The sequence below is a fragment of the Shinella sp. genome (genome assembly GCF_052438155.1).
GTDB lineage: Bacteria > Pseudomonadota > Alphaproteobacteria > Rhizobiales > Rhizobiaceae > Shinella.
Map to the genome: position 1 here is coordinate 1 of NZ_JBQVPI010000001.1, position 57,671 is coordinate 57,671.

Here is a 57,671-nt window from a genome sequence, read left to right on the forward strand (position 1 = left end):
GAAAAATATGATTTATTATATTTTCCTATCACAGTCCTCTTCCGATTGGCTTTTTTCACGGACTCCGCCACACTTCAGCCACGGCAAATGAAACAGCTTTGGTGTCAGAGCTTGCCAGCCTGATCTTCGCGATATAGTGAGGACCCATATTAAATGGGTGTTCTGCAACGGTGGAGGCGACGATGATCCGACGGGGGAGAATGATGCTGGCGGCGGTTGCGGTTTGCGCCATCGCATCACCAGTGTCGGCTGAAGGCCTCGCACGCCCGGTGCGCGTTGCGCCGGTGCAGTTCGAACAGCGCGAGCAGACGGTCACCATCACGGGCGAGGTGGTCGCACGCGTGGAGACGAACCTTTCCTTCCGCGTCAGTGGACGCATCACCGGCTGGTTCGTCGATGTCGGCGACGCGGTCAAGACGGATCAGGTTCTCGCGCGGATAGATCCCGAAGAACAGCGAGCCGACCTGGAGGCAGCGGAGGCGGACGTTCGCGCGGCGGATGCGCAGTTGCGGCTCGCCCGCACCAATTTCGACCGCCAGAAATCGCTTCTCAATGACGGCATCAGCACACGTCGCGATTTCGACGACGCCGAAACGGCGTTGCGCACGGCGGAAAGTTCGCGTGAGGCGGCGATCGCCCAGCGCGGTACGGCGAAGGAACTGCTTTCCTATACGGAACTGCGGGCGCCCACCGATGGTATCGTCACGGCGCGCCTCGCCGAGAGCGGCCAGGTAGCACAGGTGGCGCAGACCATGTTCACCATCGCCGACACAGGCCCGCGCGATGCCGTCTTCGATGTCTACGAATCGCTGTTCTTCGCGCAGCCGGCGAGGGACGGCGTCGTCGTGACCCTGCTCAGCGATGACAGGGTCCGCACGACGGGCACGGTGCGCGAGATTTCACCGACGATCGACGCGGAAAAGGGCACCGTGCGCGTCAAGATCGCCATGGACCGGACACCACCGGAAATGACACTTGGTGCCTCCGTCGTCGGTGTCGGCGCGCTGGCGCCGCGCCGGGTTGCGGTCGTGCCCTGGCAAGCCCTTTCCGGCACCGATGGCAAACCGGCTCTGTGGATCGTCGACAAGGCGGACAATACGGTGACCCTGCGCCCGGTCGAGGTCGCCTCCTTCGAGACCGGTGTAGCGCTTATCTCGGGCGGGATCGAAGAAGGCGAGGCCTACGTCGCCGATGGCACGAAGCTGCTCCGGCCCGGCCAGACCGTCACCGCGATCGAGGGAACCGCCCAATGAGGATATCCGCTCTGCTTGCCACGGTGATCATTGTCCCGTTGGCGCTTGCCGGCTGCAAGAAGGAAGAAGAGGCCGCCGCTCCGCCGCGGCCCGTCCTGTCCATGGTCGTCACGCCCACGGCGCTTCCGGGCACACGCTTTGCCGGGACAGTCCAGGCGAAGGTTCAAGCCACGCTCGGCTCGCGGGTTGCAGGCCGCCTCGTCTCGCGCGCCGTCCATGTTGGTGATCTCGTGAAGAAGGGCGACGTGCTCGCTGTGCTCGATGCGACGGCCTATGAACTGGCCGTTCGTTCGGCGCGTGCGGAACTTTCGAGCGCCGAGGCAACGCTGGCCAGTGCGATTTCAATCGAAGAGCGGCAGAAGACATTGCTCCAATCGAACGCCGCGGCCAAGGCCGCCGTCGAGAGCGCGGAGCAGTCGCGCGAGGCGGCCGATGCTGGCGTGACGCGGGCGCGCACGGCGCTCGTGAAGGCGGAGGAGCAGCTCTCCTATACCAGCATCCTGGCGGAGTTCGACGGCGTCGTCGTTGCGACGGGCGCCGAGGTGGGGCAGACCGTTTCGCCCGGCGAGGCGATCGTCACGGTTGCCCGTCCGGACGAGCGGGATGCCGTCGTCGACATTCCCGAGACGGCGGAAGCCATTGTCATGGGCAGCCGGTTTACGGTGTCGTTGCAGATCAATCCCGCCATCACCGTCAAGGGCGTGGTGCGGGAGGTGGCGCCCTCCGCCGATGCTGTGACCCGCACGCGGCGCGTCAAGATCGCGCTTGAAAACCCGCCGGATACGGTGCGTCTCGGCACCACCATCACCGCCGAACTCGAAGGGCCGGACGTTACCGCCATCATGATCCCGGAAACGGCGGTTCTGCAGAAAGACGGCAAGCCGAATGTCTGGCTGGTCGATGCGCAGAAGGGCGAGGTGCGTCTGGCACCGATCGAAACGGGTGCTGCGGTCGGCCGATACTTCCCGGTATCCAGCGGGCTGAAAGCCGGCGACCGGGTCGTCACCGCCGGGGTGCACAGCCTCGAAGAAGGCCAGAAAATCAAGGTTGAAGACGGGGCAAGCCTATGAAGAAATTCAACCTTTCGGACTGGGCGCTCGATCACGCATCGCTCGTCTGGTACTTCATGATCGTCTTCGCGCTGCTCGGCTTCTTCACCTACCAGAATCTGGGCCGGGAGGAGGATCCGTCCTTCACGATCAAGACGATGACGATCAGCGCCGCCTGGCCCGGTGCCTCGGTCGAAGAGACCACATTGCAGGTGACGGAGCGCATCGAACGCAAGCTGGAAGAATTGGAATCGCTCGATTTCACCCGCAGCATCACCACACCCGGCCAGACGCTGATCTTCGTCAACCTCAAGCCGACGACCCGCGCGCGCGATGTCGCGCCGACCTGGGTGACGGTCCGTAACATGATCAACGACATCCGTGGCGATTTCCCGTCTGGCGTCGTCGGTCCTGCCTTCAACGACCGATTCGGCGACGTTTTCGGCAATATCTATGCCTTCACCGCAGACGGCCTCTCGCCGCGTCAGTTGCGCGATTATGTGGAAGACGCCCGTCGGCGCATCCTCACCGTTCCCAATATCGGCAAGGTCGATCTTGTCGGTGCGCAGGACGAGGTGATCTATCTCGAATTCTCGACGCGCCAGCTCGCAGCACTTGGTATTTCCACGCAGCAGGTCGTCTCGACCCTCCAGGCGCAGAACGCCGTCACGCCTTCCGGTGTCGTGCAGGCGGGCGGCGAGCGCGTCAGCGTGCGTGTCGGCGGGCAGTTCGCTTCGGAAGAGAACCTTCGCGACGTCAATCTCCGGGTCAACAACCGCTTCTTCCGGCTGAGCGACATTGCCACGATCACGCGCGGCTACCTGGATCCGCCATCGGCGCTCTTTCGCTTCAACGGCGAGCCGGCGATCGGTCTTGCCATCGGTATGAAGCAGGGCTCGAACCTGCTGGAATTCGGCGCGGCCGTGGAGAAGCAGATCGAGCTTCTGTCGCATGAGCTGCCGGTCGGCGTCGACGTGCATCTCGTGTCCGACCAGCCGAAGGTGGTCGAAGAGGCGGTCTCCGGCTTCACGCGGGCGCTGTTCGAGGCGGTCATCATCGTTCTCGCGGTCAGCTTCGTCAGCCTTGGCGTGCGTGCCGGGCTTGTCGTGGCGCTCTCGATCCCGCTGACGCTCGCGATCACCTTCGTCTTCATGTACTACGACGACATTTCGCTGCAGCGCATCTCGCTCGGCGCACTCATCATCTCGCTCGGCCTGCTTGTCGACGATGCGATGATCGCGGTGGAAATGATGGTGGCGCGGCTGGAGAAGGGCGATTCGCGTCGCAAAGCCGCGACCTACGTCTATACCTCGACCGCCTTCCCGATGCTCACCGGCACGCTGGTGACCGTGGCGGGCTTCATTCCAATCGGGCTCAACAACAGCGCGGCCGGCGAGTTCACCTTCAGCCTCTTCGTCGTCATCGCCATTTCGCTGCTCGTCTCCTGGGTCGTCGCAGTGGTCTTCGCGCCGCTGCTCGGCGTGACGATCCTGCCCAAGACGATGAAGCAGCACCATGGGCAGAAGGGCTGGTTCACCCGCATCTTCGTGCGTCTGCTCGATACATGCATGCACTGGAAATGGACGACCATCGTCGCCACCGTGCTGGTGTTCTGCATTTCCGTCTTCGGCATGCGGTATGTGCAGGAGCAGTTCTTCCCGTCTTCCGACCGGCCGGAACTGATCGTCGACTGGTCTCTGCCGCAGAATGCATCGATTGCCGAAACCAATGCTCAGATCGCCAAGTTCGAGGAGGAGAAGCTCAAGGGCAATCCGGATGTCGAACGCTGGTCCTCCTATGTGGGGGAGGGCGCTGTGCGCTTCCTGCTGTCCTTCGACGTACAGCCGCCGTCGCCGGCCTTCGGCCAGACGGTCATCGTCACCAAGGATCTCGAAGCGCGCGATCGCCTTCGCGCCGATCTCCAGGCCTATCTGCGCGAAACCTTCGTCGGCACGGATGCGCTGGTAAAACTGCTCGACATCGGCCCACCGGTCGGTAGGCCGATTCAGTATCGCGTCAGCGGCCCGGATATCGAGGAGGTGCGCAAACACGCGCTCGAATTCGGCGAACTGCTCGGCAAGAACACGCTGCTGGGTGACATCGTCTATGACTGGAACGAGCCGGCACGCGTCGTGAAGGTCGATGTGTTGCAGGACAAGGCCCGCCAGCTTGGTGTTACCTCGCAGGATATCGCCTCCGCGCTGAACGGCGTCGTCGGCGGCACCACCGTCACCCAGATTCGTGACGACGTCTATCTGATCGACGTTATCGGCCGAGCGCGGGCGAGCGAGCGCGAATCGATCGAGACGTTGCGCCAGCTCCAGCTGCCGACGGCGAGTGGCACCTCGGTGCCGCTCGCCGCGGTCGCCAACTTCCGCTACGAAATGGAGCAGCCGGTCGTCTGGCGCCGTTCGCGTGAGCCCACAATCACCGTCAAGGCGAGCATTACCGGCGGCGTGCAGCCGGCAACGATCGTTTCGCAGGTCGCGAAGGACGTCGCGGCCTTCCAGGAAAACCTGCCCTCCGGCTATAATGTCGTGGTTGGCGGTACGGTTGAAGAAAGCGCAAATAGCCAGGCGCCGATCATTGCTGTCGTGCCGCTGATGCTGTTTGCCATGGCAACGATCCTGATGTTGCAGCTCCAGAGTTTTTCAAGGCTGTTCCTCGTCTTCGCGGTGGCGCCGCTGGCGCTGATCGGCGTGGTCATCGCGCTGCTCGGCAGTGGCGCACCACTCGGCTTCGTCGCCATCCTCGGTGTGCTGGCGCTGATCGGCATCCTGATCCGCAATTCGGTGATTCTCGTTGTACAGATCGAGGATCTTCGGCGAGAGGGTATGCATGCCTGGAATGCGGTGCGCGAAGCGACGGAACACCGCATGCGGCCCATCATGTTGACAGCGGCAGCGGCCAGCCTCGCGCTTATCCCGATCTCGCGCGAAGTGTTCTGGGGGCCGATGGCCTATGCCATGATGGGCGGCATCATCGTCGGCACGGTGTTGACGCTGCTCTTCCTGCCGGCGCTTTACATTGCCTGGTTCCGGATCAAGCCCGAAGACAAGGAAGAGCCGTCGGCTCCACCAGCCGAGCCCGTCGAGACGGCGTAGGGCCTCTCAATTTCGCCCATGTCCGGCACCATAGCTGCGAGAAATCGCAGCTATGGAGGGGTAGGCGTGGGGAGAGGCAATGATTCTCGTGGCAAGCTTCAGGCGCGGTTACGCCCTTTATATGACTTGGCTTTCGCGGGTGAAGATGCGTTCTTTTTGCCGCACTCTTTTTGAAAAAGCTGGTGGAAAAAGTTGATTTTCAATGCCGAAGGGCAAAGCGGCTTTTCACACAGTAACGAATGTGCAAGGGATTTTCTCCATGGTGTCGGCGGGACAGGGCGGATGTACCGGAGCGGAACAAGGTTTGGTCATGGGACTTGACGAAACGTTGAAACTGCATGTCTATGCCGCCCAATCGTGGCAAGCGATCGGCTCTTGCCTCGTGCCCTCTCGGGCGCGGTCGAAGGGAATTGCAGTGTGATGATCGGAATTGAAGACGTGAGCAGGCCGCGTAAGGGTTTGGACGCATTCGTGCGTATTCTCGCGGCAGGAACCCTGCTGGCACTGGCTGGCTGTATCGTTCCAAGTGATGGCCCGCTGACCAACGAGGTTATTTCGTCTGGCGCGGACGGCAAGGCCTACGAGATTCCGCAGACCAAGCTGATTTTTGATGTCGTCACGATCGACCAGCGCATCGCCAACAGCGTGAACGCCTCGCCACGTGCCAGCTTCGCCAAGACCTTCGGTATCGGCGGCGGCGGCGGCACGCCGGTCATCGGGATCGGTGACCGCCTCGAGGTCACGATCTTCGAAGCGGGGCCGGACGGCTTGTTCTCCACCGCCGAGCGCAAATCGACGTCGATCCCTGTCATCGTGCAGCCGGACGGTCACGGCCAGATCCCCTATGTCGGCTCGGTACGTTTTGCCGGTATGACCATCGATTCGGCGCGTTCGACGATCGTCGAAGCGCTGAAGGCAAAGGCTGTCGAGCCTGATGTCATCGTGGCGATGGCCGACAATGCCTCCCGGACGGTGTCCGTTCAGGGTGATGTCCACAAATCGTCCATCGTGCCGCTCGGGTTGAACGGTCTGCATATCAGTGAAGTTTTGGCGATGGCGGGCGGTGCAGCCAAGCCGCCGTATGATACCTATGTCAGCCTGAAGCGCTCCGGCCGTATGCGATCCGTGCTGCTGCAGTCGATCATCGACAATCCGAAGGACGACATCTACGTCAAGCCGGAAGACCAGATCTACGTCAGCTACGATCCGCAGACCTTCTCGGCGCTCGGACAGACGGAGAAGAGCGGCAAGATCGCGTTCAACGCCGCCAAACTCAGCCTCGTCGAAGCCGCGGCACTCGCTGGCGGCGGCAATACGGCCACGGCCGATCCGAAGGGCTATTTCGTCTTCCGTTACGAAGAGGAAGCCGTGTATCGCAGCGTTGTGGGTGACGATCGCTTCCGCGACCTGATTTCGCGCGGCATGGTGCCGGATACGGAGGGTCGCTATCCAATCATCTACCGCCTCGACCTGGCGGCGACGCAGAGCTATATTATCGCCCAGAATTTCCCTGTGCGGAACAAGGACGTCATCTATATGGCGCGCCATGTCGCAACGGATTTTGCGAAGTTCATGAGCATCATTTCCAGTGGCTCAAGCGCGGCCTACAATATCCAGCGCACAGGACGGGCGTTCTAATCGCCGAGCGCTTTCGGCAGGTTCGCTGCATTGCATCCGGATTGTCCTTGCGGCATTCCGGATTTTTGCATTTTGTCGTAGAGGGCTGAATGGCCGGACAGACACGGAAAACCTACGCGCTTCTTTCTCCCGGCCTCTGGCGGCAACGCTGCGACATAGCCCGGCTGCTCGACGCCGATGTTGTGGCATGGCCGTTTGTTTTTCCGGGCCGTATCGATGGTTTTGTCGGCTGGGGCCGGCGTGCGTCCGGCATTCGGGCGATGCGGCTTGCGGCGCGCTTCGGTAAGGAAGTCATTACCCTGGAAGATGGCTTCCTGCGTGGCTTCGCGCCGGGGCAGGGGGAGCCCAGCCATTCCTATGTCATTGATCGGGACGGCATCTATTTCGATGCGCAGGCGACGAACGGACTGCAGCGGCTTCTCTCGCTGCCTGTGACCGATGCCGTAGCGCTCGAGCGCGCCCGCCTGCTGATCGCCCGACTGCGCAATGAGCGCCTTTCCAAATACAATAACAGTCCGCTGCTGAGCCCCGCTGACGCCGGCGTGTCTTCCGGCCGTCCTTTTGTCCTGCTCGTCGATCAGGTTGCGGGCGATGCATCCATAGCCGGCGCCGGCGCGGGGCCGGAGAGCTTTCGGGCTATGCTGGAGCGGGCCATCGCGGACAATCCGGGCAAGACGATTGTCGTGCGCACCCACCCTGCAGCAGGCGATCGGAGCCTTCTGCGGCAGGCCGCGTCGGTGATCGGCGCCGATATCGTCGTCCCGGGACGCATGAACCCCTGGCCGCTTCTGGAGGCGGCCGACAGCGTCTATACGGTCTCCAGCCAACTCGGCTTCGAGGCGCTCATGGCGGGCCGACAGGTTCATTGTTTTGGAACGACCTACTATTCCGGCCGCGGGCTGACCAACGACTATAGCGCTCAGCCCGCGAACCGGCCACCTGCATCGCTCGAGCAGGTTTTTCATGCGGCATTCCTCGATTATTCGCATTATCTGGACCTGCACAGCCGTGAGCCGTGCAGTCTGGAACGGGCGGTAGAACAGGCGGTTGCCGTTCGGGATCAACGCATGCGCGTCGATCGGAAGGTGTTTACCGCCGGGTTCTCCCCGTGGAAGCGTAGGGCAATGACCCCCTTTCTCAAAGGTGTTGCCGGTAATCCGATCCACAAGCACTCGCTCGATGCGGCGGTTGCCGCCGCCCAGGCCAAGGACGGCGTCGTCGCCGTTTGGGGCAGCGATCGGCCGTTGCCCGTCGGCACCCAGGCCATCAGGCTTGAAGATGGTTTCATCCGGTCGCGCGGACTGGGTGTTGCCCTGACCATGCCGTCCTCGATCGCCGTGGATGACGAGCATGTCTATTACGATGCCCGCGGCGAAAGCCGGCTGGAGGCGATTCTTTCAGGCGGGACGTTCGATGAGCCGTTGCGCGCTCGCGCAAGGGCACTTGCGCAGCTGCTCGTTCAGCGCGGTGTTTCCAAATACAATCTGGGCACGGAAGCGAGTTTGCCGGCCGGGGCCGCGGGACAGTTGAAAATCCTCGTGCCGGGACAGGTCGAGAAGGATGCGTCGATCCGTTACGGCTCGCCCGCCGTGCGGTCGAACGCGGCCCTCGTGGCGGCGGTGCGCGCACTCTTTCCGGATGCCTTCATCGTCTACAAGGCGCACCCCGATGTGGTTTCCGGCGTGCGTGACGGTGGGGCGGTGCCGGTTGCGGCCGACATGATCGTCAAAAACGGTGACATCCTGCAATGGATTGCGTGGGCGGACCGTATCGAGACGATGACCTCGCTTGCCGGTTTCGAGGCGCTTCTCAGAGGCAAGATCGTCGGGGTGCATGGCGCGCCCTTCTATGCGGGATGGGGTCTCACAGAGGATCGTCTGATGATACCGCGCCGCACGCGCCGGATCGATCTGGACACACTTGTTGCCGCAAGCCTCATTCTCTACCCATTCTATGTCCATCCTCTCAGTGGCCTGCCCTGCCGCCCGGAGGACCTCATCGAAGAGATTTCTGTCGGCGCCTTGAAAAAGTCCGGCCTGCTGCAAAAGATGGCTTTGGGTGCGGCGCAGCAGATAAACCGGGTTGGCGTGTTGTTTCGCGACTCGCGGTTGCGATAGGCGGCAGGCGAACAGGTGCCGCGGTTGCGTGGCAAAGCTGCTGCACTTTTCGAATTTCGGTTGCCAAATCGGCAATTTGTGGGGGGAGCGTTGTAGATGCCGTTGCTAAAATTGCTACTTTGTGCGAATACCAAGCGCATTCAGCGTCAGCGCTATCCTTTAGGTTAAGCCAGCCTGTCATGATCGAACAGCATGAAAAACATCTGAACGCGGATGCCGATGGGAATGCCTCGGTAAAGGGCGCGCGACTCGTCAATCTGGCGTTGCGCCGTAAGCTCTCCAAGCGATTCCCCTCCAAGAGCGCGCCGCGTGTGCTGTTGCTGCAGGGGCCGGTCGGTCCCTTCTTCCGCAAGGTGCAGACTCTTCTCAATGAGAGTGGTTTTGATGCCTGGCGTGTCAGCTTCAATGCGGGTGACCGGCTTTTTGCCCGCGGAAGCAACATTCTTCATTTTTCCGGAACGGCAGATGCCTGGCGCGACTGGTTCACCGGGATCGTAACGGAGCATGGCTTCGACTACGTCATCCTGTTCGGGTGCGAACGTGACGTGCACAAGATAGCGATCGAGCAATGCGCCTTGAACGCTATCCCCGTGCTGAGCCTCGAAGAAGGCTACATTCGTCCCGGGTTCGTGACGATGGAGCTTGGCGGCAACAATTGGCTTTCGCCAATTGCCGGGCTCTTGCCGCCAGAGGATGAGGCCAAGCAGCGGCGTGAACGCCCGAAAAGCACGACCTATCCGTCTTCCTTCGGCGCGATGGCGACCTATGCCTTCACCTATTTTGCCGTGCGTGGCGTCTTCTCGACCTTGAGCGAACGCAAACTTTTCCATAAGCCCAAGCGGTCGCTCGTGACCGAGATGTTCTACTGGATCAAGAACTATTATCTGAAGTTCCGCAATCTCGGCCGCAATTACCGCAGCATGGAGCGGCTGCTCGAGCATCACGACAAGAAATATTTTCTTGTTCCCCTGCAGGTACACGACGATAGCCAACTGGCTGCTGCGGCTGGTGGCTGGAACAACCAGAAGCTCATTCTGAAGGCGATCGTTTCCTTCGCGCGAAACGCGCCGCCGACGCACCAGCTGGTTTTCAAGATTCACCCCATGGAGCGCGGGCATAGCCAGGATAAGCAGTTCATCCGCCAGGTGGGCGTGCTGAACAACGTGGCCGACCGCGTGCATATCCTCGACAATGGGTCGCTGGGCCTTCTGACGCGGCATTCAGCAGGCATGGTGACGATTAACAGCACCTCCGGTCTGTCGGCGCTGGTGCATGGCGTTCCGCTCGCCGTTCTCGGAAAAGCGTTCTATCGCCATCCTTCGCTTGCTTTCTGCGTCGCCAAGGGCATCGATCTGGACAGCTTCTGGTCGAACGGTCAGGTGGCCTCTGCGGGCCTGCGGAGGGACTATCTGAACTGGGTCGCCGAGCAATGCCTCGAGCCTGGTGACTTCTATGCCTATGAAGGGATGGAGGTTGCGACCAATTCGCTTCTCATGAAGCTGCGTTCCTTGGAGACGGTCGGCCGTGCGACGGGCGTTCTGCTGCCTCTGTCCGGCGCCGTCGATTCGCAGGTCTGGGTGCAGCGTTCCGGCGAAGCATCTGCCGGCTAACCAGCCTTCATTATTATTGTGATTGCCTAAGCGCGCCGCGAGCTTTCAGATTCGCTCCTCGGCGCTGGATCTTTGATTTTTCGCACGTCGTTCTCTGAAGGCCGCGCACCCTTTTGCGCGGCATGTTTTAGCCGGCGCAGAGCGGCGTCAGGCTGACCGGCGCCGCCTCGGTGCGGGTCGAGAGGTTCGCATGATTTCCTCGTGAACCTCGATCGCTTCCTCGATATCGTTGTAGAACGTCAGTTGGCCTTCATTCATGACGCCACCGATATCGCAGAATGAGCGCAGCAGACCGGCAGAGTGCGAAACAAGAAGAAGGGTTGCATTTTCGCGGCGCTGATCGAAGACTTCCTTGCACTTTTTCTTGAAGGTCGAATCGCCGACGGCGATCACTTCATCGATAAGATAGTACTCAAACTCGATCGCCATGCAGATACCAAAGGCAAGTCGCGCTTTCATACCGGCTGAATAGGTCCGCACGGGCATGTCCAAGTAGGGGCCGAGTTCGGAGAATTCACCGACGAAGTCGAGTACTTTGGTGCGGTTCTTGCCATAGATATCGGCGATGAACCGTGTGTTTTGAGCGCCCGTCAGTTTGCCGTGCACGCCGCCGTTGAAGCCGAGCGGCCAGGAGATTTTCCCCTCGCGGATAATACGGCCGGAATCCGGCAGGTCGCCGCCCGATATGAGGTTCATCAGCGTGGATTTGCCGGCGCCGTTCCGTCCCAGGATGCCCACATTGATACCGGGGCGAAACGCTGCACTGAATTTGTCTATAATGATCTTCTTTCCCCCGCCAGGGCGCGGAAAAGCTTTGCTGACATTGTCGAATATTATCATGCGTTAATGATCCGCGGCCTGAAGACGCGCTCCAGCGTTAGGCCAATGGCTAGCAGTCCGGTCGCCACTCCGAGAAGATAACCTTTGTCGAGCAGCGGTGTGTAGTCGATATAGGTGGAGGTACGGAACCATTCCACGCAATGCAGGAACGGGTTCCACCACAAAATAGCCTGGACCTCCGGCGAAAGCTGCGTCGGCATGTAGAACACGCCTGAGAGCAGCATCAGCGGCATGTTCATCATGTTCAGGAACGTGTCGTAGCGGGGAACCAATGCTCCCACCGCGGCATTGAACGTCGCGAAGGAAAACGCGAAGAACAGAATGGCCAGCAGGCATTCCATGAAATCGCCCGGATACACGATGATCGGCCGATCCATGGTGTAGGCAAGGCCGCCCATGAAAAGGCCGCAGATCATGATCCAGATTGTCGCTTCGAGCAGAAAGCTTGCGACGATCGTATCGAGCGGACGGATGAGAGGGTAGGTCAGCATTGGCTGGTTGCTGATGATGGCGCGCTCTGTTTTGCGGGAGATACCGCGTGTCATCCGGAACCCGAACACGCCTGCCAGAATGAACAGTGCCGCATTGTCGCCGAAGGGGATGTTCGCCTTCATGAAGGTATGCATCGCCAGGAAGATGCCAACATAGGCGGCTGGTTCTGCCAGGATCCAGATGAAGCCGAAACGGCTCTTGCTGAACCTGGTGACGGCATTTCTCACCACAAGAGCCGAAATGACCCTGGCATTTTCCTTTAGCGCGTAGCTCAGCGGTTTTTCAGCGAAGATGCTCATGACGCCACGATCAAATTGAGTGGTCCTTGACGGACCGGAGCGTGAAGTACCCGATGATCCAGAGACCAACGGATGTGATCAATACGATGAAGGTGTTCAGCATGCCCAGCGGATACAGCGCGATTTCCGGTTCCCGGGGCGCCACGTAAACTGCGAAATAGCGCTCCTGCTTCTGCGCTTCCTGCATCGCGGTTTCAAGCGAGGCGAGCGAGGCGGTGTAAGCCTTGACCGCAAATTCCTGCTCGACGCTGAGTTCCGTGAAGCGGTCGAGCATTTCGGGCAGTGCGCGCCCGCCTTCCGCTCCGCTCCGGGTGGTCTTGTTGCTGGAATCGACCGGAGCGGCCTCGCCGGTAATCCGTCTCTTCTGCTCGATAAGCTGTTCTTCGAGCGCGCTGATCTGCCGCTCGATGACGCGGGCCGAGGGGGCGTCGGAACTAATCGAATCGACAAGCGCCTTGTATCGCGTCCTGAGCGACGCGAGTTCCTGCTCAAGCGTGCCAATGATCGCGGCTTCCATCGTTGCGACGGCCGTTGGATCGACGGCCTGTTCCGTCATGCGCAGGTCGGTAATCTGCTTGCGAATGTTGCGCAGGCGCTCTTCCGAACGGGCAACCTGTTGGTTGACGACTTCGATGAACTGTTTGCGTGATTTCTCGGAGAGTGTATTCACCAAATTCTCGGAAACGGTGAGAATGGAATCCGCGACCTGCTTGGCGTCCGACGGGGAAAACGCATAGACCTGCATGGTCACGTTGCCTGTCGTCGAATTGAAGCTGACATTGATCATGTCGCGCCAATAGTTGCGGAATTCGTCCAGTGATCCGTCTTTGTTTTCGCGGTACAGGAAGTCAATCGACGGGCGCGAGTAGATGTCCCGGATGTCGACGTTCGTCTGTTCCTTTATGTCGGGCAGGATCTGCGCCGAATGAATATAGTCGGCGACAATATAGGAATCGCCGGACTGCGCCGAGTTTCCAACGAGAGCCGAAAGGCCAAGCGCGTTGAAGGAGTTCTCGCTGGAGCCGCGGACCGAAAACTGCGTCTCGACAACATATTGTGGGCTGGCGATGAAAAGGTAATAGAGGCTCGTGAGGAATGCAGGGAGAACTGCAGCCGCGAGGAAGGAAATTTTGGCCCAGGGAAGCTTCCGCTTCCTTTTCGGCATTTCGGGCAGCGTCATGATGGTCTTGACGATGTCCTTCGGCAGGGCAGGCCGCGAGTCGGCGCGCTTGCCGAGATTTTCCTCGTCATCAAGCGCCGGATCGGCACGGCGCTGGGTCGCGGCGGCCTGTCTGATCGCGACGACCTTCTGCTGATGCGCGGCGCGCTGCTTGGCACGCTGCTTAGCGATATCCATCAGGCTGCTTGCCTTGGCATCAGGGTTTTCTGCCGCAGCGGGCGCTTTCTCGTCTTTCACGTCGCTACTCTCTCAAAAGCAAACTGATTGGTCGCCTGGTCGTTTGTGGCGGCAGATTATGCGACTTTGCCCTTACAAACAACTAAAATGCCGTGCATGAACAAGGCCGAACGGTCGTGTCCAGCCGTAGCACAGTTGTCTATCGGGTTGAAGCGGTCCTTTTGTCGCCGGGCACTCCTCGTCCAGCAATCGGGTTATTTTGTGATCGATTCCGACGTCGCGCTCCAGCCCCCGCTCGCGGCGATGAAATTCGGGTTGGCGAAATCCGCGTCGTGCGCCTGGTTGCGCTTGCCGTAGAGCAGCGGTTTTCCATCCAGCGTGCGCGTTTGCCCGCCTGCGGCGCGCAGCACGGCATCGCCTGCCGCCGTATCCCATTCCATCGTGCGGCTGAAGCGGGGATAGACATCGGCAAGGCCCTCGGCGACGAGGCAGAACTTCAACGAGGAACCGATGGCGGTGCACGCGCCGATGCCGTTGTCCTCGAGGAACCGAGCCGTCTCCGGTGTGTCATGCGAGCGGCTGGCGACGGCGGTCGGTGGCGTGCCCCGCCCGCGGCAACCGATTGTTTTGCGGTCGCCGATCATGAGGCCGTCCGTCACCGAGAAACGCTCGGCATGGTTTTCCGCAGCCAGGAAGCCGATGGACAAGGCCGGGGCGAGAACGATACCGGCAACCGGTATGCCGTCGCGGATGAGGGCGATGTTGACGGTGAACTCGTTGCGGCCGGCGACGAATTCCTTGGTTCCGTCGAGCGGGTCGACGAGGAAGAAAAGTCCACCGGATATGTCCGGGACGTCGCCTGCCGCGACCGCTTCTTCGGCGACGATCGGTATTGCCGGGAAATGCTGCTTCAAGGCGGAGAGAATCAGCCGTTCGGCCTCTTCATCCGCCTCGGTGACCGGCGAGCTGTCGGGCTTGTACTGCACGGCCGGGCCGGCGCTGTGGATGGCCATGATGGCACGGCCGGCGGCCAATGCGGCGCTTTCCATCACCTGTGCCAGCTCTGCGAGGTCTATCTGCATGGTCTCATGGCTTAGACGCGACGCGACTTGAAAGCAATTACCAGGAAGCGTGAGCCACAGCGGTGTGGAAAGAGTTTCATGCGGCCGGCTGCGACGCTCTTCCGCCTTGCCGTTTTTGCTGCATATGCGAATGTGGGTTGACTGACCTGGGATCTCGCATGCGTTACTCTGCCCTTTCGATCTTTAAACAAGCCTTGGCCGGAAATCTCGGCTGGAAGCCCGCCTGGCGGGAACCGCAGCCGAAGCCGCATTACGACGTGATTATCGTCGGTGGTGGTGGGCACGGCCTTGCGACGGCCTTCTATCTCGCCAAGGAATTCGGCGTTCGAAACATCGCTGTGGTGGAAAAGGGTTATCTCGGCTCCGGCAATGTCGGGCGTAACACCACGATCGTGCGCTCGAACTACATGCTGCCCGGCAACGAGCCGTTCTACGAGTTCTCGCTGAAGCTCTGGGAAGGGCTGGAGCGAGAGCTCAACTACAATGTCATGCTGTCGCAACGCGGCATCATCAGCCTCTATCACAATGACAGCCAGCGCGATCATTATACGCGGCGCGGCAATGCGATGATGATGGAAGGCGTCGCGGCCGAGCAGCTCGATCGCGAGGCGCTGAAGAAGATGCTGCCATTCCTCAATTTCGATCATGCGCGTTTCCCGATTGTCGGCGGGTTGTTGCAAAAGCGCGCCGGCACGGCGCGGCACGATGCCGTTGCCTGGGGCTTTGCGCGCGGCGCCGACAGGCTTGGCGTCGATCTCATTCAGAACTGCGAAGTCACCGGTATTCGCCGGGAAAACGGCATGGTCACCGGCGTCGAAACGACGAAGGGCTTCATCGGCTGCAACAAGCTGGCGCTGGCGGCCGCCGGCAACACGTCTCGCGTCGGCGAGATGGCAGGGCTGAAGCTGCCGATCGAGAGCCATGTGCTGCAGGCCTTCGTGACGGAAGGGTTGAAACCCTGCATCGACCACGTCATCACCTATGGCGCGGGGCATTTCTACATCTCGCAGTCGGACAAGGGCGGACTGGTGTTCGGCGCGGAGATAGACGGCTATTCCTCCTATGCCCAGCGCGGCAATCTCGCGACGGCCGAGCACGTCATGGAGGAGGGGGTGACGATGATCCCCGGCCTTTCCCGCGTGCGGGTGCTGCGCGCCTGGGGCGGCGTCATGGACATGTCGATGGACGGCTCACCGATCATCGACCGTACGACCATCGAAAATCTCTATCTCAACTGCGGCTGGTGCTATGGCGGCTTCAAGGCGACGCCGGCCTCCGGCTTCTGTTTCGCGCATCTGATTGCCAAGGGTGAGAGCCATCATGTGGCGCGCGCACTGCGGCTCGATCGTTTCGAGCGCGGTTTCCCGATCGACGAGGCGGGTGCCGGCACCCAGCCAAACCTGCATTGAGTGAGTGATGGCAAGCCTGATTTCCTGTCCGCATTGCGGCGCGCGTCCCAAGGAAGAGTTTTCGATCCGTGGCGATGCGACGCCCGTTCGTCCCGCGCCTATGGCCGCCGACGAGGCCTGGAATGACTATATGCATGTCCGCGCCAATCCGCGCGGGCGCATCCGCGAGCATTGGCAGCATATCGCCGGATGCCGGCGCTGGCTGGTGGTGGAACGGGACAATTTCACCCACGAGGTGTTTTCCGTGAGCGATGCCGCAGCTGACAGAGGAGGCCCCCAATGACCGCTTCTCGTCTCGCCTTGGGCGGCCTTGTCGATCGCAGCCAGGCCGTGCAGTTCTCCTTTGATGGCGCGAACCTTTCTGGGCATGCCGGCGATACGCTCGCGTCGGCGCTGCTTGCCAATGACAGGCTGCTTGTCGGCCGCAGTTTCAAGTATCATCGCCCGCGCGGCATCGTGACCGCCGGCCCGTCGGAGCCGAACGCGCTCGTTACCGTCGGCAGCGGTGCGCGCCGCGACCCCAATACCAAGGCTACCGCCGCCGAACTTTACGACGGTCTCGTCGCGACGAGCCAGAACCGATGGCCGAGCCTTTCCTACGATATCGGCGCGGTGAACAACCTGATGTCGCGCTTCCTTTCGGCCGGCTTCTACTACAAGACCTTCATGTGGCCCGCCGCCTTCTGGGAAAAGGTCTATGAACCGCTGATCCGCCGTGCCGCCGGCCTCGGCCGCACGGACCTGCCGCGCGACCCCGATAGCTACGAAAAGAGCTGGGCGCATTGCGATCTGCTCGTCGTCGGTTCCGGTCCGGCCGGCCTTGCTGCTGCCCTGGTCGCAGCCCGTTCGGGCCTGCGCGTCATCCTGGCCGAGCAGGATTTTGTCCTCGGCGGCGCGTTGCTGTCCGAGACGACGCGGCTCGATGGCGAGGCGCCCTTCGTCTTTGCCCGTCGAGCGATTGATGAATTGCAGGGCAGCCCGAACGTCACGCTCCTGGCGCGCGCGACGGTCTTCGGCTGGTACGATGACAATGTCTTCGGCGCCGTCGAACGGGTGCAGAAGCATGGCACGATCGTCGACGCGGCAAAGCCTGTCGAACGGTTGTGGCGCATCGTGGCGAAACACGCTGTCCTCGCGACGGGTGCGGAGGAGCGGCCGCTGGTCTTTGGCGGCAACGACCGGCCGGGCGTCATGACGGCCAGCGCCGTCAGTACCTATGCCAACCGCTTCGGCGTCGCCGCGGGCAAGTCGGTTGCCGTTTTCACGAACGGCTCTTCCGGCTATCGCACCGTTCAGGATCTCACGTCGCAGGGCATCGCGATCGCGGCAGTGATCGACACGCGGCCGAATGCTACCGATAGGGTGCCGGATGGCATCCGGCTCATTCGCGGCGGGTCAGTCGTCGATACGAAAGGACGTCAGCGTATTCGCGCGGTCGTCACGGATCGAGGCGGCTTTGAAGAACTGCTGGCTTGCGACGCCGTCGCCATGTCAGGCGGCTGGAGCCCGGTCATTCACCTTGCCTGCCAGCGCGGCGGCAGGCCTGTGTGGTCGGAAACCCTTCAGGCCTTTATGGCACCCGAGGCGGGGGCGGGCCTGGCGATGGCTGGTGCCGCGGCGGGACACTACCGCCTGTCCGAATGTTTCGAGGACGGCGCGCGTAAGGCTTCGGCCATAGTCGAGGCGCTGGGGCGTCCGGTTGCAGGTTTCGACGGTCCAGCTGTCGGCGAGGAAATCGATCCCTCCTTCACGTCGCTCTGGTCCGTGCCGGGTGCTAAATCGAAAGCTTTCGTGGATTTCCAGAACGACGTGCATACCAAGGATCTGGGCCTCGCCGTGCGCGAGGGCTTTGGTCATGTCGAACACGCCAAGCGCTATACGACGGGTGGCATGGCGACGGACCAGGGCAAGCTCGGCAATATCAATGCCATCGGCATTCTGGCAGCAATGCGCGGCGTCAGCCCCGCAGATGTCGGCACCACGACCTTCCGGCCGTTCTACACACCCGTTTCCTTCGGAGCCCTTGCTGGCACGTCCGTCGATGAACACGCCATGCCGACGCGCCGTTCGCCGCTGCATGGCTGGGCGGCTCGCAATGGCGCGGTCTTCATTGATGCCGGGCTGTGGTACCGCTCCTCCTGGTTCCCCAAGGCGGGCGAAAAGACCTGGCGTGAAAGCGTCGACCGCGAAGTGCGCACCGTGCGTGAAAACGCCGGCCTCTGCGATGTTTCTACTCTTGGCAAGATCGAGGTTTTCGGGCCGGATGCGGCCGAGTTCCTCAATCGGCTCTACTGCAACCCCGTGCTGAAGCTGCCCGTCGGCAAGGCCCGTTACGGCCTGATGCTGCGCGAGGATGGCATGGTCTATGACGACGGCACGGTGAGCCGGCTTGGCGAGGCGCATTTCCTCGTGACCACGACGACGGCCATGGCGGGCGGTGTACTCTCGCATATGGAATTTTCCGCGCAGGTGCTCTGGCCGGACTTGCGCGTGCGCTTCCTCTCCGTTTCGGATCAGTGGGCGCAGATGTCGATCGCCGGTCCAAAGGCGCGCACCATTTTGCAGGCCATTGTCGAAGACGATCTTTCCGATGCTGCCTTTCCCTTTCTCGCCGCCCGTGAGGTTCGGTTGAAGGGCAATCTGAAGGCGCGGCTTTTCCGCATCTCTTTCTCCGGTGAGCTTGCCTATGAACTGGCGGTGCCGGCCGGCTATGGCGAGGCGGCGGCCGATGCGCTGATGCGGGCGGGCCAGCCGCACGGCATCTGCGCCTACGGTGTGGAGGCGTTGAACGTTCTGCGCATCGAGAAGGGCCATGTTACCCACGCCGAACTCGACGGCCGCGTGACGCCGGACGACGCCGGCCTTGGGCGCATGATGGGCACCGGCAAACCGGATTTCATCGGCAAGCGACTTTCCACCCGTTTTGGCCTTACGGCGGCCGACCGTGGCCAACTCGTCGGCCTCAAGGCGCTGGAGGCGGACAAGGATTTTCGCGCGGGGGCGCATCTTCTGAAGGATGGTGCCAAGCCTTCGACGCTGAACGACCAGGGCTGGGTCAGCTCTGCCTGCTTCTCGCCGACGCTTGGCGGCTACATCGCACTCGCCTTCCTGAAATCCGGGCGCGAGCGTTTCGGCGAAAAGATCGTGGTCTGGGATCAGCTGCGTGGGGTCGAGACCATGGCGGAAGTCTGCGCCCCGGTCTTCGTCGATCCGGAAAACCGCAAGCTGATGGCGTGAGGTGAGAGCGATGGCTTACGACTATCAAGCGGTACATGCACTGGACGGCACGATTGGAGCAGTTTCCGAGCGGCGGGCCAACCATCTCGCTGCCCATCGCGCAACGGCGATCGCCATGGTTCTGGCGGCGCCCGGCCAGACTGCCGAGGCGGCGGGCATTCTCGTTTCGACCGGCGAGTTCGAGGTGCGTTTTGCCGGGCCTGGCGAATGGCTGGTGCTGTCTGATGTGCATGCGCCGGAAACGCTTGCCGCAGAATTGTCTGTTCGCGCCGGTGGTTTCGCCTTCGTTATCGATCAGAGCCATGGCCGCGTCGCCCTGACGCTCTCTGGCCCGGATGCTGCGCGCATCCTGGCCAACGGCATTGCCGTCGATCTTCATGGGGATGCGTTCCCGGTCGGCCGGGCGGCGAACGTGCTGTGCAACCACCTGTCGGTCAACCTCGCCCGGACCGATGCACAGAGCTTCGATCTCGTCGTCATGCGCAGCTTCGCGGAGGCGTTGATGGGCGATCTCAAGGTCATGGCACGCAGCCACGAGCTGTCGGTGGATTTCGCGACGCGCTGAGACAGGCATGCCGGAGCGGGGGCAGCGTCACGATGCAGCACGCTGGCATCGTGAATCCGTCTTTTCACCGCGCGGCGACCTCAATCCCGACACCCGAAATCGGCAAAGCGACATGAGGTTTCGCACCACGGGCTTGTAGGGCCTCCGGGGGACAAAATAGGCTGTGTTTCGTCCGCAACACACAGTTCCCTTCAACCCGCCGAAAGCCGGAGTTTTTCATGAAGAGCCATGCAAGGGTCGTCGTCATCGGGGGCGGCGTCGTCGGGTGTTCCGTCCTCTACCATCTCACCAAATTCGGCTGGACCGACGTCGTGCTCGTCGAGCGTTCGGAGCTGACTTCCGGATCGACCTGGCATGCGGCCGGCGGCATGCACACGATCAATGGCGATCCGAACGTTGCCAAGTTGCAGAAATACACGGTGGAGCTTTACAAGGAGATCGAGGAATACTCCGGCCAGGATATCGGCCTGCACATGACCTCCGGCATGATGCTGGCATCGACCAAGGATCGGTTCGACTGGATGAAGTCGATCCTCGCCAAGGGCCGCTACATGGGCCTCGACGCGCATCTTTTGACGCCGAAGGAGGCGCATGAGCTGATGCCGTTGCTCGATCCCGACCAGTTCGTCGGCGCGGTGTTCGACCCGGTCGAGGGCCATCTCGATCCCTACGGCACGACGCATGCCTATGCGAAATCGGCCAAGAAGAACGGCGCCGACATCTACCTGCACACCAAGGTGGAAGACCTCGTGCAGCGCGAGGACGGCAGCTGGCGTGTCATCACCAACAAGGGCGAGATCATCGCCGAACATGTCGTCAACTGCGGCGGCCTGTGGGCGCGCGAGGTTGGCCGCATGGTCGGGCTTGAACTGCCGGTGCTCGCCATGGAGCACATGTACCTCATCACCGAGGACATGCCCGAGGTCATCGAGTTCAACCAGACGCGCGGCAAGGAACTGATGCATTGCGTCGACTTCGATGGGGAGATCTATCTCCGGCAGGAGCGCAACGGCATGCTGATGGGCACCTATGAAAAGGCCTGCCGCCCGTGGTCGCCGCTGAACACGCCGTGGGATTTCGGCCATGAGCTGCTGGAAGAGGATATCGAGCGCATCACGCCGGAGCTGGAAGTCGGCTTCCGCCACTTCCCGGCCTTCAACAAGGCCGGCATCAAGAAGGTCATCAACGGCCCCTTCACCTTCTCGCCGGACGGCAACCCGCTCGTCGGCCCGGTGCGCGGCATGACGAACTATTGGTCGGCCTGTGCGGTCATGGCCGGCTTCAGCCAGGGCGGTGGCGTGGGCCTCGCGCTTGCCAACTGGATGATCCACGGGGATCCGGGCTTCGACGTCTTCGCGATGGACGTTTCCCGCTACGGTGATTTCGCAACGCTCGGCTACACCAATGCCAAGGTGCGTGAAAACTATTCGCGCCGCTTCTCGATCCGCTATCCGAACGAAGAACTGCCGGCCGCCCGCCCGCTTTTGACGACGCCGATCTACGACAAGCTGAAGGGGGCGGGTGCCGTCTTCGGGGCGTCCTACGGTCTGGAGGCGCCACTGTGGTTTGCGCCGAAGGGTGTCGAGGATCAGTTCTCCTGGCGTCGCTCGACGGATTTCGAGACGGTGGGCGCAGAAGTGCGCGCGGTGCGCGCGAGCGTCGGCCTGATGGAGACCTCCGGCTTCGCCAAATATGCGGTGAAGGGGGAGGGTGCCGAAGCCTGGCTCGACGGGCTGCTGACCTGCCGCATTCCGGCGACGGGTCGCATGACGCTGGCGCCGATGCTGAAGGACGACGGCAAGCTCATCGGTGATTTCACGCTGGCGAAACTGGGCGAGGGGGATTTCCTGCTCATCGGCTCCGGCATCGCCGAAGACTATCACATGCGCTGGTTCGAGACGCACCTGCCGAAGGATGGATCAGTGACGCTCGAAGCGCTGAACCTCGGGCTCGTCGGCCTGGCGATTGCCGGCCCGAAGGCGCGCGACGTGCTGCAGAAGCTGACACATCAGGACCTTTCGACCCCGGCCTTTCCCTTCATGGCCGTGCGGAAGATGGACCTTGGCATGGCGCCGGCGATCGTCGGACGTGTCAGCTACACGGGTGATCTAGGTTATGAGATCTGGATGAAGCCGCAATACCAGCGCTATCTCTACGACCTGATCCTGGAGGCCGGTGCCGAGTTCGGCATCAAGCTCTTCGGTCTCCGGGCGCTCAATGCGCTGCGCCTCGAAAAATCCTATGGCAGCTGGTCGCGGGAATACCGCCCGCTTTATGGCCCGCTCGAGGCGGGGCTGGAGCGTTTCGTTGCGGTCGGCAAGGGCGCGGCGTTCATCGGCAAGGCTGCGGCAAAGACCGAACGCGAATCAGGTGGCGCGCTGCGGCTGCGCACCTTCATCCTTGAGGCGAAGGATGCGGACGTCATCGGCGACGAGCCGATCTATCTGGACGGCGCGGTGCGCGGATGGGTGACGTCGGGCGGTTATGCCCATGCGGCCGGCGTCTCGGTTGCCGTCGGCTACGTGCCGAAGGAGATCGCGGACGTCGAGACGGGCTGGTCGATCGAGCTCCTCGGAGAGGTGCTGGCGGCCCGCTTGCAACCGGAGCCGCTCTTCGATCCGTCCGGCGCGAAAATGCGCGGGTGATTTGATACGGATCATGCAACGCGATGTATCAAATTGATACATCGCGTTTTGCAGCTTTCGTGCACTATTTTGCACAAAAGTACGGTTTTTCCTGCCGTTTTTTTGGTTTCTCTGGCGTTAATTACGTCATTTAACGCTTCTTGCTAAAGAAATTGTCGATCGGGACTTTTTTGGCTTCCCTTTTGTCTCGAAAGCGGTATGGAATCTCCTTGTCTAAACAAGCTCAAAAATGAGCGTCAAGAACAAGAGATGTGGCCTATCAGGAACCGCATCCGGGGGATTATATATATGGAGTACTTCGTCCAGCAGCTCGTCAATGGGCTGACGCTTGGATCTATTTATGGTTTGATAGCCATCGGCTACACCATGGTTTACGGCATCATTGGCATGATCAATTTCGCCCATGGCGATATCTTCATGTTGGGTGGATTTGCCGCTCTCATCGTCTTCCTTGTCCTCACGACGACGTTTGTCGGCCTTCCGGTCGTGCTTCTGTTGTTGATCATGATCGCCGCGGCCATGCTGACGGCGTCCTTGTGGAACTGGACGATCGAGAAAGTGGCATACCGGCCGCTGCGTGGTTCGTTCCGTCTGGCGCCGCTGATCACCGCAATCGGCATGTCGATCGCGCTGTCCAACTTCATCCAGGTGACGCAGGGTCCGCGCAACAAGCCGATCCCGCCGATGGTGTCTTCGGTCTACAACGTCTACGGCATCTCGATCTCGCTGAAGCAGATCATCATCATGGTCCTCACGGTCACGTTGCTCACGGTGTTCTGGTACATCGTCAACAAGACCTCGCTTGGCCGCGCCCAGCGCGCGACGGAGCAGGATCGCAAGATGGCGGCGCTGCTCGGCATCGACGTCGACCGGACGATTTCCGTGACCTTCATCATGGGCGCCTCGCTCGCTGCGGTCGCCGGCACCATGTACCTGATGTATTACGGCGTGACCGTCTTCACCGACGGCTTCATTCCGGGCGTCAAGGCCTTCACGGCGGCGGTTCTGGGCGGCATCGGCTCGCTTCCGGGTGCTGTTCTGGGTGGTCTGCTCATCGGGCTCATCGAGAGCCTGTGGTCCGCCTACTTCACCATCGACTACAAGGACGTTGCGACGTTCTCCATCCTCGCCATCGTCCTGATCTTCAAGCCGTCCGGTATTCTCGGACGACCGGAAGTCGAGAAGGTTTGATCCATGTCCAACATTTCGAACACTCCTGAGCGCGCCGGCGGTAACCTGACGGCGCAGGCTCTGCGCGAGGGCTTTTATGCCGGCATCATCTCGCTCGGCCTCTTCGTCCTCTTCGTTGGTCTCGAAACCACGCAGAACATCCGCAACGAGCTTGTGCTCAACCAGCGCTGGGGTCTGCTGGCGGTCTTCGTGATCGTTGCCGCCGTCGGCCGCTTTCTTGCCGTCGCCTATCTCCGCCCGTGGCTGGCTGCCCGCAAGGCCAACGCTGCCGCAAAGCCGGAAACCGAAGGCGAACAGAGCTTCTTCAAGCGTAACCTGAGCACGATCGCCATCGTTGTGCTGCTCATCTACCCCCCACTCATGGTCATGATCTTCGGGGTACAGGGCTCGCTGAAATGGGTCGACAACTTCGGTATCCAGATCCTCATCTACGTGATGCTGGCCTGGGGGCTGAACATCGTGGTTGGCCTCGCCGGCCTGCTCGATCTTGGCTATGTCGCCTTCTATGCGGTGGGCGCCTATTCCTACGCGCTCCTGTCGCAATATTTCGGCCTGTCCTTCTGGGCGCTGCTGCCGCTGGCCGGCATCCTTGCCGCCTTCTGGGGCATGATCCTCGGCTTCCCGGTGCTGCGTCTCAAGGGCGACTATCTCGCCATTGTCACGCTCGCCTTCGGTGAGATCATCCGTCTCGTCCTGATAAACTGGACGGAAGTCACCAAGGGAACGTTCGGCGTCTCGGGCATTCCGAAGGCTTCGGTTTTCGGCATCTGGTCCTTCGACGTCAGCGCACCGAACAATTTCGCCAAGGTCTTCGGCCTGCCGATGTCCTCGGCCTACTACAAGATCTTCCTGTTCTATCTCATCCTGGCGCTGGCATTGCTCACCGCCTATGTGACGATCCGCCTGCGCCGCATGCCGATCGGCCGCGCCTGGGAGGCGCTGCGTGAAGACGAGATCGCCTGCCGTTCGCTCGGCATCAACACGGTGACCACGAAGCTGACGGCCTTCTCCATCGGTGCGATGTTCGGCGGTTTTGCCGGCTCCTTCTTCGCCGTGCGCCAGGGCTTCGTCTCGCCGGAGAGCTTCGTCTTCCTCGAATCGGCCATCATCCTCGCCATCGTTGTTCTCGGCGGGATGGGGTCTCTCATCGGCATTGCCATCGCCGCGGTGGTCATGGTCGGCGGCACCGAGCTTCTGCGTGAGATGACGTTCCTGAAGGCCATCTTCGGTCCGGAATTCACACCGGAACTCTACCGCATGCTGATCTTCGGTCTGGCGATGGTCGTCGTCATGGTCCTGAAGCCGCGCGGCTTCGTCGGAAGCCGTGAACCGACAGCCTTCCTCAAGGAGCGCAAGGTCGTCTCCGGCAGCTTCACCAAGGAAGGGCACGGCTGATGGCGCCCGAGACCAACATAGCGACGAACACGATGACGAAAGATCCCATCCTCACGGTCGAGCATCTCTCGATGCGCTTTGGCGGCCTCATGGCCATCAACGACCTTTCCTTCGAGGCATACCGCGGCGACATCACGGCGCTCATCGGCCCGAACGGTGCGGGCAAGACCACGGTGTTCAACTGCGTGACCGGCTTCTACAAGCCGACCATGGGCATGATCACCATGCGCCAGAAGGCGGGCAAGGACTTCCTTCTCGAACGCATGACCGATTTCGAGATCACGCGTGATGCCAAGGTGGCGCGTACGTTTCAGAACATCCGGCTCTTCTCTGGCCTGACGGTTCTCGAAAACCTGCTCGTCGCCCAGCACAACATGCTGATGAAGGCGTCGGGCTACACGATCCTCGGCCTGCTCGGCTTCCCGACCTACAAGAAGGCCGCGGCGGAATCGATCGAGATCGCCAAATACTGGCTCGACAAGGCAAGCCTGACCGAGCGTGCCGACGATCCGGCGGGCGACCTGCCTTACGGCGCGCAGCGCCGTCTGGAAATTGCCCGCGCCATGTGCACGGGGCCGGAATTTCTCTGCCTTGACGAGCCGGCAGCCGGCCTCAACCCGCGCGAGTCGCTGGCGCTCAACGAACTCCTGCGCTCCATCCGGAAAGACAGCGGCACGTCGATCCTGCTCATCGAGCACGATATGTCCGTCGTCATGGAGATCTCCGACCATGTGGTCGTGCTCGAATACGGGCAGAAGATTTCCGATGGCACGCCGGACCATGTGAAGAACGATCCGAAGGTTATCGCGGCCTATCTCGGTGTTGAAGATGATGAGGTCGAAGAGGTGATCGAGGAAATCGAGGTGATCGCGGAGAGCACAGGCCCGCAGGGAGATTCGCACTCATGAGCGATACGCTTCTCAGCGTCCAGGGCGTGGAAACCTATTACGGCAACATCCGCGCACTCGCGGGTGTCGACGTCGAAGTCAAGAAGGGCGAGATCGTCTCGCTGATCGGCGCAAACGGCGCCGGCAAGTCGACCCTGATGATGACGATCTGCGGCAGCCCGCAGGCGCGCACCGGCATGGTCACCTTCGATGGCGAGGACATCACGCGCCTGCCGACGCATCTCATCGCACGCCGCCGCATCGCGCAGTCGCCGGAAGGCCGCCGCATCTTTCCGCGCATGACGGTCTACGAAAACCTCCAGATGGGCGCGAGCCTCGACAATCTGAAGTTTTTCAACGAGGACGTGGAGAAGATCTTCACGCTCTTCCCGCGTCTCAAGGAGCGCCAGGCCCAGCGTGGTGGCACGCTTTCGGGTGGCGAACAGCAGATGCTCTCCATCGGCCGTGCGCTGATGGCGCGTCCGAAGCTGCTTCTGCTCGATGAGCCGTCGCTCGGCCTCGCGCCGCTGATCATCAAGCAGATCTTTGACGCCATCAAGGTCCTGAACGAGGAGCAGGGGCTGACCGTGTTCCTCGTCGAGCAGAACGCCTTTGCCGCCCTCAAACTCTCCAACCGGGCCTATGTGATGGTCAATGGAAAGGTGACGATGAGCGGGTCGGGCAAGGAGCTTCTGGCCAATCCGGAAGTGCGTGCCGCCTATCTCGAAGGCGGGCGCCACTAAGGCGGCGGCACACGGTCCCCCGCGGGATCATGTGCAGATGCAGGAAGTTACAGCGACCTTTGCGCGTCATGAAATGATGCGCGGCGCTGTAAGGGGAGATAAGAAAATGCAGGGAATTCTCTACGAAGAACCGTCGATCTGGCAGTTCCTGTTCATTACCGTCATCATGGGCGGCTGGACCGCGTGGCGCACCGGCAAGAGCGTTGCGGAGAACTGGCAGAACTACACGACGCTGCTCATCTACGTCCTGCTTCTGGGCGTCGCGATCCGTTTCATCCATCACGCTTTGTTCCATGGCAGCATGCTGACGCTGCAGTACTATGTCGTGGACACCGCCGTGCTTTTGTTGTTTGCTACGCTCGGTTACCGCTTTTACCGCACGCGGCAGATGACCAGCAATTACTACTGGCTCTATGAAAAGGCATCGCCTTTCTCCTGGAAGTCAAAATAACAAAGGGAACTCCGCAGCCGGTTCTCGGCTGCGGCATAGCGATATCGGCGCAATGAATGCGGGTGTTGCGACCGGTTGAAACGAACCCGCTATAAATCTGGGAGTAATAATATGAAGAAGTCTCTCATGTCGGCCGTTGCTTTGGCTGCAATGGTCGCATTCAGCGGCAGCGCCTGGGCCGACATCCTGATCGGCGTCGGTGGTCCGCTGACCGGTCCGAACGCTGCCTTCGGCGCACAGCTGCAGAAGGGCGTCGAGCAGGCTGCTGCCGACATCAATGCAGCCGGTGGCATCAACGGCGAGCAGATCAAGGTCGTGCTCGGCGATGACGTGTCCGACCCGAAGCAGGGCGTATCCGTTGCCAACAAGTTCGTTGCTGACGGCGTAAAGTTCGTTGTCGGTCACTTCAACTCGGGCGTTTCCATCCCGGCTTCGGAAATCTACGCCGAAAACGGCGTCCTGCAGATTTCGCCTGCCTCGACCAACCCGACCTATACCGAGCGCGGCCTGTGGAACACCTTCCGTACCTGCGGTCGTGACGACCAGCAGGGCGCCGTAGCCGGTGCCTTCATCGCCGCGAACTTCAAGGACGGCAAGGTTGCTGTCCTGCATGACAAGACGCCGTATGGCCAGGGTCTTGCCGACGAAACCAAGAAGGCGACGAACGAAGCCGGCATCACGGAAGTGATCTATGAAGGCGTCAACGTCGGCGACAAGGACTTCTCGGCGCTCATCGCCAAGATGAAGGAAGCCGGCGTAACGGTCGTCTACTGGGGCGGCCTGCACACCGAGTTCGGCCTCATCGAGCGTCAGGCTGCCGACCAGGGCCTGAAGGCGCAGTTCATCTCGGGCGACGGTATCGTCTCGAACGAACTGGCTTCCATCGCTGGCGACGCCGTTGACGGTACGCTGATGACGTTTGCTCCGGATCCGCGCAAGAACGAAGCTGCCAAGGACCTCGTCGAGAAGTTCCGCACAGCTGGTTTCGAGCCGGAAGCCTACACGCTTTATGCTTACGCTGCCGTTCAGGTTATCGCTGAAGGCGCCAAGGCTGCCGGCGGCAACGACCCGCAGGCCGTTGCAGAAGCCATCAAGGCGAAGGGCCCGTTCAAGACCGCCATCGGCGAACTCGGCTTTGACGAAAAGGGCGACATCACCCGCCCGGACTACGTTCTGTACACCTGGAAGAAGGGTGACGACGGCAAGTACACCTACTTCCAGAACGAGTAGTCATTGTTTACGGAACGGGCGGTGCATCGACGCCGCCCGGCCGCTTAACCTCAAGCCCGGCCTCGCGCCGGGCTTTTTTGTTAGACTTCGTGGAGGACGTGGGCCGCCTTGACGGCCGCGGATGCGCGGTTCTCGACACCGAGCTTCACGTAGATTTGTTCCAGATGCTTGGTGACGGTGCGTGAACTCAGTCCCAGAATTTCGCCGATATCCCGGTTGGCCTTGCCCTTGGCGATCCACAGCAGCACCTCGGATTCGCGCTGGGTCAGCGAGAAATGCTGGCGCAGGATCTCGTCGTCGGATAGCCGGTTCTCCGCGGTCAGGCGGAAGAGATATTCGTCCGCGCCGATCGCGCCGAGCAAGGAGAGTTGCAGGCTCGCCTGGCCCGTCTGCCGGATGGCGAAGGTGGTTTCGCGCGCCATGCCCGGCCGCTCGCGCGCCTTCATCCATGTGCGGATGTGCACGGATACCGCGTCGAGGCCTTCATCGCTGCCGGTGGCTGCATTGACGAGGCGTGTCGCCTGCGGTGTCGACCAGCGGATTTTTCCCTCACCGCTCACGGCAAGCAGATGCCGCCCCGCCGCATCCAGCGCGACGCGGGCGCTCTGGGCTGAGCGGGCATTGGTGAGGTGAACGCGTATGCGGGCGCGCAATTCGTCGATGTTGATCGGCTTGGTGAGATAGTCGACGCCGCCGGCCTCGAGTGCCCGCACGACATGTTCGGTCTCGGTCAGCCCGGTCATGAAGACGACGGGTACGGGGCTTGCCGCCGGGTTCGCCTTCAGGCGCTGACAGGTCTCGAAACCGTCCATGCCGGGCATGACGGCATCGAGCAGGATCATGTCCGGGGTGATGCGGTCGACGATGTTCAATGCCGAGGCGCCGGAGGTGGCGATCAGCACGGAAAAACCGGATTGCTCCAGCGCTTCGGTCAGAAAGCCGAGGGCTTCGGGTGAATCGTCGACGATGAGGACGATATCGCGCGGGGTGGCCGTTTCAGTCACGGGCAGCGTCCTCTTGGGGGTCCATGGTCTTCAGGAAAGCATCGTAACCGGAAAGATCGAAGGCCTGCACATAGGCGCGCACTGCATCGGTGAACGGCTGGTGTTCGGGCGTGCGGGCGATCTCGGCAAGCTTCGCCTCGATGCCGCGCACATAGCCGATCTCGCCGAGCCGGATCAATTCCTGCACATGGGTCTCCGCCGGAATGATGATGGCTGCCTTTTCGGGCTCCTTCACCATCGTCTCGCCCCGATAGATCCAATCGAGCCGCATATGCAAAGCAAGCTTGTCGGCAAGCTGGCGGATGTCGAAGGGTTTAGCCAGCGTGTCGTTGTGACCGTTCCGGGCGGAGGCGGAGCCGTCGCCGATATTGGCCGAGAGCATGATGATCGGGCCGGACTGGCCGAGAAGGCGCAGCCGTTCCACCAGCTCCCAGCCGTTCATGCCGGGCATGGAAATGTCGATCAGGAAAAGGTCGGGCTTCAAGCCTTCGATGAGCGACAGGCAATCCGCCGCACTTCGGGCCGTCAGCACCGTGAAATCGAGCGGCCGCAGCACCTCTTCCATCAGGTTGCGATGGTCCGCATTGTCGTCCACGACGAGGATGGTCCGCCGCGGCCCGCTATACCCCTTGATATGCAGGACCTTCGGTGCCGTCGGGCGGTCGATCGCCGAGAGCATGAGGCGCACCTTGAACTCCGTGCCCTTGTCGCGCTCGCTCTTCACCAAAATCTCGCCACCTAGCGTCTGGGTGAGCAGCCGGGTGATGGTGAGTCCCAGGCCGAGGCCCGGCATGCGGCCATGTTCGGCATCGCCGCGCTGGAAGGGCTCGAAGATGCGCGGCAGGTCCTTTTCCAGGATGCCGCGCCCGCTATCGGCGACGGTGAAGGTCGCGACCTGGCTGCGATAGATGACATCGAGCGAGATGCGACCGCTATCGGTGAATTTCATCGCATTGGAGATGAGGTTGACGAGGATCTGGCGCAGGCGTTTCTCGTCGGTGCGCACATATTGCGGCAGGCTGGCGGAGCGGCTGTGCTCGAAGGCCACGCCCTTCGCCTGCGCCTGCGGACGGAACATCTCGATGATCTGGTCGAGGAATTCGTGGATGTTGATCTCGTTCGAATAGACCTGCAACTTGCCGGCCTCGATCTTGGAAATGTCGAGCAGGCCGTCGATCAGTCCCGAGAGGTGATCGGCGCTGCGCTTGATGACGCGGATCGCGCCTTGGCGCTGCGGTGGTATGCTCTCGTCGCGCTCCAGCACCTGGGCATAGCCGAGCACGGCATTGAGCGGGGTGCGCAGCTCGTGGCTGAGCCCGACGACGTAGCGGCTCTTGGCGCGGTTGGCGGCCTCGGCCGTTTCCTTCGCCTGCTGGAGGGCAGCGTCGGTCTTCTTGTGCGCGGCGATTTCCTTGAGGAGGAGGGTGGTCTGGCGCGACGATTCTTCCTCGGCGACGACCCGGCTGTCATGCGCCAGCACATAGAACCAGCAGACGATGCCCGCCACCACGGCAAAGACGAAGAAGACGATGGCGATGGTGCGTTCCACCACGGTTGCCGTCTCCGGCGAACTGGTGGCGACCTGATGGGCGATCATGGCGAGGATGATGCCCATGCCGGTGATGGAGAGGGCGGTCGCGATGCCGTAGCGGCCAAGGCGCGTGCCAAGCGCTGCCGTCACCGGTGCCGGCAGGATGGTTTTTGCAACACCTGCCACCTGCGCGTTGAAGCGGGCCTTCGGCTTGCAGAGGTCATGGCAGCGGCTGTCGAGCGAACAGCAGAGCGAGCAGATCGGTGCGGCATAGGCCGGGCACCAGGCCATGTCTTCCGGCTCGAACGGATGTTCGCAGATCGAGCAGGTGATTGACTGCTCCTTCGCCCAGCTTCTGCGCGGCTTGCGGGCGAGGTAGTACTTGCCGCCTGTCGCCCAGGCGATGGCAGGGGAGGCGATGAAGGCGACAACAGCGGCGATGTAGGGCGCCAGCGAGGCGGGGATGTCGCCGAACGTGCCGAAATGGGCGGTGAGCGCGATGATCGCTGACAGCGTCATCGCGCCGAGACCGACCGGGTTGATGTCGTAGAGATGGGCGCGCTTGAACTCGATGCCGGGGGGCGAGAGGCCAAGCGGCTTGTTCAGGAAGAGATCGGCGGAAATCGTGCACAGCCAGGCCATGGCGACGATCGAGAAGACGCCCAGAGTCTCCTCCAGGAGCCGGTAGATGCCGAGCTCCATCAGGAGCAGCGCGATCGCCACATTGAAGACGAGCCAGATGACACGGCCGGGATGGCTGTGGGTCAGGCGCGAGAAGAAGTTCGACCAGGCGAGCGAGCCCGCATAGGCGTTCATCACATTGATCTTGAGCTGCGAGACCACCACGAAGGCCACCATCAGCAGCAGGGCCGCGCTATCCCACGGCAGCATGTAGCCGAAGGCGGTATAGTACATCTGCGCCGGATCGGCCGCCCGGGTGGAGGGCACGCCGGCCGACAGCGCCAGCACCACGAGGAACGACCCGGCGATCAGTTTCGGCGCGCCGACGATGACCCAGCCGGCACCGGCGAGAAACACCGCGATGCGGTGGTGCAGCTTGCGCTGCCCATCCGGCGGCAGGAAACGCAAAAAATCCACCTGCTCGCCGATCTGCGCCATCAGCGCGAAAATGACGGCGGAGGCTGCGCCGAACTCGACGAGGTTGAAGGGGGCATAGGTGCCGGGTGGGCCGGAAGCGTGGTGCAGGCCGGAATAGGCAAGCCACAGGTCGATCTTCTCCCAGTCCGCGAAGGCGATGAAGACGAAAGGGAGGATGTTGAGCACGATCCAGAACGGCTGGGTGATGAGCTGGAAGCGCGAGATGAGCTGCACGCCGTGCGTCACTAGCGGAATGACCACCACGGACGAAATGATGTAGCCGATCCACAGCGGTATGCCGAGCGCCAGCTCCAGCGCGCCGGACATGATGGAGGCTTCGATGGCGAACAGGATGAAGGTGAAGCTCGCATAGATCAGTGAGGTGAGCGTCGAGCCGATATAGCCGAAACTCGCACCGCGCGTGAGAAGATCGATATCGACGCCGTGGCGGATCGCGTAACGGCTGATCGGCAGGCCGACCAGCAGAATCATCAGGCTGGCGACGACGATGGCGACGATGGCGTTCGTCGTGCCATAGGACATGGTGATCGCGCCGCCGATCGCTTCCAGTGCCAGGAAGGAAATGGCGCCGATCGCGGTCTGCGAGATGCGATCGGAGGAGAAGCGCCGCGCGCTTTTGGCGGTGAAACGCAGCGCATAGTCTTCCAGCGTCTGGTTGGCGACCCAGCGATTGTACTCGCGGCGGATCGGTATGATGCGCTGGCGTGCGGCCATGTGTTCCTGCTGTTCCCAAGGCCCGTTATCCGGCCGTCCGAACCTTCGTAACACAGATGGTGCATGCCCGAAATTGGTGCATCGCGGCAAATGCTTCCCGCTTACCCCCGGCAACTACGCAATATGACGTATGTGCAGCGCAGCATCGCTGCCCGATAGTTTGTTAAGCAACGGTAAAAAAGCTTCCGCCCCGTTGCGGTCAAAAAAAGAACTAGAGGGGTTCCGACATGTCCATCAAGGCGCGCGCCACCGGCGCATTGCTTGCAGCCATTCTCTCGACAACCGCCTTCCACGGCGCTTTCGCAGCCGACGATACGATCAAGGTCGGCATCCTGCATTCGCTTTCCGGTACCATGGCAATCTCCGAGACGACGCTCAAGGATGCCATGCTCATGCTCATCGACGAGCAAAACAAGAAGGGCGGCCTGCTGGGCAAGCAGCTCGAAGCCGTCGTCGTCGATCCGGCATCCGACTGGCCGCTCTTCGCCGAAAAGGCGCGTGAGCTCGTTTCGGTCAACAAGGTCTCGGCCGTGTTCGGTTGCTGGACGTCCGTTTCACGCAAATCCGTGCTTCCAGTCTTCGAAGAGCTGAACTCGATCCTCTTCTACCCTGTCCAGTACGAGGGCGAAGAAAGCCAGCGCAACGTGTTCTATACGGGTGCGGCGCCGAACCAGCAGGCGATCCCGGCCGTCGATTATCTCGCCGAGAATGAAGGCGTCGAGCGCTGGGTTCTCGCCGGCACCGACTACGTCTATCCGCGCACGACCAACAAGATTCTCGAAGCCTACCTGATCTCCAAGGGCGTGAAGCCTGAGGACATCATGATCAACTACACGCCGTTCGGCCATTCCGACTGGCAGACGATCGTCTCCGACATCAAGAAGTTCGGCTCGGCCGGCAAGAAGACCGCCGTCGTCTCGACTATCAATGGTGACGCCAACGTTCCCTTCTACAAGGAACTTGGCAACCAGGGCGTCAAGGCGGAAGACATTCCGGTCGTCGCCTTCTCGGTCGGCGAAGAGGAACTGGCCGGTCTCGACACGAAGCCGCTCGTCGGCCACCTGGCTGCCTGGAACTACTTCCAGTCCGTCGAGAACCCGTCGAATGCCGAGTTCATCAAGACGTGGAAGGCCTTCACCAAGAACGAAAAGCGCGTCACCAACGACCCGATGGAAGCGCACTATATCGGCTTCAACATGTGGCTGAAGGCCGTCGAAAAGGCCGGCACGACAGACACGGACGCCGTGCTCGACGCGATGATCGGTGTCTCCGTGCCGAACCTCTCGGGCGGTCTCTCCACCATGATGCCGAACCACCACATCACCAAGCCCGTGCTGATCGGCGAAATCCAGGCCGACGGCCAGTTCGAGACCGTGTGGGAAACGCCCGGCCTCGTGGTCGGCGACGAGTGGTCGGACTTCCTGGCCGACTCCAAGGACCTGATCGCGGATTGGCGTGCGCCGATGTCGTGCGGCAACTTCAACGTCGCCACCGGCAAGTGCGGCGGCAAGGGTTCCTGATCCTGAAGGTGAGGGTGTCGCGTAGACCCCCTCAACCGCCTGCCGGCACCTTCTCCCCGCGGGGGAGAAGGGGAAGATCGCCAACGCCTCGTTTCCCTTCTCCCCTCGGGGAGAAGGTGGCCCGAAGGGCCGGATGAGGGGGCTTTGCCGACAAACCATTGTCCCGGCGTATCGCGCCGGGATTGAAGCCTTCCTTCCTTGCGTAACGCTTCGAGGTCATGAGATGCACGCGCGGCTCATCCATCGTTTCCTGCAATGCCTGCTGATCGCCTTCTGCGTGATGGTGACGATGCTTGCGACGGACCTCAGAGCCGCAGACGATCTGCGAACGATGGTCAATGCGCTCGGCGGCGGCAGTTTCCAGGAGAACCAGAAGCAGGTCGAAGCGCTCGCCAAGACGGGTGATCCTAAGATCGTTCCGGCGCTGGAGGCCTTGTCCGAGGGTGATCTCTACCAGCGCAAATCCGACGGCATGGTTTTCATCGTCAAGCCGGCCGGTTCCAATTTCAAACTCGTCGACGCCCTGACGGGAGACGCAGCCGGCGAGGAAGCCAAGGCGGCGCTCGAAAAGGTCAAGGTCAACAACGGACTGCGCCGGGTGATCCGCGCCGCACTCGGCGGCCTGACGCTGATGAGCCCTGATGCAGGCGTTCGCCTCCAGGCAGCGCAGACAATCCTGCGCACGCCATCCGCCGATTCCCTCGAAGGCCTCGATGCCGCTCTTGCCGGTGAAACGGACAGCGCGGTCAAGGCCGTGCTCGAAAAGGCCCGCGCGGCTTCGGTCCTCGTGTCCGATCGGCCGGTGGAGGAGAAGAAGGCCGCCATTGCCACCGTCGTCGAGACCGGCGGGCGGGATTCGTTGTCGCTGCTTTCCGGCGCGCTCTCTTCTGCCGATGAAAGCCTGCGGCCGGATATCGAGACCGGGATCCAGCAGATCGAGGACCAGCTGGAACTCTGGGCCGCCGGCCAGAACATCTGGTACGGCCTGTCGCTCGGCTCGGTGCTGCTGCTCGCGGCGATCGGGCTTGCCATCACCTTCGGCGTGATGGGCATCATCAACATGGCGCATGGCGAGATGGTCATGCTCGGCGCCTACACCACCTTCGTGGTGCAGGAGATCATTCGCAATTCCTATCCCGACGCCTTCGCCTGGTCGCTGGCGATCGCGTTGCCGCTCGCCTTCCTTGTCACCGGCGCGGTCGGCCTCGTCATGGAGCGCGGCATCATCCGCTTTCTCTACGGTCGGCCGCTTGAAACGCTGCTCGCCACCTGGGGCGTCTCGTTGATCCTCCAGCAGGCCGTGCGCTCGATCTTCGGGCCGACGAACCAGGAGGTCGGCAATCCGTCCTGGATGTCCGGCGCCTTTGAACTCGGCGGCCTCACCGTGACCTGGAACCGGCTCTGGATCATCGTCTTTTCACTCGCCGTCTTCGCCTTCCTGCTCTTCCTCTTGAAGAAGACGCCGATGGGCCTGCAGATGCGCGCCGTCACGCAGAACCGTCGCATGGCGTCTTCGATGGGTATCAGGACGCCCTGGGTCGATGCGCTGACCTTCGCGCTCGGCTCCGGCATTGCGGGCATCGCCGGCGTGGCGCTCAGCCAAATCGACAACGTCTCGCCGAACCTGGGGCAGGGCTACATCATCGACAGCTTCATGGTCGTGGTCTTCGGCGGCGTGGGCAATCTCTGGGGCACGCTGGTCGGCGCCTTCACGCTCGGCATCCTCAACAAATTCCTCGAGCCCTATGCCGGCGCCGTGCTCGGAAAAATCCTCGTGCTCGTGCTGATCATCCTCTTCATCCAGAAGCGGCCGCGCGGGCTCTTCGCACTCAAGGGACGGGCGGTGGAAGCATGATCACGTCGTTTCTCGCCAAGGCGCTCGGGCGCAACATCGTCATCACGGTCGCGATCCTGCTCCTGCTCGCAGCCCTCGTTCCGGCGCTCAACCTGCTGACGGCGCCGGACCATCCGCTGCATGTGCCGACCTATATCGTCTCGCTGTTCGGCAAGTACCTGACCTATGCGCTGCTGGCGCTGGCACTCGATCTCGTCTGGGGTTTCTGCGGCATCCTCTCGCTCGGCCATGCAGCCTTTTTCGCGCTCGGCGGCTACGCCATGGGCATGTACCTGATGCGTCAGATCGGCGCGCGCGGCTCCTACGGCAACCCGCTGCTGCCGGACTTCATGGTGTTCCTCAACTGGAAGGAACTGCCCTGGTTCTGGTACGGCTTCGACATGTTCTGGTTCGCGGCCCTGATGGCGATCGTCGTGCCGGGCCTGCTCGCCTTCGTCTTCGGCTGGTTCGCCTTTCGCTCGCGTGTCAACGGCGTCTATCTGTCGATCATCACTCAGGCGATGACCTTCGCCCTGCTGCTCGCCTTTTTCCGCAACGACATGGGCTTCGGCGGCAACAACGGCCTCACGGACTTCAAGGACATTCTGGGCTTTAACATTCAGGCAAACGGCACGCGCTCCGCACTCTTTGCGGCCTCGGCGATCGCCCTCGCCCTTTCGCTGATCATCACCTCGGGCATCGTGCGCTCGAAATACGGAAAAATCCTCGTCGGCGTGCGCGATGCGGAAAGCCGCACGCGGTTCCTCGGCTATCGTGTCGAGCATATGAAGCTGTTCGCCTTCGTGGTCTCCGCCATGATGGCCGGTGTCGCGGGCGCGCTCTACGTGCCGCAGGTCGGCATCATCAATCCCGGCGAGTTCGATCCGGCCAATTCCATCGAGGTCGTCATCTGGACGGCGGTCGGCGGGCGCGGCACGCTGATCGGCCCGATCGTCGGCGCCATCCTCGTCAACGGCGGCAAGAGCATCTTTACCGCTGCCTTCCCGGAATTCTGGCTCTTCGCACTCGGCGGCCTCTTCGTGCTGGTCACGCTCTTCCTGCCCAAGGGCATCGTCGGCACGGCACGCCAGTTCGTCGAGCGGCGCAAGGAATACCGCAAGGCGAGGGAGGCCGAAGACGCGCGGGCCTTTGCGACGGCGGCAGAACCCCAGGCGGCGGAGTGACCGGCATGAACACCCTCGTTGGCAACACAAAACCCAACAGCATCCTCTATCTCGACGGTGTCTCCGTCTCCTTCGATGGCTTCAAGGCCTTGAATTCGCTCTCCTTCGTCATCGAGCCCGGCGAACTGCGCGCGATCATCGGCCCCAACGGCGCGGGCAAGACGACGATGATGGACATCATCACCGGCAAGACGCGGCCGGATTCTGGCGAAGTCTTCTTCAAGGGCTCGATCGATCTCACGCAGAAAGACGAGGCGGAGATCGCCCAGCTCGGCATCGGCCGCAAGTTCCAGAAGCCGACGGTCTTCGAGAGCCACACCGTCTGGGACAATCTGGAACTGGCGCTCAACCGCAATCGCGGCGTCTTCTCCACGCTGTTCTATCGCCTCACCGCCGAGGACAAGGCGCGCATCGAGGAAATCCTCTCGACCGTGCGCCTCGCCAACCGCAAGGACGATTTTGCCGCCAATCTCAGCCACGGCCAGAAACAATGGCTGGAGATCGGCATGCTGCTCGCGCAGGAGCCGGAACTGCTGCTGGTCGATGAGCCGGTCGCCGGCATGACGGACGCGGAGACGGCGGAAACCGCCATCCTGCTGAAGGAGATCGCCAAGACCCGCTCGGTGGTCGTCGTCGAGCACGACATGGGCTTCATCCGCGATCTCGGCGTCAAGGTGACCTGCCTTGCCGAAGGGTCTGTTCTGGCGGAAGGCTCGATCGACTTCGTCAGCGCCGACCAGAAGGTCATCGAGAACTATCTGGGGAGATGAGGCCATGCTGACCGTCGAAAACGTCAATCTCCACTACGGTGCCGCACAGGCGCTGCGCGGCATCTCGTTGAATGCCGAGATGGGCAAGATTACCTGCGTGCTCGGCCGCAACGGCGTCGGCAAGTCGAGCCTGCTGCGGGCGATTACCGGCCAGCATCCGCTCTCCTCCGGCAGCGTCGCCTTCAACGATGTCAAGCTCGACGGCATGGCGCCCTATAATCGTGCCAAGCAGGGCATCGGTTATGTGCCGCAGGGTCGCGAGATCTTTCCGCTGCTGACGGTGAAGGAAAACCTCGAATCCGGTTACGCTCCGGTGAGGCGTTCGGACCGCTTCATTCCGAACGAGATCTTCAGCCTCTTTCCGGTGCTGCAATCCATGCTCGGCCGGCGCGGCGGGGACCTCTCCGGCGGCCAGCAGCAGCAGCTCGCCATCGGCCGGGCGCTGGTGACGCGGCCGAAAATCCTCGTGCTCGACGAACCGACCGAGGGCATCCAGCCGTCGATCATCAAGGATATCGGCCGGGCGATCAAATATCTGCGCGATTCCACCGGCATGGCTATCCTGCTTGTGGAGCAGTATCTCGATTTCTGCCGAGAGCTTGCGGATCACGTCTACATCATGGATCGTGGCGAGATCGTGCATGAGGGGGTGGCGGAGACGCTGGATACTCCCGAGGCGCGCAGACATCTAACGGTATGATCACACTCTTGGAACGACCGCTTGTTCAGGATGGGGAAGCCAATCCCGTCCGCCCGCAACGGGCGCGCGGCACCGGGCGGCTGGCGACAAAAGCCTCTGTCGGCGGCACGCGGCTCGACGTGCTCTACCAGGAGGGCTGCGCCAAGATCCGCCTGCCAAAGACGTTTGACGGGACGATGGAGGCTGTCCTTATCAATACAGCTGGTGGTCTGACGGGTGGGGACCGTATCGACTGGACGTTTGATGTTGGCGCCGGCACGCACCTGACCGCGACCACGCAAGCCTGCGAGAGGGCCTACAAGGCAAGCGCCTCTACCGCAACGGTCGAGACGCGCATCGTAGTCGGTGCCGGAGCGCGGGCGGACTGGCTGCCGCAGGAAACCATTCTTTTCGACCGGTCTTCGCTCCGCCGCAAGCTGGAGGTCGATCTGGCCGATGATGCGACTTTTCTCGCGGTCGAGGCCATTCTGCTTGGCCGCAAGGCGATGGGCGAAAGGATGGAAACGGGGTTGTTTCGCGATCGCTGGCGCATCCGTCGCGCCGGTAAGCTAATCCACGCTGAGGAAGCGCGCCTGGAGGGCGATGTCGCTGCCTTGACGGATGAACGGGCGGTGCTTGCGGGTGGGCGCGCTTTCGCGACCGTGCTGTTGTGCGGCCGCAATGCCGAGGTACATCTGGAGCCATTGCGCCGGTTGCTGGAGGGGGCCGAGGGCGGCGTCAGCCATTGGCAGGACAAGCTCGTTGCCCGCGTCGTTGCGGCCGATGGTTTCGCGCTCAGAAAAAAACTCATCCCGGTCATTTCGCACTTGCGCAATGGCGCGAGCGTGCCGAAAGTCTGGACACTGTAAGAACAAAGCGATGGAACGCCCATGAATTTGACACCCCGCGAAAAAGACAAACTGCTGATCGCCATGGCAGCGATCGTGGCGCGCAAGCGGCTGGAGCGCGGCGTGAAACTCAACCATCCCGAAGCGATCGCGCTCATCACCGACTATGTCGTGGAAGGCGCGCGCGACGGCCGGTCCGTCGCCGATCTGATGGCGGCGGGCGCGCATGTCATCAGCCGCGACCAGGTGATGGAAGGCATCCCCGAGATGATCCACGACATCCAGGTGGAAGCGACCTTTCCCGACGGCACGAAACTCGTGACCGTGCACGAACCGATACGGTAGGACCATGCTGGATCTTCGACCCAACTGCGAATGCTGCGACCGCGATCTTCGGCCGGAAAGCTCGGAGGCGATGATCTGCACGTTCGAATGCACCTTCTGCGCCGATTGCGTGAGCAACGTCCTTGGCGGCGTCTGCCCGAATTGCGGCGGCGACTTCGCGCGTCGGCCGGTGCGGCCTGCTGCGCTGCTTGCGAAATATCCGCCATCCACCAAGCGGGTCCTGAAAGCCGAAGGCTGCGGCCCGGCGGAAGCTGCGTGAGGAAGACATGATCCCGGGTGAAATCATCACGGCCACCGGCGACCTCGAACTGAACGCGGGCCTGCCGGTCACGACGCTGGACGTCTCCAATACCGGCGACCGGCCGATCCAGGTCGGCAGCCACTATCATTTCTACGAAACGAATTCCGGGCTTTCCTTCGACCGCGAGACGACGCGCGGCCTGCGGCTCGATATCCCTGCCGGCACGGCCGTGCGCTTCGAGCCGGGGCAGACGCGGACGGTGCGTCTCATACCCTTCGCCGGCAAGCGGGAGATCTACGGTTTTCGTCAAAGCGTGATGGGAAAGCTCTGATATGGCTTTTCCTCTGAGAGTCCTGCTCGCTTCTGCTGCATTTCTCGTCTCGGCTTCATTTTCTGCTGCGCAGGATGGCGAGCCGGAGATCGACTGCAACAATGCCATGGCGCAGATCGAGATGAACATCTGTGCCGACCGCGACTACCAGGCGGCCGACACGGACCTCAATGCCGTCTACAAGAAGGCGATGGCGGCGGCCCGCGAAATGGACGCGCAAGCCAAGGAGATGGGCGAGCATTATGTCGGTGCCGTCGATGCGTTGAAGCGCGCCCAGCGGGCGTGGATCGGCTATCGCGACGGCCAGTGCGAGCTGGCGGGGTTCGAGGCGCGGGGCGGCTCGATGGAGCCGATGCTGGTTTCCGGCTGCCTCGCCGATCTCACGCGCAAGCGCACGGCCGAACTGAAGACCGTCTACGAGCAGAAAAACTGAGGGGTGCCGGTGTCGCGCAGGATCGTCATCGTCGGCAATGGTGACATCCCGGAAGGGCTGGCCGGCGTGATCGATTCCGCCGATATGGTGATCCGCTTCAACCTCTGCCGTTCGGCGGGGCGCGGCGGTTTCAAGACGGATATCATCGCCGCCTGCAACACTGGCCGACCGGCGCTGGATATGCTGGCCGGCGGACGCTGGAAGGCGAGCGAGACCGTGCGGCAGGCGCAGGAAATCTGGTGTGTGCGCACATCGGAGGTCTTTTCCGAGATGCGCGCGGCGCTTGCGCAAAGCCATCCGGACCTCGACGATTTCTGCGACGACTACACGATCGGGTTTGAAACCTTCGCCGAGGCCACCGGCCGGCGGCTGGGCAGAATTCCGGTCGCCGTTCACCATGCGGTCGACGCCGCGCTCAAGGCCTTCGATCCGGCGCCCTATGTGGTGCCGAGTTCCGGGCTCATCGTCATCGCCCATGTCCTCGAAAACGTTGCCAAGCAGGGTGACCGCATTTCCATTGCCGGCTTCGGTCACCAGGGCTGGCAATGGCATCCTTTCGCCGCGGAGCGGCGCTGGGTCAATGCGCTGATCGCCGCCGGCCGTCTCGATCGTCTCGACCAATAAAACAAACACCTGCCTCCCGGGGAACTTGACCATGTCCTACAGAATGTCCCGCGCCGCCTATGCCAGCATGTTCGGCCCGACCACCGGCGACAGGGTGCGTCTTGCCGATACGGAACTCTTCGCGGAGGTGGAGAAGGATTTTACCACCTATGGCGACGAGGTGAAGTTCGGTGGCGGCAAGGTCATCCGCGACGGCATGGGGCAGAGCCAGGCGACGCGCGCCGAAGGCGCTGTCGATACCGTCATCACCAATGCGCTGATCATCGATCATAGCGGGATCTTCAAGGCGGATGTCGGCCTGAAGAACGGGCGTATCGCCGGGCTCGGCAAGGCTGGCAATCCGGATACGCAGCCGGGCGTCACCATCATCGTCGGCCCCTCGACGGAGGTGATTGCGGGAGAAGGCAAGATCCTCACTGCGGGCGGCATGGATGCGCATATCCACTATATCTGCCCGCAGCAGATCGAGGAGGCGCTGGTCAGCGGCATCACCACGATGCTCGGCGGCGGTTCCGGCCCGGCGCACGGCACGTTGGCGACGACCTGCACGGGCGCCTGGCATATCGAGCGCATGATCGAGAGTTTCGATGCCTTTCCGATGAACCTCGCGCTCGCCGGCAAGGGCAATGCCTCGCTGCCTGCGCCGATCGAGGAAATGGTCAAGGCCGGCGCCTCGTCGCTGAAGCTGCACGAGGATTGGGGCACCACGCCGGCGGCGATCGACTGCTGCCTTTCCGTTGCCGACGAATATGATGTGCAGGTGATGATCCACACGGACACGCTCAACGAAAGCGGCTTCGTCGAGGATACGATAGACGCTATCAGGGGCCGCACCATCCACGCCTTCCACACGGAAGGGGCGGGCGGCGGGCATGCGCCTGATATCATCAAGATCTGCGGCCACTCGAACGTTATTCCGTCCTCTACAAACCCGACGCGGCCCTACACGGTCAACACGATAGCCGAGCATCTCGATATGCTGATGGTCTGCCATCATCTGTCGTCGTCTATCCCCGAGGACATCGCCTTTGCCGAAAGCCGCATCCGTAAGGAGACGATTGCGGCGGAGGATATTCTCCACGATATCGGCGCCTTCTCGATCATTTCCTCCGACAGCCAGGCCATGGGTCGCGTCGGTGAGGTGGCGATCCGCACCTGGCAGACGGCGGACAAGATGAAGCGCCAGCGCGGCCGGCTTGCCGGCGAGACGGGTGACAACGACAACCTGCGCATTCGGCGCTATATCGCGAAATACACGATCAATCCGGCCATCGCCCAGGGGTTGAGCCATGAGATCGGTTCGATCGAAGTGGGCAAGCGGGCGGATCTCGTGCTGTGGAACCCGGCCTTCTTCGGTGTGAAGCCCGATATGGTGCTGCTTGGCGGGACGATCACCATGGCGCCGATGGGGGATCCGAATGCCTCGATCCCGACGCCGCAGCCGGTGCATTATCGCCCGATGTTCGGCGCCTTCGGCAAAATGCGCACGAATTCCTCCGTCACCTTCGTCTCGCAGGCGGCGATCGATCTTGGCCTTCGGGAGCGCCTGGGCGTTGCCAAGCAGTTGCTGCCAGTGCGCAATACGCGCACGATCTCCAAGGCCTCGATGATCCTGAACGACCTGACGCCGCATATCGAGGTGGACCCGGAGACCTATGAGGTGCGGGCCGATGGCGAGCTTCTGACCTGCGAGCCCGCCACCGTGCTGCCCATGGCGCAGCGCTATTTCCTTTTTTAGGTTCAAAACGGCACAGTTAAACTTGTATCGAACGCATTATCGGAGTCTGAAAGGAAGTGGCGTAATGTCTCTTTGTTGATGATGGAGAGATTTATGCGCGGCAGGGTGGCCCTTTGGATGAGGGCCCAGTGGGAGGTGGGTGTGTTCCAGACGCGAGCCGACATTTCGATGTTCGTGCTGAACACCGTTCTGGTGGCGATCACGCTCGCCACGGCGGCCTATCTCATGATCGCGGCAATCCTCGTGAATTTCACCCTTTCGACTCATGCTTTTCCCGCGGCCCTCGACTTCGGCACCTCGACGACAGTCCTGATCTCGGCGAGCGTCCTGGCGCTGCTAGCCTGGCTGCTTGGCATGGCCATCCACGAAATTTCGCTGTCGCGCGCCGAATTCGAGCGGGTGAGCCGGCTCGACCCGCTGTCCGGCCTGTTGAACCGGCCGGCCTTCGTCGAAGAACTGGCAGGCCGCACCGTTAACGGTTTCTTCGTGCTGTTCGATGTCGATCGCTTCAAATTCGTCAATGACGGGCATGGCCATGCGGCCGGCGACGCGGCCATCGTTGCCGTCGCAGAGGAACTGGCGCGGGTCTTTTCGCCGCCGCATCTTGTCGGGCGCTTCGGTGGTTCGGCGTTCGCCGTGTTCTTCGAGAACGAGGACCGTGGCGACTGCGGCATGCTCGTGGAAGAGGTGCGCCGATCGGTCGCCGCGCGCCGGGTCGAAACCGCCCATGGCGTCGCCGCCGTCACACTGTCGGCAGGTATCGCTGACCGACCCGCGGAGCGGGCGTTCGAAGCGACCTTCGAGGCGGCGGACCGGGCGCTCTATCTTGCCAAGTCGCTCGGCCGTGACCGGGCGACCCACGAGGACGAGGGCGACGGTCTGCTCGAGCCGAGCCGCCGGGTCGCTGCCGGCGGGCGCCGGCGCTGAGGCTGGCCTACGCCAAATGACGTAGTCGGTCGCTTCGACGGTTTCCTTGGCCTGGCAAACATGCTTTTCTCGGCGGGACTTATCCATCGACACCCGAGGTCGCCTTGCCCTATCGCTCAACGGAAGTCCTGCCGCACGGTACCGGCGGAAACCGCATGCCCATCGATGTCGTCGTGCTGACGCATGACCAGCGCCATGTGCGCCGCAAGCTCCTGCACATGCAGCACGACGATGTGGTGATGCTCGACCTGAAGGAGCCGGTGCAGCTTGCCCATGGCGACCTGTTGCTCACGGAGACGGGGGAGGTTGTCGAGGTGATTGCCGCGGAGGAGGAGCTTTACGAGGTGACGCCGAAGAGCCCTCTGCATCTCATCGAACTCGCCTGGCATCTCGGCAACCGCCACTTGCAGGCTCAAATCGAGGAAGGTCGTATCCTCATCCTGCGCGACCATGTGATCCGCGACATGCTGACCGGACTTGGCGCCCTTGTTCGGGATGTTTCCGAGCCGTTCCATCCGGCGCGGGGCGCCTATCACGGCGCCGGTCATGACCATGGGCATCACAACCATAACCATGGCTGATACGGTATCGCCCGAAGCGCTGGTCCGGCTGATGACCTGGCTCTCGCCGGCCTTTCCGGTCGGGGCCTTTGCCTATTCCGGTGGGGTCGAGCAGGTGGTGGCCGATGGCGATATCCACGATGTCGTCACGCTTCGGGACTGGCTTGCGAGCCTTTTGGCGCATGGCACGCTCTGGAATGATGCGGTGCTTTTTGCGGAGGCGCACCGTTCTGTCGAAGACGCCGCCCGGCTCGCCGACGTTGCGGCCCTTGCGGAAGCCCTGTCGGGCTCGGCGGAGCGGCATCGCGAGACGATGTTGCAGGGCGAGGCTTTTCTTGCCGCCGCGGCAAGCTGGCCGCATCCGGTGCTGGACATGCTTGGCGAGGCGGCCGCCTATCCGGTAGCCGTCGGTGCGGTGTCAGGCGGGCATCGCATTGCGGCCGAGACGGCGCTTGCGGCCTATCTGCACGCGGTCGTTTCCAATCTCGTCTCCGTCGCGATCCGCTGCGGCGTGATCGGCCAGCGGGATGGCGTGGCGACGCTTGCCGGGCTTGAGGGGCGGGTCCTCGCGCTTGCCGCCGCGGCATCCCGCTCGACGCTCGACGATCTTGGGTCCGCCACCATTCGGGCCGATATTGCCAGCCTCAAACATGAGACACTGGCGACCCGGCTGTTTCGCTCGTGAGCATGTCTGTTGCGACGCCCAGACAGGCACAGGTTTTCAATGACGGTAGGGCGGCGGTCCCGGCTGCCCGTTCCAGGCTTTTCGGAGGTTTTGAATGACATCGAAGAACGGTCCCCTGCGCGTCGGCATCGGCGGCCCCGTCGGTTCGGGCAAGACGGCGCTCACCGAAAAGCTCTGCAAGGCGATGCGCGAGCACTACTCGGTGGCGGTCGTCACCAATGATATCTACACGAAGGAGGATGCCGAGGCGCTGGTGCGCATGCAGGCGCTGCCTTCGGACCGCATTGTCGGGGTGGAGACGGGCGGCTGCCCGCACACCGCGATCCGCGAGGATGCGTCGATCAATCTCCAGGCGATCGCCGATCTCAACCGGCGTTTTCCCGAACTGGACGTGGTCTTCATCGAATCGGGTGGCGACAATCTGGCGGCGACCTTTTCACCCGACCTTGCGGACCTGACGATCTATGTCATTTCCGTCTGCCAGGGCGAGGAAATCCCACGCAAGGGCGGCCCCGGCATTACGCGCTCCGACCTGCTCGTCATCAACAAGAAGGACCTGGCGCCCTATGTCGGCGCCGATCTCGAGGTGATGGAGCGGGATGCCGGACGCATGCGCGCGGCGCGCCCTTTCGTCTTCTCCGACATGAAGCGGGGGGAGGGCGTCGACCGGATCGTCGACTTCCTTCGTGTTCAGGGCGGGCTCTGATCAGACGCGCCGGAGCGCCTCGGGATCCCCGATATGAACGAGGCGACCGCGCACATTGACGCCGTGGTCGCGCAACATGGAGAAGGCCCGCGACAGGGCTTCGGGGGCGAGGCCCAGCTTTCCGGCAAGCAGGCTCTTCTGGTAGGGCAGGCGGAAGCTGACGGCCTTGCCATCCTGCGAGCAATGGGCGAGCAGATAGCGTGCAACGCGCTGTGGCGCCGTGTGCAGCCGGTCGTTGGCGAGGCAGCCGAAAACCTTGGAGAGTTGGGTGGAGAGGGCATTGGCCAGCGCCACTGCCAGATCCGGTCGGCGGGAGGCTATGTCGCGCACGCGCTTCAGGTCGAAGCGGGCGATGAGGGACGGTTCGGCGGCCTGGGCGGTTGCGGCATAGCGGCCGCCGTCGAGCACCACGCTGGCGCCGATGAGATCACCCGGGCCGTAGAGTTCGACGTCCGCCTCGCGTCCGTCCGGATCGAGCTTGTAGAGACGAATATAGCCGGACAGCACGCAATGCAGCATGTCGGCGGGCTCGCCCTCGCGAAACAAGATCTGCCGCGCCGGCAGGTTGCCGATGACGGCGATCTCCATCATGGCTGCGACGCTTTCCACGCCAAGCACCGACAGAAGTCCGGAATTCAGCAGGGTTTCCCGTTCCCGGGCACCGGGTTTCATCAGCCTGTTCATCGATCTCACTCCATGCTCCCGCAGGCGTCGTTCGGTCTTTGATGACAGGACGATAGTCGAGGGTGGGCAAGTGCGAATTGATTTCGATCAATGAACACGAAACGGGCGGGCTCGTTTTCGACGAGCCGGCCGCTTCCGATCTGGGTCGCGGCTGCCTATTCGGCAGCGAGCGTCGAGTGGTGCACGACACTGAGGTGGTTGCGCTCGCCACCCTTCTTCTTCTCGAGCGTTTCGATGCGCTTTTCGAGGTCGGACACGTCGCGCGCCGTCTGGTCGGCAAGGCGGGTGAGCGCCTCCGGCTCCATTGCCAGCAGTTCGTCGTCCTTCTTGCCGACGAAGCGGCCGAAGATCCAGCCGAGCAGGCGCGACAGGTCGTCCATGATGAGGAAGAACGACGGTACGACGACGAGCGAGAGCACCGTCGAAACGATGATGCCGCCGATGACCGCGATCGCCATGGGTGACCGGAACGAACCGCCTTCGCCGACGCCGAGTGCTGAAGGCAGCATGCCGGCCGACATGGCAATCGAGGTCATGACGATCGGGCGGGCGCGTTTGCGGCCGGCCTCGATCATTGCCTCCACGCGGTGCATGCCCTGGTGCATCATCTCGATGGCGAAGTCGACGAGCAGGATCGCGTTTTTCGTCACGATGCCCATCAGCATCAGGATGCCGATGAGAACGGGCATGGAAAGCGCGTTCTGCGTCAGGATCAGGCCCGCGGCCACGCCGCCGATGGCGAGCGGCAGTGACAGCAGGATGGTGAAGGGCTGGATCACGTCCTTGAACAGAAGGATCAGCACCATCAACACGAGCAGCAGGCCGAGCAGCATGGCATTGCCGAAGGACTGCTGCATCTCGCCCTGGATTTCGGCGTCGCCGCTTTCCATGAACTGTACGCTCGGCGGCATGTCGATGCTGTTGGCGATCTCCTTGAAGCGGCCCGTGGCGGTATCGAGCGCCACGCCCTGCTGGAGGTCGGAGCCGATCGAGACGACGCGGTTGCGGTTGTGCCGCTTGATCGAGCTCGGTCCCTCGGAATATTCGATATCCGCGACGGTGGAGAGCGGCACGACCTGCCCGCTCGCCGCCTGGATCTTCAGGTTGCGGATGGCGGCAAGGTCGGCGCGGAAGCCGCGGTCGACCTGTACGCGGATCGGGATCAGGCGGTCGTCCAGCGAGACCTTGCTGAGCTGGGCGTCGATATCGCCGATGGTGGCGACACGCACCACTTCGGCGATCTGCGCCGTGGTGATGCCGAGGCGGGCCATCTGCTCGTCACGCGGGCGGATCTGCAGTTCCGGCCGTGGCAGCGAGCCTTCCGAACTGACATTGGACAGGACCGGATCGGCGCGCAGCTTGGATTCCAGCACGGCGACGGTGTTGTTGAGGTCCGCCTCGTTGTTGGACAGCAGGTTGAACGCCAGGTCGCGCTCGCCACGGTCGTTGAGCTTGATGATGCGCACGTCCGGGATCTGGCGCAGCGTCGCGAAGATTTCCTTCTCGATATCCCACTGCGGACGCACGCGACCGTGCGCTTCCATCTTCGGCAGGTATTGGCCGACGACTGGGATACGGCCGAGCACGTCGTTCACCAGCTTGTAGGTCAGCGAGTGTTCGAGCTTGTCGAGAATGACCGTGACGGAGGCGCGGCGCAGTTCCAGGTCGCCCTTCGGCGACGAGCCGCCGAGCACGAAGACACTTTCGACGCCGTTGATGTCCTTGACCCGCTCGTAGATCTGCGTGGTCGTGCGATCGGTATCCGAAAGCATCGCATCCGGCGGCAATTCCACGGAGAGAACGACGCGGGAAGCGTCTTCCGGCGGCAGGAAGCTGCCGGGAACCGTGGCCAGCAGCATGATCGAGCCGGCGAGGAAGGCGAAGGCGGCAATCAGCGTGAGGTAGCGGGCATACCATGTGCTCGTCGTCGTGCTGACGAGCCAGGTATAGAACCGCATGAAGGCGCCTTCCTTCTCCTCGCCATGGCCGTCCCCATCGCCGGAGCGCATGAGATAGGCCGCCATGACCGGCGTAATGAGACGCGCCACCGCGAGCGAGAAGAACACCGAGACGGCCACCGTCAGGCCGAACTGGATGAAGTACTGGCCAGGAATGCCAGGCATGAACGAGACCGGCACGAAGACGGCAATGATGGTGAAGGTCGTCGCGATGACGGCGAGGCCGATTTCGTCGGCGGCCTCGATTGCCGCCTTGTAGGGCGACTTGCCCATGCGGATGTGCCGCGCGATGTTCTCGATCTCGACGATCGCGTCGTCGACGAGGATGCCGGTCGCAAGCGTCAGTGCAAGGAACGAGACCAGGTTCAGCGAGAAGCCGAGCATGTCCATGACAAAGAAGGTCGGGATAACCGAAAGCGGCAGCGCAACGGCGGAGATCAGCGTTGCCCGCCAGTTGCGCAGGAAGAGCAGAACCACCGCAACGGCGAGGAGCGCACCTTCAAGCAGCGTGTGCAACGCGGCTTCATAGTTGCCGTAGGTGAAGTAGACCGCGTCATCGACCAGCTGGATCGAGACGTCGGGATACTGCGTGCGCACCTTTTCCAGCGATTCGGCGACCGATTCGGCGACGGTGACTTCACTGGCACCCTTGGAGCGGAAGACCGCGAAGGTCACCACCGGATTGCCGTTGAAGCGCGAGAAGGAGCGCGGCTCCTCATAGGTGTCGGTGACCGTGCCGAGCTCCGAAAGCCGCACGAAGCGGTCGTTCGGTAGCGCGATCATGGTGTTCGTCAGCTTCTCGACGGAGCGGGCGTCACCGAGGGTACGGATCGCCTGCTCGGCGCCGGCGATCTGGCCGCGACCGGAACCGGAATCCGCATTCATGTTGCGGATCTGGCGGTTCACGTCTGCGGCGGTAATGCCGAAGGATTCGAGCTTGTCGGCGTTGAGGTCGATGCGCACCTCGCGGTCGGCGCCGCCGAAGCGGTCGATCTTGCCGATGCCGGGTCGGCCCTGCAGGGCGCGCTTGACCTTGTCGTCGACGAACCACGATAGTTCCTCGAGCGTCATGTTCGGTGAAGAGACGGCGAAGGACTGGATCGCCTGGCCTTCCACGTCGATCTTGGTGACGACGGGTTCCTCGATCGATGCCGGCAGGTCGCTGCGAATGCGGTCGATCGCATCCTTGACGTCCTGAAGCGCCTGGTTCGTCGGCTTTTCGATCTCGAAGAGCACGGAGGTCACCGAGCTGCCGTCCGTCACGGTGGACGTGATGTCGTCCACCCCTTCGATGCCGGCGACCGCGTCCTCGATCTCCTTGGTGACCTGCACTTCCAGTTCCGCCGGGGCGGCGCCGCTCTGCGTCACGCTGATGGCGATAACCGGGACGTCGATGTTCGGGAAGCGCGTGATGGGCAGCGCGTAAAAGGATTGGATGCCGATATACATCAGCAGGAAAAACGCGAGCAGCGGCGCAATCGGATTGCGAATGGACCAAGCTGAAAAGTTCATGTCCCCAAAGTCCTCGATAAGAGACCAGACGTTCTTCAGGTTCCCGCCCGCCCGGGTCACCTGTCATGCTACCGGGCGCCCCAGCCCGGCATTCTCTTCCGCGTGCTGCGGAAGCGGCTCCCCCTTTGGAGGAGCCTTCACGTCATTTCGTGGCCGAAGCCTGTTCGGCCTTGACCGGATTGACCTTGTCGCCATCGCGAACATAGGCGCCGGCCTTGGCGACCACTTCGTCGCCTTCCTTGAGGCCGCTGGTGATCTCGATCACCTGGCCGTCCTGAACGCCGGTTTCGACCGGCACCAGCTTGACGACGCCGTTCTCGACCTTGCGGGCCACCGTCTTGCCGCCTGTCGTGGTGATGGCGGAAAGCGGGAGCACGATGCCCTGCTTCTCCTCCACGATGATTTCCGCATTGGCAAACATGCCGGCGCGTGCCTTGCCGGGGTCGTCGAAGCGGATATAGACGCGGCCGAGACGGCTCTGCGGATCGAGCGTCGGCTCGATAAGGCGGATTTCGCCGGTGACTTCGGCAGCACCGCCGGCAAGCGAGACGGCTGCCTTCTGGCCGAGTGCAAGCTTGAGGATACCGTCCTCGGAAACGTCGGCCTTCAGCTCGATCGCGCCATCCTGGATGACGGTGAAGAGCGGCGAGGCGGCGCCGCTCGCGATCGCGCCAACCTTGGCGGTGCGGGCGGAGACGATGCCGGCAACCGGTGACTTCACCGCTGTGCGGGCAAGTTTCAAGTCGATATCGTCGATCTGCGATTGGGCGACCTTGATATCGGCCTCCGAAACGCCGATCGCCTGTTCGGCGGAGTTGACGCGGGCAAGGGCTGCATCTGCGGCTGCCGTGGCCTGCTCGGCGGTGGCCTGCGACTGCGAACCGGACTTGACGAGTTTCAGCGCGCGTTCACGCGTGCGCACGGCATCGTCCGCATTGGCCTTGGCCTCGACGAATTGCGCCTTGATCTGCGCAAGGGCTGCCTCAGCCTTGGCGAGCGAGGCCACGGTCTGGCTCTTCTGGAGGATGAGGGCATCGTCGTTGAGCGTGGCGAGTGTGCTGTTGGCCTCGACCGTGTCGCCGACATCGGCGGCGAGCGTGCGGATGGACAGGCCATCGACGAGCGGCGTGACATAGACTTCATCGACCGCCTGGACCGTGCCGGTCGCGATTACCCGGTCGATGATGGTGCGTGTTTCTGCGGCCGTGACGACGATGGCGGGCAGGTTCTGCACCTGCTGGGTCGTATCGGCTTCGCCCGTTGCTGCATCGGCCGCGAAGGAAATCAACGGGTTGGCCGCCATGAACGCGACGACGGAAAGAGAGAGAACCTTCATGTGTCCAGAAGCCATAGGCCGAACTTTCTCAAAAGCATGACTTTATGATTATAGGCCGGACATTCTGTTGTCGTTTTACCGGACCCAATTCCCAAGCAATATGGCCGACACGGAGCGGCTCCCCTGCCTCTCCTGGCTCCCATGTTGCGGATTATGTAATCAGCGTTCATTGCCCTTACAAGAGGCAACGGAATGGTGCCTCATTATTTTATACGTTTGGCTTTTCGATGGCAATCGCGGCGCGCTGTCGCAGGTCTCGCCAAAAAAAAACGTGCGGGACAGGGCCCCGCACGTCTTAATTTCTGACGAAATGGACTACTTCAGTGCTTCGTCCGTAACGGCATGCGTCCAGGCGCCTTCCGGCTCCTTGGAGATTACCGGGTCGGAGCCGCCTGCCAGCAGCGAGGCGACGGTGCGCTTGTAGTCCGCCTCGTCGAGCGCGCCGTTGGAGCCGGCGGTCAGCTTGGCGACTTCACCCATCATGAACTTCTGGTGCGCCTCGGTCTGCGCGCCGGTCGTGTCGTTTTCGAGAACGATACCGGCGGCTTCGTCCGGGTTCGTTTCGGCGTATTTCCAGCCCTTCATGGATGCGCGCACGAACTTGACCATCTTTTCCTTGAAGGCCGGGTCGGCGAGCTTGTCTTCCAGCACGTAGAGACCGTCTTCGAGCGTCGCGACACCCTGGTCTTCATACTTGAAGGTCACGAGATCCTCCGGCTTGATACCGGCATCGAGAACCTGGCCATATTCGTTGTAGGTCATGGTCGAGATGCAGGCCGCCTGCTTCTGGAGCAGCGGGTCGACGTTGAAGCCCTGCTTGAGGACGGTCACGCCATCCGGCCCGCCATCCGTCGGGATTTTCAGATGTGCCATCCAGGAGAGGAACGGATACTCGTTGCCGAAGAACCAGACGCCGAGCGTCTTGCCCTTGAAGTTTTCCGGACCGGTGACGCCGGATTCCTTCAAACAGGTCAGCATCATGCCGGACGACTTGAACGGCTGGGCGATGTTGACGAGCGCTACACCCTTTTCACGGGTGGCCAGCGCAGACGGCATCCAGTCGACGATGACATCGGCGCCGCCGCCGGCGATCACCTGTGCCGGGGCGATATCCGGGCCGCCCGGCTTGATTTCGACGTCGAGGCCTTCTTCCTCGTAGAAGCCTTTGTCCTTGGCGACGTAGTAGCCGGCGAACTGGGCCTGGGTGACCCATTTCAGCTGGAGCGTCACCTTGTCGGCGGCCTCTGCCTGGAACGCGGCAAGCGAGAAGGCGCTTGCCAGAAGCAGCGATGCGATCTTCGTTTTCATGTCAGTTCCCTCTTTCTTTCTTATTTTACGCCTGCCCACCACGGACAGACGGGTGCCAGAACGTGACGACCCGCTCGATGAGCGCGACGATCCCGTAAAAGGCGGAGCCAGCCACCGCGGCAACCGCGATCTCGGCCCAAACCATGTCGACATTCATGCGGCCCACTTCCGTGGAAATGCGGAAACCCATGCCGACGATGGGCGTCCCGAAGAATTCGGCAACGATCGCGCCGATGAGCGCAAGCGTCGAGTTGATCTTGAGGGCATTGAAGATGAAGGGCCAGGCGGCGGGAAGGCGCAGCTTGACGAGGGTCTGGAACCAGTCGGCCGCATAGGTGCGCATCAGGTCGCGCTCCATATGGCTGGTCGCGGCAAGACCGGAGACGGTGTTCACCAGCATGGGGAAGAAGGTCATGATGACGACGACGGCGACCTTCGACTGCCAGTCGAAGCCGAACCACATGACCATGATGGGTGCGACGCCGATGACGGGCAGCGCCGAGACGAAATTGCCGAGCGGCAGCAGGCCCCTCTGCAGGAAGGGCGAGCGGTCGATGAGGATCGCGACGAGAAAACCCAGGCCGCAGCCGAGTGCATAGCCGACAAGCACGGATTTCAGGAAGGTCTGGCGGAAGTCCGCCCAGAGCGTCGGTATGGAGTTGATCAGCCGCACCCAGATCATGCTCGGCGGCGGCAGCAGCACGGAGGGCACGTTGAAGCCGCGCACGATGCCTTCCCAGAGCACGAGGATGGTGGCACCGAAAATCAACGGCACGGCGATACGCGCAGCGCGGTCCGCTGCCGGGCTCGTAAATTTCTGGCGTACCAGCCATTCGTTGAAGGCCCAGGCGGCGAGCCAGAAGACGATTGCGGCCACAAGGATGGAAAGATTCATGCCCGTGCCCCCATGCGCTTGAGGACAAGGCTATGCGCGAAGCCGACGACGATGACGAGGAGGGCCGCGACCGCCGCCGCCATGAAGAGGGCCGCCCAGATCTGCACCGTCTGGCCATAGTAGGAGCCGGCGAGCAGGCGTGCGCCCAGGCCGGCGACGGCGCCGGTCGGCAGTTCGCCGACAATGGCGCCGACGAGCGAGATGGCGATCGCCACCTTCAGCGAGGTGAAAAGGTAGGGCATGGAAGAAGGCCAGCGCAGCTTCCAGAAGGTCTGCGACGAAGAGGCATAATAGGTGTGCATCAGGTCGAGCTGGATCTGCTCAGGACTGCGCAACCCCTTCACCATGCCGACGACGACCGGGAAGAAGGACAGATAGGTCGAGATCAGCGCCTTCGGCATCAGGCCGGAAATACCGACCGCATTCAAGACGACGATGATCATCGGCGCGATGGCCAGGATCGGGATCGTCTGGCTGGCGATGACCCAAGGCATCAGCGAACGGTCCATCGCGCGGTTGTGCACGATGGCGATGGCGAGCAGGATGCCGAGCACCGTGCCCATGGCAAAGCCCATCAGCGTTGCGGAAAGCGTGATGCCGGCATGGTAGACAAGGCTGCGCTTCGAGGTGACCGCCTTGTTGACGGTCGTGTCCCAGAGTTCGGCGAAGACCTGGTGCGGTGCCGGCAGAACGGGCCGCTCCTGCGCCATGGTCTTCGGCAACAGCTCCATGAACGTGATCGTCGTTCCGGCGCGTCCTGCCGTGTCGCGCTCGAAGGGCGCGTTCAGCACGACGACGAAGACATACCAGAGCGCGACCAGCGCGAGCAGCACGGTGACGATGGGAAGCAGGCGATCGCGAAGGAAGCTGGCCTGTTCCATGCTCAGCTCCGCGCCGTGGTGGGCAGCAGCATCAGCCCCATTGCAAGAATGCCGAGGCCGACGCCGGCGACCTGGGTGCTGCTCAGCCGCTCACCGAAGAACAGGAAGGCGATGACGTTGATGAGCAGCAGCTGGGTGATGGCGGAGAGCGAAACGGCAAGCCCAAGCCCGCCTTCGCGCATCAGCTTCAGCATCATCAGGTTGCCGACGATGTAGAGCGCCATGGACAGCAGCAGGTAGAGAATGTTCGTCGTGCCGACATAGGCGCGCGACGACGTTGCCGCGCCGATGAAGACGGCGGTTGCGCCGAACAGCCAGAGCACGAAGGAGAGCTTCATCAGACGTGCTCCTCGTAGCTGTGGCCCGCGCGCAGGCCCTCGCGCACACGATGGGCGATCTCGAGGAATTCCGGGGTCTCGCGGATGCCGAGCGGGCGCTCCTTCGGCAGCGGCGAATCGATGATATCGGTGACACGGCCGGGGCGGGGGCTCATGACGACGATTTTCGTCGAGAGATAGACGGCCTCGGGGATCGAATGGGTGACAAAGCAGATCGTCTTCTGGGTCGCGGCCCAGAGTTTCAGGAGCTGTTCGTTGAGATGGTCGCGTACGATCTCGTCGAGCGCACCGAAGGGCTCGTCCATCAGGAGCAGGTCGGCGTCGAAGGCGAGCGCGCGGGCAATCGACGCGCGCTGCTGCATGCCGCCGGAAAGCTGCCAAGGATATTTCTTGCCGAAGCCGGTGAGGTTGACGAGGTCGAGCGTGCGGGCGACGCGCGCCTTCTGTTCGTCACGCGAGTGACCCATGATTTCCAGCGGGAGCGCGATGTTCTTTTCGATCGTGCGCCAGGGGTAGAGCGCTGCGGCCTGGAAGACGTAGCCATAGGCGCGTCGTTTGCGGGCGTCTTCCGGTGACAGGCCATTGACAGTGATGGTGCCGGAGGTCGGTTTTTCCAGATCGGCGATGACGCGCAGGAACGTCGTCTTGCCGCAGCCGGAGGGGCCGATGAAGGAAACGAAATCACCCTTTTCGACGGTCAGGTTGACGCCGGTCAGTGCCGTGACCGGGCCATCGGCGGTCTGGAAGGTGAGGCCGAGATCTTTTGCAGAAACAACGGTATCGGAGACGGGCATGCTGGTCATCTTTCGGCGCCCCGCACGGCGCGGTTTTCGGCAGACTGCATGTCCCTTCTCGGCATTGCAATCAGCATTGTCTGCAGTATCACTTTGGGCACGGAATTCTTTCGGGGGATGGAACGATGACGATGGAAACGAAGGCGGAATGCCGGGTGGTACGCCCTGGCAGCACCTATGACGGAAAGCAGGGGTTCAGCTATTTCGAGGGTATTGCCCGCGAAAGCGTGGGGGCGTCGGGCATCTGCATGCATCTCCTGACGATCCCGCCGGGCGGCCGCGCCAAGGCACATATGCATAAGAGCCACGAGACCGCGATCTACATGCTCTCCGGCGAGGCGCATACCTGGTACGGCGAACGGCTGGAGAACCATGTGATCGTCAAGGCAGGCGAGATGTTCTACATCCCCGCCGGCGTGCCGCATCTGCCGGCCAACCTCTCGGACCAGCCGGCCTCGGCGGTCATCGCGAGGACAGATCCCCACGAGCAGGAGAGCGTGGTGCTTCTGCCGCATCTCGAGGCGCTGGTGGCGGTTTAAGGGGCGGGCGAAGGCACCCCCCTCTGTCCTGCCGGACATCTCCCCCACAAGGGGGGAGATTGGCTGGGAGCCATCGATTTCTCCCACGGGGAAGATGGCCTTTACCGCGGGCGTAGCCGTTGAGATCTGGCCAGACAGGGCGACCATTCGATCTCCCCCCTTGTGGGGGAGATGTCCGGTAGGACAGAGGGGGGTATATCTGCGCCCCTCAACCGTCATGTCGTGCACCGCATGATTGGCCCCCAGCGCGTGCCGTCCGGGAAGCTGATCGTGTAGCCGCCATTGTCCGGCGTCAGCGTCAATTCATACGGCGTAACCTCCTCCATGCCCTCTTCGTGGCATTCGGCGGCGACCGTCGTGGCACCGCCGACCTGTTTGCCCTCACCTTTGAATTCGCAATAGGAGGCCGCAGTCGTCACGCCCTCCTTGTTCAGCAGGAAGAAGAAATCCGCACCGGAGGATTCACCAGTCGTTGCATAGCGGCAGCCTTCCGCGTCTCCATAATTGCCATCGACGATATCGGCCGCTGCCCCCGCCGGTCCGGCGAGCGCGATGCCGAGAACAAGGATGGAGAGGGGGCGGCCGGGAGGCATCAGACCCCGCTCGCCGGAATGCCGCTGCGCTCCACCTTGCGCGGCGCGGTGATTTCCTTCCAGGTCGATAGCGCCTTGTTCACCGCCGTGAAGGGTTCGCGCTTTACGAACTGGCCGTGGCCCTCGCGCGTCTTCACCGTGCTCTCCTCGATGGCGACGACGCCGCGCGTCAGCGTATAGCGCGGCAGGCCCACGACTTGCTTGCCTTCGAAGACGTTGTAGTCGATCGAGGACTGCTGGCTCTTGGCGGAGATGGTCTTCGAGCGCTTCGGGTCCCACACGACGATATCCGCATCGGCGCCGACGAGGATCGCGCCCTTCTTCGGATAGACGTTGAGGATCTTGGCGATGTTCGTCGAAGTGACGGCGACGAACTCGTTCATGGTGAGGCGGCCGGTATTGACGCCGTTGGTCCAGAGCATCGGCATGCGGTCTTCGAGGCCGCC

General features: G+C 62.3%; 50 protein-coding genes (1 of these 50 running past the window's edge). 34 read left to right on the forward strand and 16 right to left on the reverse strand.

Annotated features, from left to right (window positions below; translation table 11 throughout):
* Positions 1-182: 182 nt before the first annotated feature.
* The 6 genes from ACT6VE_RS00005 (at position 183) to ACT6VE_RS00030 (ending at position 10,771) form a co-directional block, all read left to right on the forward strand.
* On the forward strand, positions 183-1,253 hold the full coding sequence (locus ACT6VE_RS00005) for an efflux RND transporter periplasmic adaptor subunit (protein ID WP_444796591.1): 1,071 nt from the start codon (positions 183-185) through the stop codon (positions 1,251-1,253).
* Complete coding sequence (locus ACT6VE_RS00010) at positions 1,250-2,323, forward strand: efflux RND transporter periplasmic adaptor subunit (RefSeq protein WP_444796592.1); 1,074 nt, start codon at positions 1,250-1,252, stop codon at positions 2,321-2,323. The genes ACT6VE_RS00005 and ACT6VE_RS00010 overlap by 4 nt, the downstream gene beginning before the upstream one ends.
* A complete protein-coding gene (locus tag ACT6VE_RS00015) occupies positions 2,320-5,406 on the forward strand; it encodes an efflux RND transporter permease subunit (RefSeq protein ID WP_444796593.1) in 3,087 nt (1,028 codons plus the stop codon). The genes ACT6VE_RS00010 and ACT6VE_RS00015 overlap by 4 nt, the downstream gene beginning before the upstream one ends.
* 471 nt (positions 5,407-5,877) lie before the next feature.
* A complete protein-coding gene (locus ACT6VE_RS00020) occupies positions 5,878-7,044 on the forward strand; it encodes a polysaccharide biosynthesis/export family protein (RefSeq protein ID WP_444796594.1) in 1,167 nt (388 codons plus the stop codon).
* An 89-nt stretch (positions 7,045-7,133) separates the two neighbouring features.
* Entirely contained in the window at positions 7,134-9,161 is a 2,028-nt protein-coding gene (locus ACT6VE_RS00025) for a capsular polysaccharide biosynthesis protein (RefSeq protein ID WP_444796595.1), read from the forward strand.
* A gap of 179 nt (positions 9,162-9,340) precedes the next feature.
* Positions 9,341-10,771 (forward strand): capsular polysaccharide export protein, LipB/KpsS family, encoded by a 1,431-nt coding sequence (locus tag ACT6VE_RS00030; protein WP_444796596.1) that lies wholly within the window; start codon positions 9,341-9,343, stop codon positions 10,769-10,771.
* Between the two features lie 147 nt (positions 10,772-10,918).
* On the opposite strand, the gene ACT6VE_RS00035 is transcribed toward ACT6VE_RS00030, so the two are convergent.
* The 4 genes from ACT6VE_RS00035 to cysQ all read right to left on the reverse strand — a co-directional run bounded on the left by ACT6VE_RS00035 (position 10,919) and on the right by cysQ (position 14,820).
* Positions 10,919-11,611, reverse strand: coding sequence for an ABC transporter ATP-binding protein (locus ACT6VE_RS00035; RefSeq protein ID WP_444796597.1), 693 nt, complete (start codon positions 11,609-11,611; stop codon positions 10,919-10,921).
* Positions 11,608-12,402, reverse strand: coding sequence for an ABC transporter permease (locus ACT6VE_RS00040; RefSeq protein ID WP_444796598.1), 795 nt, complete (start codon positions 12,400-12,402; stop codon positions 11,608-11,610). Before ACT6VE_RS00040 ends, ACT6VE_RS00035 begins: the two co-directional genes overlap by 4 nt.
* 10 nt (positions 12,403-12,412) lie before the next feature.
* Positions 12,413-13,819 carry a hypothetical protein gene (locus tag ACT6VE_RS00045; protein WP_444796599.1) on the reverse strand — a complete coding sequence of 469 codons (1,407 nt, stop codon included), beginning with the start codon at positions 13,817-13,819 and terminating at the stop codon, positions 12,413-12,415.
* A 194-nt stretch (positions 13,820-14,013) separates the two neighbouring features.
* On the reverse strand, positions 14,014-14,820 hold the full coding sequence (cysQ, locus tag ACT6VE_RS00050) for a 3'(2'),5'-bisphosphate nucleotidase CysQ (RefSeq protein ID WP_444797420.1): 807 nt from the start codon (positions 14,818-14,820) through the stop codon (positions 14,014-14,016).
* A gap of 179 nt (positions 14,821-14,999) precedes the next feature.
* Between cysQ and ACT6VE_RS00055 the strand changes: the two genes are divergently transcribed.
* The 11 genes from ACT6VE_RS00055 (at position 15,000) to ACT6VE_RS00105 (ending at position 28,594) form a co-directional block, all read left to right on the forward strand.
* Positions 15,000-16,250: a sarcosine oxidase subunit beta family protein gene (locus ACT6VE_RS00055; RefSeq protein WP_444796600.1), complete on the forward strand. Its 1,251-nt coding sequence runs from the start codon at positions 15,000-15,002 to the stop codon at positions 16,248-16,250.
* A 7-nt stretch (positions 16,251-16,257) separates the two neighbouring features.
* The gene (locus tag ACT6VE_RS00060) at positions 16,258-16,533 is read left to right on the forward strand and encodes a sarcosine oxidase subunit delta (RefSeq protein WP_444796601.1); all 276 of its coding nucleotides are present in this window, start codon (positions 16,258-16,260) and stop codon (positions 16,531-16,533) included.
* Positions 16,530-19,487 (forward strand): sarcosine oxidase subunit alpha family protein, encoded by a 2,958-nt coding sequence (locus tag ACT6VE_RS00065; RefSeq protein ID WP_444796602.1) that lies wholly within the window; start codon positions 16,530-16,532, stop codon positions 19,485-19,487. Before ACT6VE_RS00060 ends, ACT6VE_RS00065 begins: the two co-directional genes overlap by 4 nt.
* A gap of 10 nt (positions 19,488-19,497) precedes the next feature.
* Positions 19,498-20,052 (forward strand): sarcosine oxidase subunit gamma, encoded by a 555-nt coding sequence (locus ACT6VE_RS00070; RefSeq protein WP_444796603.1) that lies wholly within the window; start codon positions 19,498-19,500, stop codon positions 20,050-20,052.
* 218 nt (positions 20,053-20,270) lie between these two features.
* Entirely contained in the window at positions 20,271-22,697 is a 2,427-nt protein-coding gene (locus ACT6VE_RS00075; protein WP_444796604.1) for a GcvT family protein, read from the forward strand.
* 288 nt (positions 22,698-22,985) lie between these two features.
* The gene (locus tag ACT6VE_RS00080; protein ID WP_444796605.1) at positions 22,986-23,888 is read left to right on the forward strand and encodes a branched-chain amino acid ABC transporter permease; all 903 of its coding nucleotides are present in this window, start codon (positions 22,986-22,988) and stop codon (positions 23,886-23,888) included.
* Positions 23,889-23,891: 3 nt separating this feature from the next.
* The gene (gene livM / locus ACT6VE_RS00085) at positions 23,892-25,283 is read left to right on the forward strand and encodes a high-affinity branched-chain amino acid ABC transporter permease LivM (RefSeq protein WP_444796606.1); all 1,392 of its coding nucleotides are present in this window, start codon (positions 23,892-23,894) and stop codon (positions 25,281-25,283) included.
* Positions 25,283-26,191 (forward strand): ABC transporter ATP-binding protein, encoded by a 909-nt coding sequence (locus ACT6VE_RS00090; RefSeq protein WP_444796607.1) that lies wholly within the window; start codon positions 25,283-25,285, stop codon positions 26,189-26,191. Before livM ends, ACT6VE_RS00090 begins: the two co-directional genes overlap by 1 nt.
* Complete coding sequence (locus tag ACT6VE_RS00095; RefSeq protein ID WP_444796608.1) at positions 26,188-26,913, forward strand: ABC transporter ATP-binding protein; 726 nt, start codon at positions 26,188-26,190, stop codon at positions 26,911-26,913. The genes ACT6VE_RS00090 and ACT6VE_RS00095 overlap by 4 nt, the downstream gene beginning before the upstream one ends.
* Positions 26,914-27,019: 106 nt before the next feature.
* A complete protein-coding gene (locus tag ACT6VE_RS00100) occupies positions 27,020-27,364 on the forward strand; it encodes a DUF6867 family protein (RefSeq protein ID WP_444796609.1) in 345 nt (114 codons plus the stop codon).
* 111 nt (positions 27,365-27,475) lie between these two features.
* Positions 27,476-28,594, forward strand: coding sequence for a branched-chain amino acid ABC transporter substrate-binding protein (locus ACT6VE_RS00105; protein WP_444796610.1), 1,119 nt, complete (start codon positions 27,476-27,478; stop codon positions 28,592-28,594).
* 80 nt (positions 28,595-28,674) lie between these two features.
* Here ACT6VE_RS00105 and ACT6VE_RS00110 read toward each other — a convergent pair whose 3' ends face one another.
* Both ACT6VE_RS00110 and ACT6VE_RS00115 read right to left on the reverse strand, forming a co-directional pair.
* On the reverse strand, positions 28,675-29,598 hold the full coding sequence (locus ACT6VE_RS00110; protein WP_444796611.1) for a response regulator: 924 nt from the start codon (positions 29,596-29,598) through the stop codon (positions 28,675-28,677).
* Complete coding sequence (locus ACT6VE_RS00115) at positions 29,591-32,962, reverse strand: hybrid sensor histidine kinase/response regulator (RefSeq protein WP_444796612.1); 3,372 nt, start codon at positions 32,960-32,962, stop codon at positions 29,591-29,593. Before ACT6VE_RS00115 ends, ACT6VE_RS00110 begins: the two co-directional genes overlap by 8 nt.
* A gap of 227 nt (positions 32,963-33,189) precedes the next feature.
* On the opposite strand from ACT6VE_RS00115, the gene urtA reads away from it, so the two are divergent.
* The 16 genes from urtA to ureG all read left to right on the forward strand — a co-directional run bounded on the left by urtA (position 33,190) and on the right by ureG (position 46,387).
* Positions 33,190-34,482, forward strand: a complete 1,293-nt coding sequence (gene urtA, locus ACT6VE_RS00120; protein WP_444796613.1) for an urea ABC transporter substrate-binding protein — start codon at positions 33,190-33,192, stop codon at positions 34,480-34,482.
* Between the two features lie 223 nt (positions 34,483-34,705).
* Complete coding sequence (gene urtB / locus ACT6VE_RS00125; RefSeq protein ID WP_444796614.1) at positions 34,706-36,337, forward strand: urea ABC transporter permease subunit UrtB; 1,632 nt, start codon at positions 34,706-34,708, stop codon at positions 36,335-36,337.
* Complete coding sequence (gene urtC / locus ACT6VE_RS00130) at positions 36,334-37,500, forward strand: urea ABC transporter permease subunit UrtC (RefSeq protein WP_444796615.1); 1,167 nt, start codon at positions 36,334-36,336, stop codon at positions 37,498-37,500. The genes urtB and urtC overlap by 4 nt, the downstream gene beginning before the upstream one ends.
* A gap of 5 nt (positions 37,501-37,505) precedes the next feature.
* Complete coding sequence (gene urtD / locus ACT6VE_RS00135; RefSeq protein WP_444796616.1) at positions 37,506-38,270, forward strand: urea ABC transporter ATP-binding protein UrtD; 765 nt, start codon at positions 37,506-37,508, stop codon at positions 38,268-38,270.
* A gap of 4 nt (positions 38,271-38,274) precedes the next feature.
* Entirely contained in the window at positions 38,275-38,970 is a 696-nt protein-coding gene (urtE, locus tag ACT6VE_RS00140) for an urea ABC transporter ATP-binding subunit UrtE (protein WP_444796617.1), read from the forward strand.
* Between the two features lie 8 nt (positions 38,971-38,978).
* Positions 38,979-39,818 carry an urease accessory protein UreD gene (locus tag ACT6VE_RS00145; RefSeq protein WP_444796618.1) on the forward strand — a complete coding sequence of 280 codons (840 nt, stop codon included), beginning with the start codon at positions 38,979-38,981 and terminating at the stop codon, positions 39,816-39,818.
* A 21-nt stretch (positions 39,819-39,839) separates the two neighbouring features.
* The gene (locus tag ACT6VE_RS00150) at positions 39,840-40,142 is read left to right on the forward strand and encodes an urease subunit gamma (protein WP_444796619.1); all 303 of its coding nucleotides are present in this window, start codon (positions 39,840-39,842) and stop codon (positions 40,140-40,142) included.
* A 4-nt stretch (positions 40,143-40,146) separates the two neighbouring features.
* Entirely contained in the window at positions 40,147-40,401 is a 255-nt protein-coding gene (locus ACT6VE_RS00155; RefSeq protein ID WP_444796620.1) for a DUF1272 domain-containing protein, read from the forward strand.
* 7 nt (positions 40,402-40,408) lie between these two features.
* On the forward strand, positions 40,409-40,714 hold the full coding sequence (locus tag ACT6VE_RS00160; RefSeq protein WP_444796621.1) for an urease subunit beta: 306 nt from the start codon (positions 40,409-40,411) through the stop codon (positions 40,712-40,714).
* 1 nt (position 40,715) lies between these two features.
* Positions 40,716-41,147 carry a lysozyme inhibitor LprI family protein gene (locus tag ACT6VE_RS00165; protein ID WP_444796622.1) on the forward strand — a complete coding sequence of 144 codons (432 nt, stop codon included), beginning with the start codon at positions 40,716-40,718 and terminating at the stop codon, positions 41,145-41,147.
* 3 nt (positions 41,148-41,150) lie between these two features.
* The gene (locus tag ACT6VE_RS00170; RefSeq protein WP_444796623.1) at positions 41,151-41,771 is read left to right on the forward strand and encodes a Urease operon accessory protein; all 621 of its coding nucleotides are present in this window, start codon (positions 41,151-41,153) and stop codon (positions 41,769-41,771) included.
* Positions 41,772-41,802: 31 nt separating this feature from the next.
* On the forward strand, positions 41,803-43,509 hold the full coding sequence (ureC, locus tag ACT6VE_RS00175; RefSeq protein WP_444796624.1) for an urease subunit alpha: 1,707 nt from the start codon (positions 41,803-41,805) through the stop codon (positions 43,507-43,509).
* Positions 43,510-43,650: 141 nt separating this feature from the next.
* The gene (locus ACT6VE_RS00180) at positions 43,651-44,436 is read left to right on the forward strand and encodes a GGDEF domain-containing protein (RefSeq protein ID WP_444796625.1); all 786 of its coding nucleotides are present in this window, start codon (positions 43,651-43,653) and stop codon (positions 44,434-44,436) included.
* A 155-nt stretch (positions 44,437-44,591) separates the two neighbouring features.
* A complete protein-coding gene (locus ACT6VE_RS00185; protein ID WP_444796626.1) occupies positions 44,592-45,017 on the forward strand; it encodes an urease accessory protein UreE in 426 nt (141 codons plus the stop codon).
* Positions 44,989-45,681, forward strand: a complete 693-nt coding sequence (locus ACT6VE_RS00190) for an urease accessory protein UreF (RefSeq protein WP_444797421.1) — start codon at positions 44,989-44,991, stop codon at positions 45,679-45,681. Before ACT6VE_RS00185 ends, ACT6VE_RS00190 begins: the two co-directional genes overlap by 29 nt.
* 94 nt (positions 45,682-45,775) lie before the next feature.
* Entirely contained in the window at positions 45,776-46,387 is a 612-nt protein-coding gene (gene ureG, locus ACT6VE_RS00195; protein WP_444796627.1) for an urease accessory protein UreG, read from the forward strand.
* Here the strand turns inward: ureG and ACT6VE_RS00200 are convergent, their stop codons facing one another.
* The 8 genes from ACT6VE_RS00200 to ACT6VE_RS00235 all read right to left on the reverse strand — a co-directional run bounded on the left by ACT6VE_RS00200 (position 46,388) and on the right by ACT6VE_RS00235 (position 56,102).
* Complete coding sequence (locus tag ACT6VE_RS00200; RefSeq protein WP_444796628.1) at positions 46,388-47,071, reverse strand: Crp/Fnr family transcriptional regulator; 684 nt, start codon at positions 47,069-47,071, stop codon at positions 46,388-46,390.
* Between the two features lie 155 nt (positions 47,072-47,226).
* Positions 47,227-50,541 (reverse strand): efflux RND transporter permease subunit, encoded by a 3,315-nt coding sequence (locus ACT6VE_RS00205; protein ID WP_444796629.1) that lies wholly within the window; start codon positions 50,539-50,541, stop codon positions 47,227-47,229.
* A 142-nt stretch (positions 50,542-50,683) separates the two neighbouring features.
* Positions 50,684-51,877 carry an efflux RND transporter periplasmic adaptor subunit gene (locus tag ACT6VE_RS00210; protein ID WP_444796630.1) on the reverse strand — a complete coding sequence of 398 codons (1,194 nt, stop codon included), beginning with the start codon at positions 51,875-51,877 and terminating at the stop codon, positions 50,684-50,686.
* Between the two features lie 315 nt (positions 51,878-52,192).
* Entirely contained in the window at positions 52,193-53,185 is a 993-nt protein-coding gene (locus tag ACT6VE_RS00215) for an ABC transporter substrate-binding protein (RefSeq protein WP_069057877.1), read from the reverse strand.
* A gap of 25 nt (positions 53,186-53,210) precedes the next feature.
* Positions 53,211-54,080, reverse strand: coding sequence for an ABC transporter permease (locus tag ACT6VE_RS00220; RefSeq protein ID WP_444796631.1), 870 nt, complete (start codon positions 54,078-54,080; stop codon positions 53,211-53,213).
* The gene (locus ACT6VE_RS00225) at positions 54,077-54,961 is read right to left on the reverse strand and encodes an ABC transporter permease (RefSeq protein ID WP_444796632.1); all 885 of its coding nucleotides are present in this window, start codon (positions 54,959-54,961) and stop codon (positions 54,077-54,079) included. The genes ACT6VE_RS00220 and ACT6VE_RS00225 overlap by 4 nt, the downstream gene beginning before the upstream one ends.
* A 2-nt stretch (positions 54,962-54,963) precedes the next feature.
* A complete protein-coding gene (locus tag ACT6VE_RS00230) occupies positions 54,964-55,299 on the reverse strand; it encodes a hypothetical protein (RefSeq protein WP_069057880.1) in 336 nt (111 codons plus the stop codon).
* Positions 55,299-56,102: an ABC transporter ATP-binding protein gene (locus ACT6VE_RS00235; RefSeq protein WP_069057881.1), complete on the reverse strand. Its 804-nt coding sequence runs from the start codon at positions 56,100-56,102 to the stop codon at positions 55,299-55,301. Before ACT6VE_RS00235 ends, ACT6VE_RS00230 begins: the two co-directional genes overlap by 1 nt.
* A 122-nt stretch (positions 56,103-56,224) precedes the next feature.
* On the opposite strand from ACT6VE_RS00235, the gene ACT6VE_RS00240 reads away from it, so the two are divergent.
* The gene (locus tag ACT6VE_RS00240) at positions 56,225-56,632 is read left to right on the forward strand and encodes a cupin domain-containing protein (RefSeq protein ID WP_444797422.1); all 408 of its coding nucleotides are present in this window, start codon (positions 56,225-56,227) and stop codon (positions 56,630-56,632) included.
* A 215-nt stretch (positions 56,633-56,847) separates the two neighbouring features.
* On the opposite strand, the gene ACT6VE_RS00245 is transcribed toward ACT6VE_RS00240, so the two are convergent.
* Positions 56,848-57,225, reverse strand: a complete 378-nt coding sequence (locus tag ACT6VE_RS00245; protein WP_444796633.1) for a hypothetical protein — start codon at positions 57,223-57,225, stop codon at positions 56,848-56,850.
* Positions 57,225-57,671, reverse strand: the end of a protein-coding gene (gene hydA / locus ACT6VE_RS00250; RefSeq protein ID WP_444796634.1) for a dihydropyrimidinase. It continues 1,008 nt past the right edge of the window; 447 of the gene's 1,455 nt are visible here — the last part of the coding sequence; the start codon falls outside the window, past its right edge; its stop codon occupies positions 57,225-57,227. The genes ACT6VE_RS00245 and hydA overlap by 1 nt, the downstream gene beginning before the upstream one ends.

Coding starts and splice junctions, on each gene's coding strand:
- ACT6VE_RS00005 (WP_444796591.1), top strand. CDS start 183: ATGATCCGACGGGGGAGAATGATGCTGGCGGCGGTTGCGGTTTGCGCC.
- ACT6VE_RS00010 (WP_444796592.1), top strand. CDS start 1,250: ATGAGGATATCCGCTCTGCTTGCCACGGTGATCATTGTCCCGTTGGCG.
- ACT6VE_RS00015 (WP_444796593.1), top strand. CDS start 2,320: ATGAAGAAATTCAACCTTTCGGACTGGGCGCTCGATCACGCATCGCTC.
- ACT6VE_RS00025 (WP_444796595.1), top strand. CDS start 7,134: ATGGCCGGACAGACACGGAAAACCTACGCGCTTCTTTCTCCCGGCCTC.
- ACT6VE_RS00030 (WP_444796596.1), top strand. CDS start 9,341: ATGATCGAACAGCATGAAAAACATCTGAACGCGGATGCCGATGGGAAT.
- ACT6VE_RS00035 (WP_444796597.1), bottom strand. CDS start 11,611: ATGATAATATTCGACAATGTCAGCAAAGCTTTTCCGCGCCCTGGCGGG.
- ACT6VE_RS00040 (WP_444796598.1), bottom strand. CDS start 12,402: ATGAGCATCTTCGCTGAAAAACCGCTGAGCTACGCGCTAAAGGAAAAT.
- ACT6VE_RS00055 (WP_444796600.1), top strand. CDS start 15,000: ATGCGTTACTCTGCCCTTTCGATCTTTAAACAAGCCTTGGCCGGAAAT.
- ACT6VE_RS00060 (WP_444796601.1), top strand. CDS start 16,258: ATGGCAAGCCTGATTTCCTGTCCGCATTGCGGCGCGCGTCCCAAGGAA.
- ACT6VE_RS00065 (WP_444796602.1), top strand. CDS start 16,530: ATGACCGCTTCTCGTCTCGCCTTGGGCGGCCTTGTCGATCGCAGCCAG.
- ACT6VE_RS00070 (WP_444796603.1), top strand. CDS start 19,498: ATGGCTTACGACTATCAAGCGGTACATGCACTGGACGGCACGATTGGA.
- ACT6VE_RS00075 (WP_444796604.1), top strand. CDS start 20,271: ATGAAGAGCCATGCAAGGGTCGTCGTCATCGGGGGCGGCGTCGTCGGG.
- ACT6VE_RS00080 (WP_444796605.1), top strand. CDS start 22,986: ATGGAGTACTTCGTCCAGCAGCTCGTCAATGGGCTGACGCTTGGATCT.
- livM (WP_444796606.1), top strand. CDS start 23,892: ATGTCCAACATTTCGAACACTCCTGAGCGCGCCGGCGGTAACCTGACG.
- ACT6VE_RS00090 (WP_444796607.1), top strand. CDS start 25,283: ATGGCGCCCGAGACCAACATAGCGACGAACACGATGACGAAAGATCCC.
- ACT6VE_RS00095 (WP_444796608.1), top strand. CDS start 26,188: ATGAGCGATACGCTTCTCAGCGTCCAGGGCGTGGAAACCTATTACGGC.
- ACT6VE_RS00100 (WP_444796609.1), top strand. CDS start 27,020: ATGCAGGGAATTCTCTACGAAGAACCGTCGATCTGGCAGTTCCTGTTC.
- ACT6VE_RS00105 (WP_444796610.1), top strand. CDS start 27,476: ATGAAGAAGTCTCTCATGTCGGCCGTTGCTTTGGCTGCAATGGTCGCA.
- ACT6VE_RS00115 (WP_444796612.1), bottom strand. CDS start 32,962: ATGGCCGCACGCCAGCGCATCATACCGATCCGCCGCGAGTACAATCGC.
- urtA (WP_444796613.1), top strand. CDS start 33,190: ATGTCCATCAAGGCGCGCGCCACCGGCGCATTGCTTGCAGCCATTCTC.
- urtB (WP_444796614.1), top strand. CDS start 34,706: ATGCACGCGCGGCTCATCCATCGTTTCCTGCAATGCCTGCTGATCGCC.
- urtC (WP_444796615.1), top strand. CDS start 36,334: ATGATCACGTCGTTTCTCGCCAAGGCGCTCGGGCGCAACATCGTCATC.
- urtD (WP_444796616.1), top strand. CDS start 37,506: ATGAACACCCTCGTTGGCAACACAAAACCCAACAGCATCCTCTATCTC.
- urtE (WP_444796617.1), top strand. CDS start 38,275: ATGCTGACCGTCGAAAACGTCAATCTCCACTACGGTGCCGCACAGGCG.
- ACT6VE_RS00150 (WP_444796619.1), top strand. CDS start 39,840: ATGAATTTGACACCCCGCGAAAAAGACAAACTGCTGATCGCCATGGCA.
- ACT6VE_RS00155 (WP_444796620.1), top strand. CDS start 40,147: ATGCTGGATCTTCGACCCAACTGCGAATGCTGCGACCGCGATCTTCGG.
- ACT6VE_RS00160 (WP_444796621.1), top strand. CDS start 40,409: ATGATCCCGGGTGAAATCATCACGGCCACCGGCGACCTCGAACTGAAC.
- ACT6VE_RS00165 (WP_444796622.1), top strand. CDS start 40,716: ATGGCTTTTCCTCTGAGAGTCCTGCTCGCTTCTGCTGCATTTCTCGTC.
- ureC (WP_444796624.1), top strand. CDS start 41,803: ATGTCCTACAGAATGTCCCGCGCCGCCTATGCCAGCATGTTCGGCCCG.
- ACT6VE_RS00185 (WP_444796626.1), top strand. CDS start 44,592: ATGCCCATCGATGTCGTCGTGCTGACGCATGACCAGCGCCATGTGCGC.
- ACT6VE_RS00190 (WP_444797421.1), top strand. CDS start 44,989: ATGGGCATCACAACCATAACCATGGCTGATACGGTATCGCCCGAAGCG.
- ureG (WP_444796627.1), top strand. CDS start 45,776: ATGACATCGAAGAACGGTCCCCTGCGCGTCGGCATCGGCGGCCCCGTC.
- ACT6VE_RS00200 (WP_444796628.1), bottom strand. CDS start 47,071: ATGAACAGGCTGATGAAACCCGGTGCCCGGGAACGGGAAACCCTGCTG.
- ACT6VE_RS00205 (WP_444796629.1), bottom strand. CDS start 50,541: ATGAACTTTTCAGCTTGGTCCATTCGCAATCCGATTGCGCCGCTGCTC.
- ACT6VE_RS00210 (WP_444796630.1), bottom strand. CDS start 51,877: ATGAAGGTTCTCTCTCTTTCCGTCGTCGCGTTCATGGCGGCCAACCCG.
- ACT6VE_RS00215 (WP_069057877.1), bottom strand. CDS start 53,185: ATGAAAACGAAGATCGCATCGCTGCTTCTGGCAAGCGCCTTCTCGCTT.
- ACT6VE_RS00220 (WP_444796631.1), bottom strand. CDS start 54,080: ATGAATCTTTCCATCCTTGTGGCCGCAATCGTCTTCTGGCTCGCCGCC.
- ACT6VE_RS00225 (WP_444796632.1), bottom strand. CDS start 54,961: ATGGAACAGGCCAGCTTCCTTCGCGATCGCCTGCTTCCCATCGTCACC.
- ACT6VE_RS00230 (WP_069057880.1), bottom strand. CDS start 55,299: ATGAAGCTCTCCTTCGTGCTCTGGCTGTTCGGCGCAACCGCCGTCTTC.
- ACT6VE_RS00235 (WP_069057881.1), bottom strand. CDS start 56,102: ATGACCAGCATGCCCGTCTCCGATACCGTTGTTTCTGCAAAAGATCTC.
- ACT6VE_RS00240 (WP_444797422.1), top strand. CDS start 56,225: ATGGAAACGAAGGCGGAATGCCGGGTGGTACGCCCTGGCAGCACCTAT.
- ACT6VE_RS00245 (WP_444796633.1), bottom strand. CDS start 57,225: ATGCCTCCCGGCCGCCCCCTCTCCATCCTTGTTCTCGGCATCGCGCTC.